Origin of the sequence: Mesorhizobium sp. WSM4887 (assembly GCF_029625865.1) — a bacterium.
Taxonomy (GTDB): domain Bacteria; phylum Pseudomonadota; class Alphaproteobacteria; order Rhizobiales; family Rhizobiaceae; genus Mesorhizobium.
Genome location: NZ_JARTVP010000013.1, coordinates 1 through 56240, shown reverse-complemented (window position 1 = coordinate 56240; position 56240 = coordinate 1). Strand labels below are relative to the sequence as shown.

Sequence of the window (56240 nt, the reverse complement as noted above, 5' to 3'; positions counted from 1 at the left end):
CGGTGCTGGCGATCGGGCAGAACATCCGCGCCGCCTGGCTCGCCGGCGTCAATGTCGGCCGCATCCGCTTCCTCACCTACACGCTGTGCGGCGCGCTGGGTGGCATCGACGGCGCGCTGCTTGCCGGCTATTTCCGCGGCGCCAATGTCGATATCGGCAATGAATATCTGCTCGCCTCCATCGCGGTCGTCGTCATCGGCGGCACCTCGGTCGCCGGCGGCAAGGCCAACGTGCCCGGCGTCTGGGGCGCCGGCCTGTTCCTGGTGCTTTTGCTCACCATGCTCAACACCTTCGGCGTCAGCGCCGGCGTGCGGCTGGTGCTGACCGGGCTGATCATCGTCGGGGTGATCACGGCGGCGGGTGGCGAGAAGGCTGTGCGGTGACAAGTCGCGAGGAGGGGGTCGCTCTGCGGGGTCTCTCCAGCCAAATTTGACCATGTGGACAAAGGTCGGGCGTCGTTCCATAGTCCTCCCGTCTGACATGTTTTGAACGGCCGGCTCGACACGGTCGTCGAGCAGAGGGGATTTCAATGGAAAACGATCATCGCAAAACGCAACGCGCCGGCCTGTCGCGACGCAATGTGCTGGAACTCGGCGCCCTCGGGCTGACCGCGGCGGCGCTGCCCGGCGTGGCCTTCGCCAAGGACAAGAAGCTGAAGGTGGCGGCGATCTTCGCGACGCCGATCGAGGAGCCCTGGGACAACCAGATCCATGTCGCCCTGCAGAAGGCCGAGAAGGAACTGGGCATCGAATACAAATGGTCGGAGAAGGTGCAGACCGCCGACTTCAGCCGCGTGATGCGCGAATATGCGCAAGGCGGCTACCAGTTGGTGCTGGGCGACGCCTTCGCCGCCGAGCGCGAATCGCGGCGCACGGCAAAACAGTTCCCGAAGACGGCCTGGCTGTTCGGCTCCGGCGCCGGGCCTGCGGAACCCAATTTCGGCGTCTTCGACAACTGGATCCACGAGCCGGCCTATCTCTCCGGGCTGATCGCCGGCAAGATGTCGAAGTCGGGCACGATCGGCGCTGTCGCGGCAATGGGCATTCCGGAAGTGAACCGCCTGGTCAACGCCTTCTTCGCCGGCGCCAAGGAGGTCAATCCAAACATCAAGCGGAAGGTCGCCTTCATCGGCTCCTTCTTCGATCCGCCGAAGGCCAAGGAGGCCGCGATCGCGCAGATCGATGCCGGCGTCGACGTCATCTATGCCGAGCGTTTCGGCGTCATCGAAGCGGCGGTCGAAAAGAAGATCTACGCCATCTCCAACATGTCCGATCAGTCGAGCCTCGGACCCGACACGGTGATCACCGGCCCGGTATGGAATATGTATCCGACGGTCGAGCAGGCGATCAAGCTGGTCAAGGCGGGCGTCTTCACCGCGCAGGACTATGGCGACTTCTCGCGCATGGCCAAGGGCGGCTCCGATCTCGCCCCCTATCATAAGTTCGAGAAGACGCTGCCGGCCGAGGTCAAGGACCTGGTCGCCAAGAAGAGAGCCGAGATCCTGGAAGGCAATTTCCGCGTCGACGTCGACGAGAACACGCCGGTGTCGGATTGACCAGTACCCTCCCCCTTGCGGGGAGGGGTGCCGAGCGAAGCGAGGCGGGAGGGGTCGTCTCAACCGCTCGACCTTGACGACTGAAGATGGAGCGCGTCGCGGGCGACCCCACCCGGCCCTGCAGGCCACCCTCCCCTCGAGGGGGAGGGATATTAGGAGCATCCTTGCCCGTCCCACTGATCGAAATGCGCGGCATCACCAAGAGCTTCGGCGCCGTCAAGGCGAACGAGGGCGTAGATCTCAGCGTCGCCCCCGGCGAGATCCTTGGCCTGCTCGGCGAGAACGGCGCCGGCAAGACGACGCTCATGAACGTGCTGTTCGGCGCTTATGCGCCGGATGCCGGCGAGATCCTGGTCGAGGGCAGGCCGGTCGCCATCCACAATTCGGCCGATGCACTCGCGGCCGGCATCGGCATGGTGCATCAGCATTTTCATCTGGCGCCGCGGCTGACGGTGCTGGAAAACCTCTTGATCGGCATTGCCGGCAAGTCCGGCCGCATCGACCGCACGGGCGGGCTGGCGCGGCTGAAGGAGATCGGCCGCCAACATGGCTTACATCTCGATCCCGGCCTGCCGGTCTCGGCGCTCTCGATCGGCGAGCAGCAGCGGCTGGAAATCATCAAGGCGCTGTTTCGCGGCGCCAGGCTCCTGATCCTCGACGAGCCGACGGCGGTGCTGGCGCCCAGCGAGGTCGATGGCCTCTTCGCCGCGCTGCGCTCGATGGCGGCGCAAGGGCTCGGCATCATCTTCATCTCGCACAAGCTCAACGAAGTCAGGGCGCTCACGCATCGTTGCGTCGTGCTTCGGCATGGCAAGGTCGCCGGCCGCGTCGATCATCCGGCAGGAACCACCTCGGCCGAGATGGCCAAGCTGATGTGCGGCCACGAAATCATGCCGCCGATCAAGGAGGTCTCGACGCCGGGCGCGCCCGTGCTGACGCTCGACGGCGTTTCCACCTCAGGTCATGGCGGCACGCCGCTGCGCGAGGTCTCGCTCTTTGTCCGCGCCGGCGAGATCCTCGGCGTTGCCGGCGTCTCCGGCAATGGCCAGCGGGCGCTGGCTGATGTGATCTCCGGCATGCTGTCGCCGAGTGCCGGTTCGATGACGATAGCCGGCAAAGCAGTTGCACAATTTTCGCCGCGGGCGCTGCAGGCGCTCGGACTCGGCCGCATCCCGGAAGACCGGATGACGACCGGGCTGGTCACCAACCTGCCTTTAGCCGACTCCATGGTGCTGCCCCGCATCGGCACCGAGGCCTTCAGCCGCATGGGGCTGCTCGATCCGGTGGCGATCCGCGCCTTCGCCGAAGCGCAGATCAAGGCCTATGACATACGCTGTCCCGGCCCCATGACGCGCGCCGGCGCGCTTTCCGGCGGCAATCTGCAGAAGGCGCTTTTGGCGCGCGAGCTCGCCTTCGACCCGAAGGTGCTGATCGTTTCGCAGCCGACGCGCGGCCTCGACATCGGCGCTGCACGGTTCATCCACGAAAAATTCCTGGCCATGCGGGCGAAGGGTTGCGGGATCATCGTGATTGGCGAGGATCTCGAGGAATTGCTGATGCTCTGCGACCGCATCACGGTGATGTATGAGGGTCGCATCGCCGGCACGCTTTCCGGCCCGGAGGCCACCGTCGCGAGGCTTGGGCTGCTGATGACCGGCGCGGAGGGGAGGGCGTAGAGCTATGGAATTGCCTCGGGAGCACGCCTGATGTTCCGTCTCGAAGTCCGCAGCTCGACGCCGGCCTGGTTCAATCTCGCACTACCGCTACTCGCCATCGCCGTCGCGCTGGTTTTGTGCAGCGGTCTCATCGCCGTCGCCGGCGCCGGTGTCATCGAAGCCTATGGCGTGATGCTCTCGGCCTCGCTCGGCGACAGCTACGCAATCACCGAGACGCTGGTGCGCGCCGCGCCGATGATCTTCACCGGCCTTGCGGTGGCGATCGCCTTCCGCGCCAAATTCTGGAACATCGGGGCCGAAGGCCAGCTGCTGGCCGGCGCGGTTGCGAGTTGTGCCGTAGGCGCCATCCCGATGCCAGGACCGCTCGCCATCCTGCTGATGGCGCTGGCCGGCGCGGCGGCCGGCGCCCTCGTCGCGCTGGTGCCGGCGACGTTGCGCGTCAAATTCAAGGTCGACGACGTGGTCAGCTCGCTGCTGCTCAACTCGGTCATCTATTACGCGCTGATGGCGCTGATCGAGGGGCCGTGGAAGGACACCTTTTCCGGTTATCCGATCTCGCCGCCAATCGAGGATTCCGCCAATTTCCCGGTGCTGATCGAAGGCACAAGGCTGCATATCGGCGTCGTCGTGGCGCTGATCGCAGCGCCCGTTTGCTGGTTCCTGATCGCGCGCACCACGCTCGGCTTCCGCATCCGCGTCACCGGCGAGAATACGGAGGCGGCCCGCTATGGCGGCATCAATACCCAGCGCGTGCTGCTCTCCACCGCGCTGCTTTCCGGCGCGCTGGCCGGACTGGCCGGCGTCGGCGAGGTTGGTGGCGTCCATTTCCAGGTGATGAGCGACATCTCGCCGGGCTACGGCTATTCCGGCATCGTCGTCGCGATGCTCGCCAGGCTCAATCCGCTCGGCGTCGTGCCGGCCGCGATCTTCCTTGCCGCGGTCATGACCGGCGCCGAGGCGATGTCGCGCGCGACCGGCGTGCCGGCCTTCCTCAGTGAGGTCATCCAGGGTACAGCGCTGCTTGCGATGCTGGTGGCGCTGCTCTTCACCGCCTATCGCATCCGCCGCGTGGGGGCGTCCGCATGAGCGCGGTGTTAGAGCAGATTTTTCAGGTCGGCTTTCTCGCCGCCATCATCCGTATCGCCACACCGCTCGCCTTCGCCACGCTAGGCGAGATGTTTTCCGAGCGGGCGGGCGTGCTCAATCTCGGCATTGAAGGCATCATGCTGTTGGCGGCCATGGCCGGCTTCACCGCCGCGAGCCTGAGCGGCAGCCTGTGGCTGGGCGTGCTGGTGGCCGTGCTTGTCGGGGCGGCGATGGGCGCGGTGCATGGGCTGTTCACGGTGGTCTTGGGCCTCAGCCAGCATGTCTGCGGCATCGGAGTGACGCTGTTCTGCTCTGGGCTCGCCTATTTCCTCTACCGGCTGATCTTCGGCCAGCAATCGGTGCCGCCCAGCATCAAGGGCTTTCAGCCGGCGCCGATCCCCCTGCTGTCGGACATTCCGATCCTGGGGCCGGCGGTGTTCAACCAGTTCACGCTGGTTTATCTCGCGATCATCGCCGTTCCGTTTGCCGCCTTCGTGCTCTACCGCACGCCCTGGGGGCTGTCGGTGCGCATGGTCGGCGAGAACCCGCGCGCGGCGGATTCCGCCGGCGTCAGCGTGATCGCCACGCGCTTCCAGGCCGTGATCCTCGGCGGCGCGCTGATGGGTCTTGCCGGCGCCTTTCTCACCATGGCGCAGTTCAACGCCTTCACCTTCGGCGTGGTGTCGGGGCGCGGCTGGGTGGCGATCGCGCTGGTGGTGTTCGGCCGCTGGGACCCGTGGCGTTCGGCGGGCGCGGCATTGCTCTTTGCCTTCGTCGACGCGCTGCAGCTCAGGATGCAGGCCAGCGGCCTCGGGCACATCCCTTACGAAGCCTTCCTGATGCTGCCCTTCATCTTCACCATCGTCGCCATGGCCTTCATTTCGCGCAACGCGGTCGCGCCTTCGGCGCTGCTGAAGCCGTTTCGACGCGAGGAACGGTAGGTAGATTCTTTCCTCGACGGTTGCAAGGTGGTTCCCCCAACGGATCAAGGTGCAAGAACCTTCCTGCACCGCCAAGGGTCGACCCCCCACTCCGTCGAGCTGCGCTCGACACCTCTCCCCCGATCGACGGGGTAGAGGAAGGGCGCCCAGCTTGGGACGCCTCAGATCGCCGTGAAGGCGTTGTCGACGAACAGATGCGCGCCGTTGACGAAGCTCGATTCGTCGCTCGCCAGGAACAGCGCCGCCTTGGCCACTTCCTCCGGCTCGCCGATGCGGCCCTGTTGCGCGGCCATGGCGGCATCGGAAACATCGACGCCGAGCTTCCCGAGGTCGGCGACCTCGCGCATTCCGTGCGGCGTGCGGATGAAGCCGGGACAGATGGCATTGCAGCGGATGTTGCGATCGCGGAACTCCACCGCGATGGCACGCGCGAACATGTGGCAGGCGCCTTTAGTGGTGTCATAGAGCACTTCGTTCGGCGTCGCTGCCACCGCCGAGATCGACGAGGTGCAGACGATCGAGCCGCCGCCGGCGGCGATCATGCCGGGCAGCACCGCGCGCGTCATCAGGAACATCGAGCGCACATTGACGGCGTGCAGCCAGTCCCATTCCTGCAGGGTCGTCTCCAAGAAGGGTTTAATCACGATGGTGCCGGCGTGGTTGAACAGCACGGTCACCGGCCCGAATTTTTCCGCGGCCGCCTTCGCCGCCGCCTCGACCTGCGCCTCGTCGGAAACGTCGGCTACGAAATGCTCCGCGACATGGCCGCGCGCGCGGATCGCCACGGCGGTCTTGCCGGCGGCCCCGCCATTGCGGTCGATGATCGCAACCTTGGCGCCTTCGGCGGCAAACAGCTCGGAAGCCGCTCCACCCATGCCCGTCGCGCCGCCCGAGATTATGGCGACCTTGCCCGCCAGCCTTCCACCCATGTTTTTCTCCCTGAGTCCTGTGAGACTATTTTGATGCTATCCCCTCGCGTACCGAATAGCCAAGCGCTTGAACGAGGCCGTTTGCCGCCGAAAAGCCGGAGCTACAGGCATTTTGTCGGATCCTCCCGGTGGCGCATCTCCGCACGTTTTTCGATCTCGGTGAGAATAAACGCCCCTCAAGTTGCCGTTTCCGAGGACGTCCTTCCAAAAACCGGCGCAAAATAGCACTCGACAAAGTCTACTAACTTTATAGATAATGGCCGAGAACGAGGTTCGACCATGACCTACATGCAGAATGCTCAGCGCAAGGGCCAGAGGCTGACCGCCGACCAGAGCTGGAGGCCCGCCTATGGCGGAACCTTCGCCTATCTCGTTTTCGCGCTGGCATTCGTGTTCACCGGCGCGGTGGTGCTTGGGATCATCCCCTGACAGAGCCGGGGGCCCTACGGCCCCGCCGTCCAAAAATCTGAGTTGGAGTAACCGGAGTAGATAACTGGCCGAGCGCCAGGGCGCGTCGGCGCGCCTGCGCGCATTGGATTGTTCGAGGTGGAGCGGGGCAAGCCAACGTGACGGAGGAGATGGCAATGCCGATCGAGTTCACGCATGTTCCCGGTAAGCCTGCGAATGGCAGCTTCTTCTACGATTTCGCCGAGACGGCGACCAAGCTGTCGCTGATCGAGGATGCGGGGTTCCGCAAGCTGGTGATCGACGATCCGGCCGGCCTGCTCGCCAACATGGACATCGCCGCGCAGACGCTCGACCGCACCCCGGCGCTGGAAGTGGTGCTGACGCACTGGGCCGGTGTGGTCGAGCCGGCGGTGGCGGCAAGGCAGCTCGCGGCGCTCGACCGCAGAGGCGGCGGCCGCCTGTCGCTCAGGATGCTGAGCGAGCCGCTCCAGGACAGTGATGCCGAGGCGCGGCCGGTCGGCCACAGCGTGGTGTGGCAACGCATCGACGAATATCTTGTGCTGCTGAAGCGGCTGTGGTCGAACGACAAGCCCTTCGACCATGAAGGCGCCTTCTACAGCGTCAAAGGCGGTTACGTGCCGCGCAAGGGCCCGCATGGCGGCAACCTCACCATCCGGCTTGGCGGCCAGTCCGGCACAGCGCTGAAGGTCGCCGGCCGGCATGCCGATATATTCGAGCTGGCGGCCGGCTCGCCGGACGAAGTCGCGCAGTTGATGCAGCGTGTGCGCGGCGCTGCAGCCGAGCACGGCCGCGCCGGCAGATTGCGCTTCGCGCTTCCCGTCCGCATTCGCCCCGAAGGCTGGTCCGGCGCCTCCGACCACAAGGCGGTCGAGGTCGCGGGGCCGCCGGCGCGGCTTGCGCTCTCGCTGTTGCCCTATGCCGCGCTAGGCATCGAGGAATTCATGATCGGCGGTATCGACCGTCCCAGCGAGATCGCGCGGATCGCGAGACGGTCACGCTGATCGCGAATTCGCTGGCTCGGTGCGACGCCGACACCCTGGCGCCAGGAACGTTCGCGTCGCGCTCGTTCACCGGGGCACACCTTCGGTGAAATCGCGGAGCGAGGTGAGACCGGCCGCTGCGGCTGCCGGTTTCATCAAGACGGGACATAGTGAAGACATTGATCAAGGTCACTGCGGTCGACATGGCTTGGCTCCGTCTGTCCTGGCGGCGGCGGCTAACCGTGAAGACGAAAGCGATGCCGGGAACGGAACGGTGCACGCAAAAAGATTTGTGACCGGCGGATTCTGCGATCCCGAAATCCCGATATCAATCCCGTTCTTCTGCGATCCGCGACAGCGCGGCGATGACCGCCTCCGAGCTCGCCAGCGCGCCGAAGACGCCGTCCTCGACCGTCACCATATGCAGCGCGGCTTCGTGCGCCCGGCCGTCGCCGCTGGCGCAGGCGTCCGCAATCGTCAGGCATTGGAAATTGCGGTCGCAGGCCCCGCGCAGCGTCGTGTGAACGCAGACATCGGTCGTGCAGCCGGTGAACATCAGATGGGTGATGCCGCGCGCCCTCAGCACCAGTTCCAGATCCGTATAGGTGAAGGCGCCGTTACAGGTCTTGTCGACAATGATGTCCTCGGGCCTGACTTCTATGTCGGCGACGATCTGGAAGCCTGGGCTGGAGCGCAGCAGGATATCGGTGCCGTCCAGTCCCGCCCGCTTGCGGCGCCATTTTTCGTAAGCCGTCATATCGGCCATGTCGGCGCGGTAGCCTTGCCTCGTATGGACGATTGCGAGGCCGGCGGCGCGCGCGGCCGCAATCAGCCGATTCACCGTCGGCAGAATGGCCCGCAGCGGCGAAGGGTCATAGCCTTTCCTGGCGAAATAGCCTGTCGGCGACAGGAAATCCGCCTGCAGGTCGATCACGAGCAGGGCGGTGTCTTGCGGCACCAGCCTTCCGTCATAGGGGAAGTCGAACGGGGTCGCCTTGATCATCGCCTGCTGCCTCGGTTGTGGCTGACATGGTGGCCCAGCGACGGCGTCGCAGTCCAGACCTCACGGCGTCCCCGGCTACCGGCGCGCGACCCGGATATTTGATGGTGATGGACATCTTAATAGTTGACTCGCTACTCATGTTTTCTAGTCAGACGGCATTGGCGTGCAATGATGAAGCGAGGACTAGCCTTGTCCCGGAACAGTCTTTTTGTGGTGCTGGCCGCGTTCGCCATTCTTGCGGCCGGCTCCTTTCTTCCCGACGTCGCGCTGGCGCAGGAGCAGCCGGCACCCGCGGCACCGGCCGCACAAGCGCCCGCTCAGCAGCCCATAACAGCTCCGGCAGCCGTGCAGGCAGCTCAGGCCCCGGCCGCGGCACAGCCCCCGGCGACGGAGGCACCAACCGCTGCCGCACCGACCGAACCGCGCGTTCAGCCGGCGCCGGGCACTGCCGGGGGCGAAGAGACTTCCGCCGTTGCGCTGACGCTGCCGCATGACCTGTCGCCCTGGGGCATGTTCATGAATGCCGACATCGTGGTGAAGGCGGTGATGGTCGGACTTGCTCTCGCTTCTCTGGTCACCTGGACGATCTGGCTCGCCAAGTCGCTGGAGATCCTCGGCGGCAAGCTCAAGGCGCGGCGCGCGGCGAACGCGATCGGCAATGCCGCGACGCTGATGCAGGCCGGCCGCGCGCTCGGCCACAGCGGCGGCCCGGGCGCGCTGCTGGTGCGGGCGGCGGAGGAAGAGCGCGCGCTCTCGGCCGGCGCGTTGGATCACATCTCGGGCGACGGCCTGAAGGAGCGCGTCACCTCGCGGCTGTCGCGCATCGAGGCGGCAGCTTCCCGGCGCATGTCGCGCGGCACCGGCCTGCTCGCCACCATCGGCTCCACGGCGCCCTTCGTCGGCCTGTTCGGCACCGTCTGGGGCATCATGAACGCCTTCATCGGCATCTCGCAGGCGCAGACCACCAATCTTGCGGTGGTGGCGCCGGGCATCGCCGAAGCCCTGCTCGCCACGGCAATGGGTCTGGTGGCTGCGATCCCGGCGGTGGTGATCTACAACGTCTTCGCGCGATCGATAGCCGGCTACAGGCAGATCCTCGCCGACGCCTCGGCAGGCGTCGAGCGGCTGGTCAGCCGTGACCTCGATTTTCGCACGGTGCCGCCGGCAACCGCGTTGGCAGCGGAGTGAGCGGCCAATGGCGGCGCGGATTCGCGAGACGGCCGGCGACGATCTCGAGGAAAGCCACGAGATCAACGTCACCCCGTTCATCGACGTCATCCTGGTGCTTTTGATCATCTTCATGGTCGCGGCTCCGCTTGCGACCGTCGACGTCAATGTCGACCTGCCCGGGTCGACGGCGACGCCGGCGCCACGGCCGGAGACACCGCTGTTCCTGACGCTGAAAAGCGATCTTTCTCTGGCGATCGGCAATGAGGCTGTGCCGCGACCGAGCTTCGCCACCGTGCTCCACAGCCGCACCAAGGGCGACAAGCAGACGCGCATCTTCCTGCGCGCCGACAAGACGGTGGGCTATGGCGAGCTGATGGAGGTAATGAACCTGCTGCGCGCTGCGGGCTACCTCAAGATCGCGCTGGTCGGGCTGGAGACGGCGTCCGGCACCGGGGCTGCGGCCGCGGGCGCCACCTCCGCGCCGGCGACAAGCGGAAGCGCGGCGCAATGACGCAAGCGATCGCCGCCTTGTCCACCCAGCCACGCTTCGGCTTCCGCGAAGCCGGTCTGTGGGCAAGCGCGGCCACGGTTATTTTCGCCGCGCATGTCGCGGTCGCTTATGCGGTGCAGAATCTGAGCTTTACCGAGGTGCCGGACGGCGGCCCGCCGCCGGCGCTGGCAGTCGAGATGGCGCCGCTGCCGACGACGCCTGGCGTGCCGGAAGAGGCGGCCATGCTGGACACGGTCACGCCGGAGCCGCCCGATGCAATCAAGGAGGCGCCGGCGGTCAGCGAGGTGAAGCCGGTGATCGATCCGGCGCCGGTCATGAAAAGGGTCGAGCCGGTCGCCGAGCCGCCGGTCGATTCCGACAAGGCGGAGGAGGCCGAACCGGCGGAGACAGCAGCTGCGCTCAGCGAGCGGCCGCCGCTGGACGAGGTCGTGCCCGACCCTGTCGAGACAGCTACTCCCGACGTCGTCGTTCCGCTGCCGCAGCCAAAGCCTGTCGAGGCGCAGCCGAAGGCAAGCCAGCCCGTCGAGGCGAGGAAAAAAGTGGAAAAGAAGCCGGTCGAAAAGCCGAACCAGAGGAAAAGGGCAAAGGCCGCGCCGCCAAAGGCCGTGACGATGGCCGGCATCGATGCCAACGCAGGCGCGAAGGCCGCCGCGCCGCAATCCTCCGACTCGGTGTCGCGATCGAGCGTCAGCCCGTCGCGCTGGAATTCCAACTTGGCGGCATGGATCAGGCGGCACACCCGCTATCCGAGCGCGGCGCGCTCCAGGCGCGTCGAGGGCACGCCTACTGTAACCTTCACGGTAGACGTCTCCGGCAGGGTGGTCTCTGCCCGGCTGGCGCAATCCTCGGGCGATCCGGATCTCGATCGCGCCGCGCTCGGCGTGTTGCAGGGCGCGTCGGTGCCGGCGCCGCCGGCCGAACTCGGCGCCCACGTCACCCGCACCGCGCCTTTCGTCTTCAGCCTGCGCGATTAGATGCCCCGCCGCGCCATGCAACTTTGAGGCTTGACTGGCGGGCGGTAGGGAATAGGGTAGCTGCGAACATATCGGCCTCGGTCGCCGGACGGCAAGAATGCCTCGTATGCCTCGCCTGTCGGCGGCGGCTGCGGGGCTTTTTCATTTTTGGGGCATTGCTTGAAACGGCGTATCGAGATCGGCGTCCTCTATTCGCGATCCGGCAGCTACCAGCTCGTCTCGGACGCGTGCCGTACGGGCGCGATGCGGGCGATCGCCGACATCAATGCCGACCGAAGCTGCGAGATCGAGCTGGTGCCGGTCGAACGCGATCCGCAAAGCAATGCCGACCGCTACGCCACGCTTTGCGAGGATATCTTCCGGACCAGCAGCGCCCGCCACGTGATCGGCTGCATTACCTCCTGGAGCCGCAAGGAGACGATCCCTGTGCTGGAGAAGGCGGGCGGCATGCTCTGGTATGCCTGCCCCTATGAGGGGTTCGAGGCCAACGAGCATGTCGTCTACATGCATGCCTGCCCGAACCAGCATCTGGTTCCGCTGATGGCTCATGTAGCGCCGCGTTTCGGCGCCAACGGCTTCCTGCTCGGCTCGAACTATATCTGGGGCTGGGAGATGAACCGCGTCGCGCGCGACCTGATCGCCGACGCTGCGGGCAAGGTGCTCGGCGAGCGCTACCTGCGCATCGGCGAAACCGACGTTTCGCGCCTGATCGATGAAATCCGCGCCACGCGGCCGAATTTCATCCTCAACAACCTCATCGGCACCTCGTCCTATGCCTTCCTGGCGGCATATCGCGACTTGGGACGCGAGAATGCGGCCTTCAAGGCCGATGCCTGCCCGGTCATATCCTGCAATCTCACCGAGGGCGAGTTGCCGGCGATCGGCGAAACGGGCAGGGGCCATTTGTCGGCCGGACCCTATTTCGCGCCGCGCCCGGCTGCCTTCGCCTCGTCCTTCGAGGCGTCCGCCTATGCATCGGTGCAAGTGATGGCGGACGTGCTCTCCGGCGATCCCGACGCCGGCCCGGCGGCGTTCTCAAAAGCCTTCGCCGGGCGCCGCTTCACGACGCGCCTGGGGCCTATCGCAATCGATCCGCACACGCAGCATGCAACCCTGCCGGTGATCATCGGGCGCATCGCCGATGGATTTTTCGAGGTCGTCAGCCGCGAGGAAGAGGTGGCGCCCGATCCCTATCTGTCGCGTTACGACCCGGCGAAGACCTTCGGCCATCCGCGGCTCAGGGTGGTGTCGTGAGCCGGTCCGCACGCATCCCCAATCTTGGCGGCGCGCGGGCTTTCGTGCTGCATCGCCCGCACGCGACGGTGCAGGCGATCACCAGGCAGCTGTCGGCGATCGGCCTTGAGGCGGTCGAATGCTGGCCGCAATTGCCGGCAGAGGCGCTTGCCGCGGATTTCGTCTTCTTCGACGCCGATCTCGGCTTCGACGAGCAGTTCCCGTGGCAGCCGGGCGAGGCGCCGATGCCCCTGGTGGCGCTGATCGGTTCGGAAGCGCCGGGCCGCATCGAATGGGCGCTGTCGCAAAAAGCCGACGCGCAATTGTTGAAACCGGTCGGCAATGCGGGCGTGTACAGCGCGCTGCTGATCGCCCGGCAAAGCTTCGAGGCGGGGAAACGGCTGGCCGACGAGATCGCGTCGCTGCGCCAGCGCGTCGGCGAGCGCCAGACCATCGTGCGCGCGGTCGCGGCGCTGTCGAAAGGCAGCGACGACGATCGCGCCTATGCGCAGTTGCGGTCGCTGGCGATGAGCTGGCAGATCAGCGTCGAGGAAGCGGCCCGGCGGATCGTGGCGATGACGGAAAACGAGGATGGCGGTGACCAATCCCATCGCGCCTGATCTCCCGGCGCCGGGCCAAATGCCGGTCAAGCCGCGCGCCGGCGTCTGGCGCCGGCTGCTCAAGCGGCCGCTGGCACTGCTCGGACTCTTCATCGTCGCCATCGTGCTTGCTGGCGCCATCCTGGCGCCGTGGCTGACCGGCTACGATCCCAACGAGCAGATGTTCGACGGACTGACGCTGGAAGGTTCGCCCTTGCCGCCGAACGCCAAGTTCTGGCTGGGCACCGACCTGCTCGGCCGCGACCTGTTGACCCGCATCCTGTTCGGCGCCCGCACCTCGCTGATCATCGGCATCGTCGCCAACGGCGTGGCGCTTCTGATCGGTACGCTGGTCGGCGTCACGGCCGGTTATTTCCGCGGCTGGATCGGCAGCGCGCTGATGCGCTTCACCGACCTGATGATGGCCTTCCCGGCACTGCTTCTCGCCATCTGCCTGGCGGCGGTGTTCGAGCCGAGCCTTTGGATCGTTGCCATGGTGATCGCGCTGGTCAACTGGGTGCAGACCGCGCGCGTCATCTACACCGAAACCTCGTCGCTGTCGGAGCGCGAGTTCATCGATGCCGAGCGCACGATAGGGGCGAGCGCGCCGCGCATCCTGTTGCGCCATATCCTGCCGCATCTGCTGCCGACCATCATCGTCTGGGGCACGCTCGGCATCTCGACCACGGTGCTGCTCGAAGCCACGCTCAGCTATCTCGGCATCGGCGTGCAGCCGCCGACGGCCTCCTGGGGCAACATCATCTTCGAGAACCAGACCTATTTCCAGGCGGCGCCCTGGCTGGTGTTCTTCCCCGGCGCCGCGATCCTGGCGCTTGCGCTTGCCTTCAACCTGATCGGCGACGCGCTGCGCGACATCCTCGACCCGACGCAGAGGGGGCGGGCATGATCGCCTATCTCGGCCGACGTCTCATCCAGTCGCTGCTCATCCTGCTCGGCGTCTCGCTGATCACCTTCGCGCTGCTCTATCTGCTGCCGGCGGACCCAGTGCGCCAGATCGCCGGCCGCAGCGCGACGCCCGACACGGTCGAAAACATCCGCAGGCAGCTCGGCCTCGACCAGCCCTTCATCGTCCAGTACTGGCACTATCTCACAAGGCTGCTCAGCGGCGATCTCGGCCGCTCCTACATCCAGCGCTCGGAAGTCACCGAGCTCATCGTCTCGCGGCTGCCGGCGAGCCTGCTTCTGATGGTTGGCGCCATCCTGTGCGAGCTCGCGATCGGCCTTACCATGGGCCTGATCGCCGCCGTCAAGCGCGGCACCTCCACCGATCAGACCTTGATGGTCGCCTCCTTCGTCGGCGTCTCGGCGCCGCAATTCGTCGTCGGCCTGCTCCTGCTCTATGTCTTCGCCGTCCGGCTCGGCTGGTTCCCGATCGGCGGCTACGGCAGCTGGCGGCATCTTGTGCTGCCCTCGCTGACCATGGGCATACTCGGCGCCGGCTGGTATGCGCGCATGATGCGCTCGTCCATGATCGACGTTCTGCGCCAGGACTATATGCGCACCGCCCGCGCCAAGGGCCTGGCGCGCGGCGCCATCCTGTTCCGCCATGCGCTGCCCAACGCCATCCTGCCGGTGGTCGCCATGATCGGCATCGACATCGGTGTCTTCATGGGCGGCATCGTGGTGGTCGAAAGCGTCTTCGGCTGGCCCGGCATCGGCCAGCTCGCCTGGCAGGCCATCCAGCGCGTCGACATCCCGATCATCATGGGCGTCACCCTGGTCTCGGCCTTCGCCATCGTGCTCGGCAACCTGCTGGCCGACGTCATCGCGCCCTTCATCGACCCCCGAATTAAACTCAGATGAACAAGGCAACAACCAGAGAAAGGGAACAGTGACATGAGACGATTTCTGGCATCCACCGTGGCGGCCTCGGCGCTTGCGCTGATGCTCGGCATGGCAAGCGCGCGCGCCGACGACGCGATCGACCCTAACGCCAAGCAGGGCGGCGCCATCACCATCACCTACAAGGACGATGTCGCGACGCTCGATCCGGCGATCGGCTACGACTGGCAGAACTGGTCGATGATCAAGAGCTTGTTCGATGGCCTCATGGACTATGAGCCCGGCACCACCAAGCTGAAGCCCGACCTTGCCGAAAGCTACGAGATCTCGCCGGACGGCAAGACCTTCACCTTCAAGCTGCGCCACGGCGTGAAGTTCCACAATGGCCGGGAGATGACGGCCGACGACGTCAAATACTCGCTCGACCGCGTCACCAATCCGAAGACGCAGAGCCCGGGCGCCGGCTTCTTCGGCTCGATCAAAGGCTATGACGAGGTCGCCGCCGGCAAAGCGAACAGCCTCTCCGGCGTCACCGCGGTCGATCCTTATACGATCAAATTCGAGCTGACCCGCCCGGACGCCACCTTCCTGCATGTCATGGCGATCAATTTCTCGCATGTGGTGCCGAAGGAGGAGGTCGAGAAATACGGCGCCGACTTCGGCAAGCATCCGGTCGGCACCGGCGCCTTCAAGCTTGCCGAATGGACGCTCGGCCAGCGCATCGTCTTCGAGCGCAACCCCGACTACTGGCACAAGGGCCTGCCGCATCTCGACAAGATCACCTTCGAGATCGGCCAGGAGCCGATCGTGGCGCTGCTGCGCCTGCAGAAGGGCGAGATCGACGTGCCCGGCGACGGCATTCCGCCGGCCAAGTTCCAGGAGGTGATGAACGATCCGGAGCAGAAGGCCCGCGTCGTGGTGGGCGGGCAATTGCACACCGGCTACATCACCATGAACACCACCATGCCGCCCTTCGACAACGTGAAGGTGCGCCAGGCGGTGAACATGGCGATCAACAAGGACCGCATCGTTCAGATGATCAACAACCGCGCGGTGCCGGCCAATCAGCCGCTGCCGCCGTCGATGCCCGGTTACGACAAGGCATTCAAGGGCTATCCCTATGACGTCGCCAAGGCCAAGGCCCTGCTTGCCGAGGCCGGCCACCCCGATGGCTTCGAAACGCAGTTGTTCGCCATGAACACCGACCCCAATCCGCGTATCGCGCAGGCGATCCAGCAGGACCTGGCTGCCATCGGCATCAAGGCCAGCATCCAATCGCTCGCCCAGGCCAACGTGATTGCCGCCGGCGGCGACAAGTCCGGCGCGCCGATGATCTGGTCGGGCGGCATGGCCTGGATCGCCGATTTCCCGGATCCGTCCAACTTCTACGGACCGATCCTCGGCTGCGCCGGCGCGGTGCCGGGCGGCTGGAATTGGGCGTGGTACTGCAACAAGGATCTCGACGCCAAGGCGGCCGAAGCCGATTCGGTCGTCGATCCGGCAAAGTCCGCGGATCGCGAGAAGATGTGGAGCGCGATCTACGACAAGATCATGGAGGACGCACCCTGGGCGCCGGTCTTCAACGAGCAGCGCTTCACGCTGAAGTCGGCCCGCATGGGCGGCGCCGACAATCTCTATGTCGACCCGGTCCATATCCCGATCAACTACGACAATGTGTATGTGAAAGATGTGCAGTAACTGCGACTACACCATCCACGGGCGCCATCACCACTTCGGCTGGGACAATTCCTTTGCCCCGGCCGAGCGCGTGGCGCCTGGCTCGACGATCGAGTTCCAGTGCCTGGATTCCTCCGGCGGGCAGCTCAAGGCCGACAGCACCGTCGGCGATATCGCCAGCCTCGATTTCGGCATGATCAACCCGGTGACCGGGCCGATCTTAGTCGAGGGCGCCGAGCCCGGCGACGCGCTGAAGGTGACGATCGAAATGTTCAAGCCGTCCGGCTTCGGCTGGACGGCGAACATTCCGGGCTTCGGTCTGCTTGCCGACGACTTCAAGGAGCCGGCACTCAACATCTGGAAATATGACCCCGGCTCGCTCGAGCCGGCGCTGTTCGGCAGACAAGGCCGCGTGCCGCTGAAGCCGTTTGCCGGCACGATCGGCAACGCGCCGGGCGAGATGGGCCACCATTCGGTGGTGCCGCCGCGGCGCGTCGGCGGCAATCTCGACATAAGGGACCTTGCCGCCGGCACCATTCTCTATCTGCCGGTGGAAGTGGCAGGCGCGCTGTTTTCGGTCGGCGACACGCATGCCGCGCAGGGCGACGGCGAAGTGTGCGGCACTGCGATCGAGAGTCCGATGGACGTCGTGCTCAAGCTCGACCTGGTGAAGGACGCGCGGCTGAAGACGCCGCGCTTCACCACGCCGGGCCCGGTGACGCGGCATCTCGACGCCAAAGGTTATGAGGTGACGACCGGGATCGGGCCCGACCTGATGACCGGCGCCAAGCAGGCGGTCAGTCAGATGGTCGACCTGCTGGCCGGCCGATACAAGCTCGACCCGGTCGACGCCTATATGCTGGTCTCGGTCTGCGGCGATCTCAGGATCAGCGAGATCGTCGACATGCCGAACTGGGTGGTGTCGTTCTACTTCCCGCGCTGCGTGTTTGAATGAGAGGTCGGCGCCCCACCCCCGCCCCGCTGCTTCGCAGCGACCCTTCCCACAAGAGGGAGGGTAAAACGCCAGCGCCCTACCTCCCCCTCGTCGGGAGGTCGGACCAAAGGTCCGGGTGGGGACCGGCGCTCCGACTTGCTCGGGGAGAGCAATGACGCAAAGCGTTCGCGAAGTTCCATCAGCGCTGGCCGGCGAGGCGGTGCTGGAAATCGCCGGCCTCAGCGTCAGCGTGCGCGGCGAGGATGGCGAGCGCGAGGTGGTATCCGGCCTATCGCTGTCTCTCAAACGCGGCGAGACGCTGTGCATCGCCGGCGAGTCCGGCTCCGGCAAGTCGATGACCGCGCTGGCAATCATGCAATTGCTGCCGCAGCCGGCCGGCCGCATCGCCGCCGGCACGATCCGGCTTTGCGATAAGGATGGCAGTGCCGTCGAGCTGACGGTGCTCGACGAACGGCGCATGCGCGACATTCGTGGCGACCGCATCGCCATGATCTTCCAGGAGCCGATGACCTCGCTCAATCCGGTGCTGTCGATCGGCCGGCAGCTCACCGAGTCGATCGAGGCGCATACCGGTGTATCCCACACGGAGGCCAAGCTGCGCGCGGTCGCGGCGCTAAAGGCGGTGCGCATCTCCGAGGCCGAAAGCCGGCTGAAACAATTTCCGCACGAGCTGTCCGGCGGCATGCGCCAGCGGGTGATGATCGCGATGGCGCTGGCGCTCGAACCCGCAGTGCTGATCGCCGACGAGCCGACGACGGCGCTCGACGTGACGGTGCAGGGCGAGGTGCTGGAACTGCTGCGCGACCTGCAGCGCCAGCACGGCACCAGCGTGATCCTGATCACCCACGACATGGGCGTCGTGGCCGAAATGGCCGATCGGGTGATCGTCATGCGCAACGGCCGCATGGTCGAAGAGGGGACGACATCGGCTATTTTTGCCAGGCCGCAAGCCGCGTATACGCGCGAGCTCCTTGCCGCCGTTCCGCGCATCGGCTCCGGCGCGCGCCGCCGGGCTTCCGGCGAGTCCGACGTGGCGGCAATGCAAGACAAGGTGGCGGTCGTGAAAGACCTGCATGTCCGCTTCGACCTGCGCGGTGGCTTCTTCGGCCGCGTCAACCGAAGGGTGCATGCCGTCGAAGGCATTAGCTTCTCGATCGCGCCGAACGAGACGCTGGCGCTGGTCGGCGAATCCGGCTGCGGCAAGTCGACCACCGCCAAGGCGCTGGCCGGCCTCGTTCCTTATAGCGGCGGCGTGACGATCGGCGGACGCGAATTGTCCCGCCTTGGGCGCGACGAGCGCAAGGCGGTGCGACGAGACGTGCAGATGGTCTTCCAGGACCCTTATGCCTCGCTCGACCCGCGCATGCGCGTCGGCGAGCTGGTGGCGGAGCCGCTGCTGATCCATGGCATCGGCTCGAAGGAAGAACGGCGGGAGCGCGTGGCAGCGCTGTTCGAGCGGGTCGGTCTCTCGTCTGAGCAGATGGAGCTTTATCCGCATGAATTCTCGGGCGGCCAACGCCAACGCATCTGCATCGCGCGGGCGCTGGCGCTGAGGCCGAAGCTGATCATCGCCGACGAGAGCGTTTCGGCGCTCGACGTTTCGGTGCAAGCGCGCGTGCTCGATCTCTTGAAGGAGCTGCAGCGCGAATTCGGCGTCGCCTATCTGTTCATCTCGCACGACATGGCGGTGGTCGAAAACGTCTCGGATCGTGTCGCCGTCATGTATCTCGGCCAGATCGTCGAGATCGGCAGTCGCGACCAGGTGTTCTCCAATCCGCGCCATCCCTATACGCGGCGGCTGATCGAGGCCGTGCCTGTTCCCGATCCGTCATTGCGCCGGACACGCTTTGCCCGTCTCGACCGCGAAATTCCAAGCGCGACGCGGCGGATCGGCGAGAGCGTGCCGAAACTGGTGCTCAACGATTTCGGCGGCGGACATTTCGCCGCCGTCGGAGATTGATCAGGATCACGGCCTGCCGCATTCAGCCTGGCATTCGATTGGCTTTCGGGAGCGGCGATCTGTCCGTTTCGGGATGTACGCGAATGATGGTAGAGCCTGAAGCCGCCACTCACCCATTCCGGATTCTCAATGTCGGTCTTCACACGCCGCAGACTCCTGCAGGGCGCCGCGGCGGCCGGCGCGGCCGGCATCGGCCTCTCGACCGCCGGCAAGTTCGCCGGCTGGGCGGCGGCGAAACCCGAACCGCTGATCTTGAAGACGGCAGGCATAGCAGCGCAGTTGATGGCCGGCGCGCCAACGAAGAATGTCCTGACCTATGGCGAGGCCGGCCCGCCGCCGGTCATCAGGATGAAGAAAGGCAAGCCATTCGCTGCGCGGCTCGTCAACGGCATCGACGACCCGACGACCATCCATTGGCATGGCATCCGCGTTCCCAACAAGATGGACGGCGTGCCGTTCATGAGCCAGCCCTATGTGTATCAGGGCGATCATTTCGACTACGCCTTCGCGCCGCCAGACGCCGGCACCTTCTGGTATCACCCGCATTGCAACACGCTGGAACAGATGGGCCATGGGCTGACCGGCGTCATCGTGGTGGAAAACCCGAACGATCCTGCCTTCGATGCCGAAGTGGCGCTCAATCTGCGCGACTGGCGCCTCGGCGATGACGGCCAGTTCATCGCGCAGTTCCGGCCGCGCGATGCGGCGCGCAGCGGCACCTATGGCACGGTGCGCACGGCCAACTGGCTCGACCAGCCGCAATATGACGCGCCGGCTGGCGGGCTGGTGCGGCTGCGGGCCGCCATCACCGACGTCACGCGCATCTATGGCTTCCGCGTCGACGGCGCCGAGGCCGCCGTCATCGCGCTCGACGGCAATCCGGTGCCGCAGCGCTTTGCGCCCGACGCCCTGCAGCTCGGGCCCGGACAACGGCTGGAGCTTGCCATCCGCATGCCCGACGACGAAGGCGCGATCGTCAGCCTGCGGGATGTCAGGGGCACGAAGCCAAAGGTTCTGGCGACACTGCGTGCGGTCGGCCAATCGCTCAAGCGCGATCTTCGCGATCTCGGCCCGCTCGAGCCCAATCCGGTGGCGGAGGTGGACGTCGCCGCCGCGAGGCGCATTCCGCTGGCGCTGAGCGCCACGGCCGAAAATGTCGCGGCCGACAGCATCTGTGGGTCGCTCGGCTATAGTTTCTGGGCCATCAACAAGGTGCCGTGGCCGGGCGACACGCCGGACCCGACCGCGCCGCTGGCCGAGCTGAAACTCGGCCAAAGCTACATCATCGACATGGAAAACCTGACGCCGCACGCGCACCCGATCCACCTGCACGGCATGAGCTTCAAGGTGCTGTCGTCCTCGACGCGAGCGGTCCAGCCGCTTATCTCCGATACCTATCTGATCCAGCCCGACGAGAAGGTGCAGCTGGGCTTCGTCGCCGACAACCCCGGCGACTGGCTGCTCCACTGCCACATCATCGAGCACCAGAAGACGGGCATGACGAGCTATTTGCGCGTGGCGTGAGCGCAAGGAGCGATAGGCGCCCTCGCCTTCGACCGGAATTCGCGGACCTCAACGGGTTGACGCCCTTGCCCGCTTGCCTAGGTAGGCAAGAGGCGCTGGGGCGGCACGCAACTCCGACCGACGGCATGACATCTTTGCGCATTCGAAAACTTGCCCTTGTTGCGGCAGGCATCTCCATCCTGTCGTCCTGCGTCATCCCCGACGATACGTCGCGGGTCGCGAAAGAGGATCCCACTACGGCCGCCGCCCGCCGGGAAATGGTCGGCCTCAGCGAGGCCGATGTCCGCATGTGCGCCGGCTTTCCGACCGCGACCGCCGATGTGGGACCTTCCGGCCAGATCTGGACCTATCAGCGCAGCGTGCAGCGCGGCAATCTCAACATCGCGGTGCCGACCATGGCCCTGGGCGCTATCCCCGCAGTTGGAGGGTCCGTCAACGTCGCGCCCGGCGGCTATTGCAACACGCAGATTCGCATGCTCGGCGGCCGTGTCGCGGAAGTGACCTATGCCGGCGACAATAATTTGCCCAACAGCATCGATGCGCTCTGCGTCAGCACGGTGGACGCCTGCGTGGCCTATGCGCGACAGCGCAATCGCAAAGCGACGGCGGTCTCCAGGTGATCGGGCAATACCGGCCACGCGGAGCCTCCAGTTGGCACTTATCCTGGAGCTGTCTTAGCGTCCGCCGGGATGAATGGCGCCGGGCTCTTTTTCGGAGGCGCCGGGTGAAACTTGCCGGCCCATGTTTGTGCGGGTTTCGGGCGGCGAGGCATCCATCAGGTTCCTGACCTTGGCGTTGTTGTGCGCATGGATGATGGCACGGCCGAGATGGAGCAGGATTCCCACCACTGACATTGGTACTTCTCCGTTGAGATGGCGGATATGTCGGCGGCGGGACGCCCAACCCAATGCGCCCCGTCTGTTTCGTGGGAATGACGCGGAAGATGGCTTCTCGTTGCCAATTCGTGACCTGGAAACAGAGCAGGCCGGCGTGCAGGACGCAGGATGCTAGTGGAAACATGATCTGACGCTCATATGTGCGGCGGGAACGAAAAGTGATGCTGGTCGCCGCAAATCGTCCTGAATCCGAAGGTCTTTCGGCCGCCCAATTCGAGACGATGGAGAGGTCGATGAAATTGTCCGTCCTTACCCTTGCCGGCACCATGCTGGCGCTGGCGCCCGCGGTTCAGGCGGCGGCGATGATCGGTATCCCGGCTGGAGACGGCCTCGTGCAGCAGGCGCATGTGACATGCGCGTACCTGACCGAAGACGGCTATTGCGTGCGCCCGCACAAGAAGCACAAGCATTGGAAGCGCGAGCGGCACTACCGGCCGATCTATCGCACCTACGAGCCGCAGCCGTCGGACGAGTATTACTGGCGCTACGAGCGCCAGCGGCCGATTGTCCGCGTCATCCCCAGCTATCCGCGGCAGGATGAAGATAATTGGGACGATTGGGATGACTGAGCGACTGGCGGGCCGAGAGCCCGCCCTTGCTTTCCGCTGGTGGAGCTGAGGGGGATCGAACCCCTGACCTCATCATTGCGAACGATGCGCTCTCCCAGCTGAGCTACAGCCCCGTTCCAGCGGATCGGCTTGTATCGGTCGCGGCGGTTTGATGTCAAGGCGAAACGGCTGCCCGGCATCGAGCGCCGAAACGGCCGGGCCTTGCCGGTTCCGCGCGCAATGGCTACATGTCGGCGACAATTTGGAGACCGGCATGATCGCCCTTATTCAAACCATCGTCATGGCGCTTGATATCTACTGGTGGATCATCATCGCCTCGGCGATCTTTTCCTGGCTCTATGCCTTCAACGTCGTCAACTCGCGCAACCAGTTTGTCGGCACCGTCGGCAATATGCTTTACCGTCTGACCGAGCCGGCGCTGCGGCCGATCCGCCGCTACATGCCCGATCTTGGCGGCATCGACATCTCGCCGATCATTCTTCTTTTGATCATCTTCTTCATCCGCCAGTTTTTGATCACCACCGTCTTCTCCTGGGTCGCTTAAGGCCGATCCATGGCCTCGCCGTTCCGTCCGCGCGACGACGGCATCGACCTTTTCGTGCGGCTGACGCCGAAGGCGGCGGTGGATCGGATCGAAGGCATTGAGACGGCCGCCGACGGGCGCAGCCATCTCAAGGCGCGTGTGCGCGCGGTGCCGGAGAACGGCGCCGCCAATACGGCGCTGGAGCGGATGATGGCGAAGGCGCTTGGCGTGCCGGGATCGGCGGTTTCGGTGGTGGCCGGAGGCACGTCCCGGCTTAAGACGCTGCGGATCTGGGGTGATGCGGCTGAGCTGGCGAAGCGCGTCGAGGCGCTTTCCGGGTAATCCAAACTTGAGAGGCGAGGCGGGCCAGCGCCCGCCTCTGTCCTGCCGGACATTCCCCCCGCTTGGGTTCCTACTCGGGGGAGATCGGCAGTTTCAGCCCCGGCGCTTCAGTCTCCCAGCGGCAGCTTCGGATCGTCGACCTTCAGCGTATTCACGCTCTGCTTGATGCGGCGCAGGTTCTCCAGCACCTTCGGCCCGCGCGATTCCGCCACCGTGGTGGCGATCATGTCGAGAATGGCAAGCAGCGCGTAGCGCGACGAGGTCGGCTTGTAGATATTCCCGTCCTCGAAAGACTGCAACTGGATGACCGTGTCGGCGACCTTGGCCAAACCCGAATCGGGCGCGGTGATGGCGACGGTGGCTGCGCCATATTGCTGCGCGACCTCGACCGCCTCGATGACCGAGCGGGCATAGCCCGAGACCGAGAAGGCGACCAGCGTCGTCTCCGGTGTCGCGACCGCCGCATACATGCGCTGTAACTGGCCGTCGACTTGGGCGAGCGCCGAGAGGCCCAGCCGGAACAGCCGATTTTGCATCTCCGTCGCCATCATCGAGGAGATGCCGCCGGAGCCGATGCACAGCACATTGCCGGAACCGGCGATGCGGGCGCCGACAGCCATCAGCGTCGTCATGTCGAGATTTTCGCTGGCCCGCTGGATGGCGGCGACCGCTGCCTCGGTAATGGCGGAAGCGATGCGCTGCTCGCGCGCGTCGCGGCTGAGCGGTTCCGGCGACAGGTACTGACCGCCGATGGCGATCGCCTGCGCCAAATAGAATTTGAAATCGCGCAGGCCCTCGCAGCCGAGATTGCGGCAGAAGCGGGTGACGGTCGGCTCGCTGACGCCGACACGCGCGGCAATCTCCGAAATCGCTGCCTTGGAGGCGAAATCGAGATCGGAAAGCACCAAGCCGGCCAGCCGGCGGTCCGATTTGGTGCCGTCCTGCGACATCAGTTGCAGGCGGGTGATGATGTCGGCCGGGGTCTTCATCCTTTCAGCTCACAGCGGCAGGCCCGTCGCCTTGTCGAAGAGATGGATGTTGCGCGGGTCGACGCTCACTGGCAGCCGGTCACCCGGCTTCACCTGCAGCCGGTCGCGGAACACGGCGCGTACCGTGTCGTCGCCGATCGAGCCATAGACATGGGTCTCTGAGCCGGTCGGCTCGACCACGTCGACGTCGATGGCGATGGCATCGTCACGCGCGCCGATGATGAAATGCTCGGGGCGGATGCCCGCCTCGACCGTGTCGCCGCCGGACGCTGTCTTGCCGGCAAGCGCCAGCCGGCCGCCGCCTTTGGTCTCGAACCAGGACTTGGCATCGGCGGTCTTCAGCGCGCCGGAAACAAAACTCATCGACGGCGAGCCGATGAAGCCGGCGACGAACTTGTTGGCCGGCCGGTCGTAGAGTTCGAGCGGCTGTCCGACCTGTTGGATGCGGCCACGATCCATCACGACGATGCGGTCGGCCATGGTCATGGCCTCGATCTGGTCGTGGGTGACGTAGACGATGGTCGATTTCAGCCGCTGGTGCAGCGCCTTGATCTCGGTGCGCATCTGCACGCGCAACTGCGCGTCGAGATTGGAGAGCGGCTCATCGAACAGAAAGACGGAGGGCTCACGCACGATGGCGCGGCCCATGGCGACGCGCTGACGCTGGCCGCCGGACAACTGCCTGGGATAGCGGTCGAGATAGGAGAAGAGGTTGAGCACGCCGGACGCTTTCTTCACCTTGTCGTCGATCGCGGCACGCGTCTCGCCGCGGATCTTCGGGCCGAAGCCGATATTGTCGGCGGCCCTCAGATGCGGGAACAGGGCATAGGACTGGAAGACCATGGCGATGTTGCGCTTCTGCGGCGGCAGGTCGTTGGCACGGGTGCCGCCGATCACGAGATCACCGGCGGAGATCGTCTCCAGCCCGGCCAGCATGCGCAGGAGCGTGGACTTACCGCAGCCGGACGGACCAACCAGCGCGACGAACTCGCTGCTCTTGATCTCGAGGTTGATGTCCTCGAGGATTTTATGCTGGCCGAAGGATTTCGACAGGTTGCGAAACTGGACATCGGTCATGGTCACGCTCCCAAAATGTCTTCGATGAAAGGCAGGTAGCCGGCTGTCAGTCCGGCGTCCACCGGCACCACGGCGCCCGTTATGCCGGATGCGCGGTCGGAAGCAAGGAAAGCCACGGCCTCGGCCACTTCCGACGCATTCACGATGCGGCCGAGCGGATAGAGCCGCTTCAGCCGGCCGAGGATCTCGGGATCCTTAGCCAGGCGATGATCCCAGGCGGCGGTGCGGATCGAGCCAGGGCAGACGACGTTGGCGCGCACGCCGCTGCGGCCAAGTTCGACGGCGATCGACTTGGCGTAAGCGTTGATGCCGGCCTTGGCGGCGGCATAGGCCGGATTGCCGAAATGCGCGATGGCGTTGACCGAGGAGATGAAGACGACGCTGCCCGAGCCGCGCGCGGCCATCGCCTTGACCAGCGGATCGGCGAAACTCATCACACCGGCGAGGTTGAGGTCGAGCTCCTGTTCTATTCTCTCCGGCGTCAACGCTTTCAGCGTCTCGGCGCGCGTCCAGCCGGCATTGTTGACAAGGATATCCGGCACGCCGTCCTTGTCGAGCAGGCTTGAGATCGCCGCTTCGATCGAGGTGCGGTCGAGCAGGTTGAAAACGTGCCACGAGGCGATGTGCGGGCTGGTCAGCGCCTCGGCCGACTGGTCGCAGCCGACGATGCGGCCGCCGCGCTCGGCCATCAGCGCCACGATCGCCGAGCCAAGACCGCCGCCGGCGCCGGTGACGACAATTGTCTTGCCCTCGAAATCGCCCTGCGACACCACGATCAGTGCTCCTCGCCACTTCCGACAGGGAGAGAACGCTACTCAACGAAATGTAATTAAGCAACATGATAAACTGCTTGCTTCCCCGAAAACCCTCGATAATGTAGGAAAGTAACATAAATCCTGTGCCCGCCGGGCCAGGCGCGAATGCGCATCATGGGAGGAGATCAGATGAGCCTTGCGAAATGGACTGTTGGCCTGTTGGCCGGAATGAGCATGCTGGCGCTTGCCGCGCCGGCCGATGCGGGCGAGGTGCGCGTCACCGTCGCCGAATACAGCGCCAAGACCGGCCCCTATTTCGAAGAGGTGAAGAAGGAGTTCGAGGCGGCCAATCCCGGCATTACCATCAAATATGAAGTGGTGCCGTGGGACGTGCTCCTACAGAAGCTGACCACCGACATCACTGCCGGCACCAATGCCGATCTATCGATCATCGGCACGCGCTGGCTGATCGACTTCGTGCAGCAAGACGTCGCCGAGCCGCTCGACAGCTACATCAAGCCCGAGTTCAAGGACCGCTTCATAGATACTTTCCTGCAGCCTTCGATCATGAACGGCCATACCTATGGCCTGCCGATCGCCGCCTCGGCGCGTGCCATGTATTACAACAAGGAGCTGTTCGAGAAGGCCGGCATAGCCAAGCCGCCGGCAACCTGGACCGAGTTGCAGGAGGACGCGCGCAAGATCAAGGCGGTCGGCGCCTTCGGCTACGGCCTGCAAGGCAAGGAGATCGAGACGGACGTCTATTACTACTACGCGATGTGGTCATTCGGCACCGAGATCCTCAACAAGGACGGCACGTCGGGCCTGAGCACGCCGGGGGCGCTTGAAGCGGCCAAGCTTTACAAGTCGATGATCGACGAGGGCCTGACCGAGCCTGGCGTGACCTCCAACAACCGCGAGGACGTGCAGAACCTGTTCAAGCAGGGCAAGGTCGGCATGATGATCACCGCGCCATTCCTCTCCAACCAGATCAAGGAAGAGGCGCCGAGCCTGAAATACGGCGTCGCCGCCATTCCGGCCGGGCCGACCGGCGCGCGCGGCACCTATGGCGTCACCGATTCCATAATCATGTTCAAGAACTCCAAGAACAAGGACGAGGCCTGGAAGCTGCTCGACTTCCTGTTCACCAAGGAGCAGCGCGCCAAGTTCACGCAAGGCGAAGGCTTCCTGCCCGTGAACAAGGAAGAGGCGAAGATGGACTATTACGTCAACAACGCCGACCTCGCCGCCTTCACCGCGCTGTTGCCCGACGCTCGCTTCGCGCCGGTCATCCCGGGCTGGGAAGAAATCGCCCAGATCACTTCCGACGCCATGCAGAAGATCTATCTCGGCAGCGCCGAGCCGGAGGCCGCTTTGAAGGAGGCGGCAGACAAGGCCAACGGCGTACTGAAGAAATAGGGCGTATCTCCCCTGCGCCCGTGGCGCGCCCCACCCCGTCGGGGCGCGCCACATCTCTCCGGCTTGGCAATCGCAGGAAAACGGGCGCGGTTTTCTGTCGGATTGCGGAAGAACGACCGGGCAATCGGTTCAGACAAGGACAATCATCGATGTCGGCTCAAACGCCGGCGAGGAATGCAAATCCTGAAGCAATTGCCCAGGAAGAACGACGGCCAAGCCGGCAGGCCAGCGAAGTTCCAATGCGGGGACGTGCCTTGAGCACCAATGCCACTGCCATCTACCCGCAACGCGGTGCAAGCCAGCCGATGCAAAGCCGTATCGTGCCCTATCTGCTGACGCTTCCCAGCCTTTTGCTGGCGGCGGTGGTGATCTTCTGGCCCGTCTGGGATCTCGTGCAGATCTCGACGCATGACGTGAATCGCTTTGGCCAGCTGCGCGACTTCAGCGGCCTGGCCAATTTCCGGGCGCTTGCTGCCGATCCCGATTTTGTCGCCGCCCTGTGGCGCACCGGCCTATGGACCGTGCTGGTGGTCGGCGGGGCGCTGCTCTTGTCGATCCCGGTGGCGATCATCCTCAATACCGACTTCTACGGCCGTGGGCTGGCCCGCGTCATCATCATGCTGCCCTGGGCGGTGTCGCTCACCATGACGGCGGTGGTATGGCGCTGGGCGCTCAACGGCGAAAGCGGCATGCTGAACTCGGGGCTGATGAAGCTCGGCCTGATCAGCCAGAACATCCAGTGGCTGGCGAGCGCCGAGACCGCCTTCCCGATGCAGGTGCTGATCGGCATTCTGGTGACGGTGCCGTTCACCACCACGATCTTCCTCGGCGGCCTGTCGTCGATCCCCGACGATCTCTACGAAGCCGCGGCGCTGGAGGGCGCGACCCCCTTACAGCAGTTCCGCGAGATCACCTTTCCGCTCCTAAAACCGTTCATCAACATCGCGATCGTGCTCAACACGATCTACGTCTTCAACTCCTTCCCGATCATCTGGGTGATGACTCAAGGGGGACCGGCGAATTCCACCGACATATTGGTCACCCATCTCTACAAGCTCGCCTTCCGCATCGGCAAGCTGGGCGAGGCTTCGGCGGTGTCGCTGGTGATGTTCGTCATCCTGCTCATCTTCACCATGATCTATGTGCGGCTCGCCATGCGGGAGCAACGCGCATGAGAAACGGCAAGCTGAAACGCTCGATCATCGCCTGGCTGCTGCTTGCGCCATTGATCGTGGTGACGATCTTCCCCTTCGCGGTGATGTTCCTCACTGCGGTCAAGCCGCGGACCGAAGTGCTGACGCCAACATGGTCGGCCGAGCGAATTCCGCTGGTCGAATTTTGCCGATATGTGGGTGGCGACCGGTTTCGGCCAGGCGCTTCTCAATTCGCTCTATGTCTCGGCGCTCGCCACGATCGGCGCCATCCTGATCTCGGTGCCGGCGGCCTATGCCATGTCGCGCTTCCGCTTTGCCGGTTATGGCGCGTTCCGCCAGTTCCTTCTGATCTCGCAGATGATCTCGCCGATCGTGCTGGTGCTTGGCCTGTTCAGGCTGATGGCCGCCTGGGGGCTGGTCGAGAGCACGACGGCACTCGGCTTCATCTACATGGCCTTCAACGTCGCCTTCACCGTCTGGATGCTGCAGAGTTATTTCGACACCATTCCGCGCGACCTCGAGGAGGCCGCCTGGATGGAAGGGGCCGGCCGCTGGCTGACGCTGCGAAAAGTGTTCCTGCCGCTTTGCCTGCCGGCAATCGCTGTGACGGCGATCTTCACCTTCATCAACGCCTGGAACGAGTTCGTCGTGGCGCTCACCATGTTGCGCAGCCAGGAAAGCTACACGCTGCCGATCCAGGTTTTCTCGCTGGTCGCCGGGCGCTACACGATCGAATGGCACCATGTCATGGCGGCAACGCTGCTGGCGACGCTGCCGGTGGCGATCCTCTTCATCTGGCTGCAACGCTACCTGGTCCGCGGGCTGGCATTAGGAGCGGTGAAATAGCAATCCCGGCAATTCCAGGAAAACTGTGGAGCGGTTTTCCGTCCGGAATTGCCAAAAACAAATAGTCCACGGAGTTTTGATGCGCATCTTCACCGCCTCCCTGGCGACGGAAACCAACACCTTCTCGCCGGTGCCGACCGACCGGGCCTCGTTCGAGATGGCCTTCTATGCCGGCCCGGGAAAACATCCGGAGACGCCGACGCTGTGCTCCTCGCCGATCGTGGCGCTGCGCCGGCGTGCGGCCAGCGAAGGCCTGACCGTCATCGAAGGCACCGCCACCTGGGCGGAGCCCGGCGGGCTGGTGCAGCGGCAGGCTTTTGAGGCGCTGCGCGACGAGATCCTCGACCAGCTCAATGCCGCCCTGCCGGTCGATGCGGTGATCCTCGGCCTGCACGGCGCGATGGTGGCGCAGGGTTATGACGACTGCGAGGGCGACCTGCTGGAGCGTGTGCGCGCAATCGTCGGGCCGAAGGTGGTGATCGCCTCGGAATTCGATCCGCACAGCCATCTGACGCCCAAGCGCGTCGCGGCCTCCGACATCATGGCCTATTTCCTCGAATTCCCGCACACCGATTTCTACGAGCGCGGCGAGCATGTGGTCGAGCTCGGCCTTGCCGCGGCGCGGGGCGAAATCAAGCCGGTGATCTCGACCTTCGACTGCCGCATGATCCAGGTGCTGCCGACCAGCCGCGAGCCGATGCGCTCTTTCGTCGACAGGATCAAAGCGCTGCACGGCAAGGACGGCGTGCTGTCGGTCTCGGTCATCCACGGCTTCATGGCCGCCGACGTGCCGGAGATGGGAACGCGCATCCTGGTCGTCACCGACAACGACAAGGAAAAAGGCGACCAACTCGCCGAAACGCTGGGACGCGAGCTCTATGCGCTGCGCGAAAAGACGGCGATGACGATGCTCTCCGCCTCCGCCGGCATCGAGCGGGCGCTTGCCGTGCGTGCGGCACAGAAGGACATGCCTGTGGTGATCGCCGATATCTGGGACAATCCGGGCGGCGGCGTGCCGGGCGATGGCACCATCGTGCTCTCCGAGTTGCTGGCGCGCGGGATCGACAGAGTCGGCGTCGCCACGATCTGGGATCCGATCGCGGTGACCTTCTGCCAGGCGGCTGGCGAGGGCGCCGTCATCGACCTGCGCTTCGGCGGCAAGGCCGGACCGCAGGCCGGCGAGCCGATCGACGCGCGCGTCACGGTGCTCAAGGCCGTCAGCGAGGGCTGGCAAAGCTTCGGGCCGAGCCGGGTGACGCTCGGGCCGGCTGCGGTGGTTCGCATCGAGGGCACCGAGGTCGACGTCATCCTCAACGCCAACCGCACCCAGACCTTCGAGCCGGACATCTTCTCCAATATCGGCGTCGATCCGATGTCGAAGGACATCCTGCTGATCAAGTCGACCAACCATTTCTACGCCGGCTTCGCGCCGATTGCCGCCGAGGTCATCTATGTCGCGGCGCCGAGTTCTTATCCCAGCAATCCGGCGGCGACGGATTACAGGAAGCTGAGGAGACCGATATGGCCGAGGGTGAAGGATCCGTGGAAGGATGAGGCTCCTCCTTCTCCCCCTGTGGGTGTCGAGGGGTGCTCCAAGGAATGCTGACGTCTCACTCCGCTGGAACACCCCTCATCCGTCTCGGCGCTCCGCGCCGATCCACCTTCTCCCACATGGGGAGAAGGGAGGGGCGCGCTACACCAACCCTCTTTTCACCATCATCGCCTCGGGCGAAGGCATCTTGCCGCGGAAGGCCGTGTAAAGCTCATCCGGATCCTTCGCTCCGCCGGCGGCGTAGATGTTCTTCCTCAGCCGCTCGGCCAGTTCCGGGTTGAAAGGATCGCCTGTTTCCTCGAAGGCGGAAAAGGCGTCGGCGTCCAGCACCTCCGACCACATGTAGGAATAGTAGCCGGCTGAATACCCCTCGCCGGCGAAGATATGACCGAAATGCGGGGTGCGATGACGCATGGCGATGGTGTCGGGCATATGCAGCTTTTCCAGCGTTTCGGCCTCGAACGGAAGCGGCTCGGCCGGCGCGTCCGGCCTTGCGTGATAAGCCATGTCGATCAGCGCCGAGGCGGTGAACTCGACCGTGGCGAAGCCGGCGCCGAAGGTGCGGGCGGCGAGCATCTTGTCGAGCAGGTCCTTCGGCATCGGCTTGCCGGTCTTGACGTGCAGCGCATGCTTTTCCAGCACCGCCGGCACCGTCAGCCAATGCTCATAGAGCTGCGAGGGCAGTTCGACGAAGTCGCGGCTGACCGAGGTGCCGGAGACCGACGGCCAGGTGACGTCGGTCAGCATACCATGCAGCGCATGGCCGAATTCGTGAAACAGCGTTTTTGCTTCGTCGACGGAGAGAAGGGCCTGCTCGCCGGCCGGCGGCTTGGCGAAGTTCATGATGTTGTAGATGACCGGCATCGCGCCTTCCCCAAGCTTGTAGCCGGATTTCAGCGCGCTCATCCAGGCGCCGGAGCGTTTCGAGGGCCGCGCGAAGTAATCCGCCAGAAACAGGCCGCGCTCGCTGCCGTCCGCGTTCTTGACCACGAAGACGCGCGCGTCGGGATGCCAGGCGGCAATGCCCTTCTTCTCTTCGAAGCTGATGCCGAACAGCTTGGTCGCGACGTCGAAGCAGGCGTCGATGACGCGCTCGAGCTGCAGGTAGGGCTTCAGCTCGGCCTCGTCGAAGGCGAATTTCTCGGCGCGCAGCTTCTCCTGGTAGAAGCGCCAGTCCCATGCCGCGAATTTTTCGTTGCTGCCGGCTTCGGTGGCCAGCCGCTCCAGCTGCTTCTGATCGGCGGCCGCCTTTTCCAGCGCCTTTTCCCAGACCGGATCGAGCAGGTTGTGCACCGCCTTCGGCGTCTTCGCCATCGTGTCGTCGAGCTTAAGCGCCGCGAAAGACTCATAGCCGAGCAGCCTCGCCTTCTCGGCGCGCAGCTTCAGCATGTCGCGCACCACATCGGTATTGTCGCTGGCGCCGCCATTCTGGCCGCGCATGATGAAGGCGCGGAAGGCGATCTCGCGCAGGTCGCGGCGCTCCGAGAAGGTCGAGAACGGCTCGTAGATCGAGCGCGACAGCGTCACCGCATAGCGACCCTTCTGGCCACGCATCTCGGCCGCCTCGGCCATCGAGCTCTTCAAGAAATCCGGGAGGCCGACGAGGTCAGCCTCGTCGAGGAACAGCGCCCAGTCGCGTTCGTCGGCCAGCACATTCTGGCCGAATTTGGTGCCGAGCGAGGAGAGTTCCTCGTTGATTGCCGCCAGCCGCTTCTTGCCTTCCGCATCGAGCTTCGCACCGGAGCGGACGAAGCCTTTCCAGGTCTTTTCCAGCACACGCAACGTCTCGGGATCGAGGCTCAGCCTGTCGCGGCGCTGGTAGAGGTCGTCGATGCGGGCAAACAGCTTCTCGTTCATCGAGATCGCGGAGAAGTGCCGCGACATCTTGGGCGAAATCTCGCGCTCCAGCTGCTGGATGGTGTCGTTGGTGTGGGCGCCGGCACGACACCAGAAGATCGACGAGACATGGTCGAGCGGCTCGCCGGCGAGCTCAAGTGCAGCCAGCGTGTTTTCGATCGTTGCCGCCTCGCTGTTGCCGGCGATCGCGTCGATCTCAGCCTGGTGCGCTGCCAGCGCCGCGTCGAAGACCGGCCCGAAATCATTGTCGCCGATGCGGGTGAAATCGGGCAGGCCGAGCGGGCCTTGCCAAAGCGTCAGCGGATGGGCGGCGAGGTCGACGGTCTTTGACATGGGCAAATCCATAGGCGCTTTTGGTGGGGCTGAATGCAGGCGGGTTATCCCGATGTAGGGCGGTGCTCGGCACCGCGCAACAACAGGATCAGTAGGCGCTGCAGTCCTGCGCGACCGCCGTCTGGGTGCTGGCGGTTATGCGGCCGCCGACGACGGTGAAGGTCTCGCGCATCAGCGTGTCGTTCTCGGGGAAATCGTAGCAGGCGAGCACCGTGGTCTCGCCCTTTTCGCTCTTCTCGATGCGATGGCGGATGGCGGCGCCGGCAACCGCGCCTTGCCATTCGTCGATCGAAGCGAGGAATTCCTGCTTGTCCTGGACGACGCCGACATCGTCGAGCTTCATGTGCACCTCTTCAGAAAGCAATTCGGACAGTTCGGTTCGGTCGGCGACCAGGAGTGCCGAATACCAACGATCGATGACGGCGCTGTCATCGGCGCTGGCGCTGATCGTTGCGGACAGCAGCAGCGCTGCCGCAAGGAAAAACCTACACCAGATCCGCTCCATCAATCCTCCATCAAAGCTCCGGCCGCTCGAAATCGCCGGTCTCCTTGTTCATCACCCAGAGCTCGCCGGTCGAGATGTCGAACCAGGCGCCGTGCAGGGTAAGCTTGCCCTTGCCCTCGAGGATCGAAACGCAAGGGAATGTCCTGAGATTGGCGATCGAATAGCGGATCGAGATGCGCTCCAGCGCCGTCTGGCGCTCGGTCGCCGTCATGAAGGTGCTGGACGAGACGGTCTCGGCAGCCGGCGCGATCAGGCTCATCCATTTGCCGATGAAATCGCCGGGCGACAGCGGCGCAAAATTGGTATCGAGCGCGGCGCGGATGCCGCCGCAGCGCCCGTGGCCCATCACCACGATGTTCTTAACCTTCAGGCTCTGCACGGCGAACTCGAGCGCGGCAGAGGTCGAGTGGAACTCGCCGTCCGGCTCATAGGGCGGCACGAGATTGCCGACATTGCGCAGCACGAAGAGCTCGCCCGGCCCGGCATCGAAGATCGCTTCGGGGGCCGAGCGGGAATCGCAGCAGGCGACGATCATGGTCTCGGGCGCCTGGCCCTCGCGCGCCAGCGAGCGGTAGCGGTCGCTTTCGGCGGGATAGCGGCCGCTCATGAAGTTGCGATAGCCGGTCAGCAGATGTTCGGGAAGGTGAGGCATTGGCGGCTAGAGCCTTTCCGAGGGTTTGGGGGCGGCAGCTCGTTGCGATCGAGAAAAGCCTCTAGCGGCAAAAGCCGGTCGCGGGCAATGCCGAATTGCGGATGGCGGCGTCGCAAACGCATGCCGGCCGCCCCGATCGGTCATGCCCAGATGGCGACCTGAATGCCGAACCGGTCGGTAAGCGGCGGATCGGGAGAGGGCCGCGCCTCGCCGCTGGCGATGCGGCCGGCGATCAGCATCATGGCGGCCGCGTCGAGGAAGTCGTCGCCGGCGGCACCCTTCGGCGGCGCCTGGTCGAGGAAGGTCTTGTCGTAGCCTTGCCGGCAAAGCAGCGCCTTGCGATCCTCCAGGCCGGCCGGGTTGATAGTGCCCTTGATCTTCTTGGGCAGGATCATCGCGGTGCCGCCGTTCATCCGGCAGAAGGCGACTTCTGGGTGCGATTCGAAGATGCGGCCGCGCAAATCCGGTCGCGCGATCAACAGCTGGTCGATCTCGCGAATCTTCGAAAAAATACCGAAGGCCTGGATGGAAACGCCGCGCGGCGGATTGGAAGTCGTCATCGCCACCTCGCTCGCCCGCCGGTGCGCGGCATACCAGGCTTCGACCGTGGTGAAGTTGCCGGTATCGGCGTAGAGCGCCGCGCGCGATGGTATGGCAAAGACGCTCGACTGCCGTGCTCCGAGCAGCGGACGCACCAGCGCTTCGGGCCCGCGACCGCCGCGGCTGGAAAAATCAGGCAGGCCGATCGGCATGTCGACGGCGATCGTGGCATCGGGTAGGGCGTGTAGCAGAGCCTCGAAAGTCGCGAAGACCGATGCCGATGGCGGCGCGCCAGGCTGGCGATGGACGGCGATCCAGCCGGCCTTGCAGCCGTCGACGCCGGCCAGCACGCCGCCGCCTGGCCTCACGCCCGCTTGTCCCGCCCCGGGTGGAGGAGATGGCGAAGCTGCACCATGGCCATCGGATGCGACAGGCTCTGCGCGTCGGTCTCGAGCTGCAGCTCGTCGCCGCCGCGTTTCGCCGTGCGCGCCAGGATCTCATAGACGGCGGCGGTGGTCGACTGCAGCGCCTTCGCCGCCGGCTGGCCGGAAAGGATGCGGGCGAGATAGACGGCGGCCGTCAGGTCGCCCAACCCGTTCGGCGGCTTCTCGATCAGGCGGTGCTCGGCAAGCAGCGCCTGGCGGCCGTCGAGGAGGAAGTTACCGGTGCCGCCCGCCATCATCGAGGGTGCCGAGGTGACCAGCATTGTGGCGGGACCGGCGTGCAGGGCGGCCGCCGTCACCGATTTGATGTCGGGTAGCGGCGCTCCGGCCATCCATTCGAGCTCGTAGCGGTTGGGCGTGGCGATGTCGGCGATCGGCATCAGCCTGTCGCGCAGCGCGACGGCCGTCGGCTCCGGCACATAGAGCCCGCCTGAATCGCCCATCACCGGGTCGCATACATAAAGGGCATCCGGCGTCCTCGCCTTGACGGCCGCAACCAGCGAAGCGACGGCCTCCGCCTGGCCGGCCTCACCGAGATAGCCCGAGAGCACCGCGCTCACCTCGCCCAGCCACGGCGCGCGCTCGAGGTCGGCCATCAGCGCCTTGAACTGATCGAGCGGCGGCACGATGCGGGTGGCGCGGCTGTGGCCTGGGTGCCAGGGCAGGATCACGGTCGGCACCGCCCAAACCGGGAAACCCAGCGTCTCCAGCGCGAAGACCGCGGCGCGGTTGCCGACCGAGCCGCGGGCGACATGACTGGAGATGACGATGACCGCGCGCGGCGCGTCGGTTTTATCAGCATTCATGAAATTCGGTTCCTAGCCACCCTGCGTGGCGGCATACACCAGCCAGACCAACAGCCCAATGGCGATGATGAGGCCGAGCGTTCGGCCAATGCGGGTGCCCCAAACTTCGATCGGATCGGAGCGGTCGGCATCCGCCGCGGTCACGTGGTCGCGTGCGTCCTTCGCGGTGCGGGCGACGAAGGAAGCGCCGCCCGGCGTCGTTTCGCGCGCCACGCGCTCAAGGATGCGGCGCGATTCATTCTCGTCGTCCCGGCGCTCGGCCATGGCAAATGTCCTTTCCGGCCCGGAGCTTAGCCTGTTCGGTCGCGTATTCACAGGGGCGAGCGGCCAAGATCAGAGCGCTGCCACGACCGGGTCATTTTCTTGCGCACGGATTGTGGTAATGCTTCGCATCACAACTTCTGTCGAGGGGACCAATCATGTTCGCCGAGCGCCTTCTTCTACCCTCCGCTTTCCGCAATTTGCCGGCCTTGCTGATGATGGCCTTCGTGCTGCCGCTCCTTGCCGGCTGCGGCTACAACACCATCCCGACGGCGGAGGAGAATGCCAGGGCGGCCTGGAGCGAGGTGCTCAACCAGTATCAGCGTCGCGCCGACCTGATCCCCAACCTGGTCGAGACGGTGAAGGGCTACGCCTCGCACGAGAAGGACACGCTCGACGCGGTGGTCCAGGCGCGCGCCAAGGCGACGCAGATTACGGTGACGCCGGAGACGCTGAAGGATCCGGAAGCCCTCAAAAAATTTCAGGATGCCCAGGCCGGGCTGACGGGCGCGCTGTCGCGGTTGATCGCGGTCTCGGAAAACTATCCCGACCTCAAGGCCAACCAGAATTTCCTCGCGCTGCAGGCGCAGCTCGAAGGCACCGAGAACCGCATCGCGGTGGCGCGTCGCGACTACATCCAGGCGGTCAGGGAGTACAATCTGACACTGAGGACCTTCCCGTCGGTGCTGTGGGCGACATTCTGGTTCCGCGGCAATGAGCCGTTTGCGAACTTCACCGTAGAGGAAGACAAGATGCAGGTGCCGAAGGTGGATTTCGGCACGAGCACCAAGCAGGGCGGGTGAGCGGCGCGACTCAAATTTATTCGAGCTTGCAGGCCTTGCGTTCCTTCGCGCCCCCCTCTGTCCTGCCGGACATCTCCCCCTCTTGGGGGGAGATCGGCAGTTTCGCTGACCGTGCATCTCCTGCAACGCAGGCGGTTGGCGAAGGCGGCGGTGACGTCCAATCTCCCTCCTTGCGGGGGAGATGGCCGGCGGGCCAGAGGGGGGTGGGACGGAGTGCCTTCATTGGCCTTTTGCTGAGCATCTTCTGCCTCCTCCTCCCCATCGCCGCCCTTGCCGCCGACCTGCCCCCGCTTAGCGGCCGTGTCGTCGACAATGCCGGCATTATCGATGCCGGCACGCGCGCGGCGCTGACCCAGAAACTCGCCGATTTCGAGAAGAAAGGCTCCGATCAGATCGTCGTCGCGACCATCCCCACCCTCGGCGGCGAGGAGATCGAGCCCTACGCCAACCGGCTGTTCCGCTTCTGGAAGCTCGGCCAGGCCAAGGAGAACAATGGTGTTCTTCTCCTGGTTGCGCCGAACGATCGCAAGATGCGCATCGAGGTCGGCTATGGGCTGGAAGGCACGCTGACCGACCTGCACACCAAGCTGATCATCGAAAACGACATGGTGCCGGCCTTCCGCGCCGGAGACTTCTCCGGCGGCATCAGCAAGGCCGTCGACGACATGATCATGGTGCTGGAGGGCAATCCGGAGGAGCTGGAGGCGCGCGGCAAGCGCAACGAGCAGGCGCCGTTCAACTCCGACGACCTGTTCTTCGCCATCTTCATCACCCTCTGGGCGCTGATCTTCTTCGGCAGCATCGCCCTGACGGTGCTGCCGCCGATCTTCGGCCAGAAGATCGGGCCCGGCCGCTACCGCTGGCTCGGCATGACCTTCGAGCCCAGCCGGCGATCCTCCGGCGGATGGTCGTCCGGTGGCGGAGGCTGGTCGTCGGGCGGTGGAGGTTGGTCCTCCGGTGGCGGCGGTGGCGGGTTTTCCGGCGGCGGCGGTTCGTCGGGCGGCGGCGGCTCCTCTGGAAGCTGGTGAGAAACCATGGCAACGCGACCGATCAGCCCCGAGGACCATGACCGCATCGCCGAGACCATCCGTGCCGCGGAAGCAAGGACCGACGGCGAGATATACTGCGTCGTGGCGGGGTCCAGCGACGGCTATTTCTTCCCGGCCGCGTTCGCGGCGGCGCTCGCCACGATTGTCGTCAGCCTCGCAGTGGCCTACGGGCTGGAAGCCTTGTGGCTGACCATCCGTTTGCCGCATTTCGTGCTTGCTCAGCTTCTGGCGTTTGGCTGCATGCTTGCGCTCCTCTGGGCGCTGCCCGGCTTGCGAATTCACCTCGTGCCGAAACGGCTGCGCTACCAGGCGGCGCATGCCAATGCGATGAAGCAATTTCTCGCCCGCAACGTCCACCGCACCCAGGCGAGGACGGGCGTGCTGATCTTCGTCTCCATCGCCGAGCGCTATGCCGAGGTGGTGGCCGACAGCGGCATCGACGCTAAGGTCAGCCAGCATGTCTGGGATGGCGTGGTGCGGGACCTGACAACGCACGCGGGCGACGACCGACTCGCCGACGGTTTCGCCAAGGCGATCGAATCGGTCGGCGCGGTGCTGGCCGAGCATTTCCCGGTTACCGCCGACGACACCAATGAATTGGATGACCATCTCGTCGAGATCTGACGGAACTGGCTGAAAATCTGCTCTGCCGGGGCCGGGTGAGGGCTGGTTTTCGGCGCCTCCGATGCCGCCAAGCTCGCTTGTGAGAAAGCGCGGGCGCGACAGCGCGGACTCTTTGCAGTCGGGCCAAGCGGGTTTATGATTAACAAATCATGAACACGCTGACGATCGACATCCGGAAAGCCGACCCTCGCGATGCAATGGCTATCGCGGACGTGCACCAGGAGGCATGGCGCGGCGCCTATTCCGGCATCATCCCGCATCGCACGCTGACGGCCATGATCAATCGCCGCGGCCCCGATTGGTGGGCGAACGCAATTCGCAAGGCGGCTACCGTGCTGGTGGTCGAGATCGGGGGCACGATCGCCGGCTATGCCACGATCGGCAGGAACCGCGCCCGCGAGCTCAGGCAGCAGGGCGAGATCTACGAGCTGTACCTGCGTCCGAAATATCAGGGAATTGGCCTCGGCAGCAGGCTGTTCAAGGCGGCGCGGACGCGCCTTGCCGACCATGGGCTCAGAGGCCTGGTGGTGTGGGCGTTGGAAGACAATTACAACGCGCTGGCCTTTTATGCCGGCAATGGCGGCCGCGACGTCGCCGAAGGCGTCGAGGTCTTCGAGCAGAAGGCGCTGAAGAAGGTTGCCTTCGTCTGGGAATGATGGCCGCCACTTAAAACGCGTTGCGGTGACGTGCTTCAAGTCTTCGTTTGATGCATATCGTTTGCCCAAAACCGCTGCGCAGCCTTGGGCGACATGCATTGGGTTACAATCCATCACAAACTGTGCGCTTCCATTAGCGTCCAGTGCTATTCGCCGCATTGCACCATGAAGCGCCGCCCGCTATCGATCTCACAAATCGAGAGAGGGATTTGAGCATGCGTATCGAAGCCGTACCAACGGGGAAGAATCCGCCCGACGACATCAACGTCATCATCGAGGTGCCGATCGGCGGCGAGCCGATCAAGTACGAGATGGACAAGGAGGCCGGCACGCTGTTCGTCGACCGCTTCCTGCACACCTCGATGCGCTATCCCGGCAATTACGGCTTCGTGCCGCACACTCTGTCCGGCGACGGCGACCCGATCGACGTGCTCGTCTGCAACACGCGCGCGCTGGTGCCGGGCTGCGTCATCAATGTGCGGCCGATCGGCGTCTTGATCATGGAAGACAATGCCGGCCAGGACGAGAAGGTGATCGCGGTTCCCTCGCCGAAGCTGACGCTGCGCTACGAGAATGTCACCGAATACACGCACCTGCCGGAAATCACCCGCCAGCAGGTGCAGCACTTCTTCGAGCACTACAAGGATCTCGAGCCCGGCAAATGGGTCAAGATCGAGGGCTGGCACGATTCCAACTATGCCAAGAAGATGATCGTCGAGGCGATCGAACGGGCGAAGGCGGTCAAGTAAGTAAGCGGCAGCCAACGGCTGGGCGATGGGGCTTGGGCGAAGCCCTCAACGTCGTCATCCCAGGGCGAAGCAGGAGCGCAGCTCCGTCGCGGACCCCTGGGATCCATGCCGTGAGGTCGCGAAGATCGTTACGGAACAGAATTACTGCACCGTGGCAACGCCTTGATGTAACGGCATGGATTCTTGGGTCTGCGCCGCGTCGCTTCGCTCCTTGCTCCGCCCAAGGATGACGAATGCGCAACCTTCGCCGTCTCGCATTCGTCGAACACCCTCTGATTTCTAGTTATCTACTCGCCCGAAGTCCGGCACGTTGCCGATCACCTCGCGCTTGTCCTTGCCGCAAGCAAAACCCTTCGCCTTTTGGTCGGCGAGCTTGCGGGCCTGATCGTTGGCCTGAGGGTTGCCGGTAGCGAGCACGAGGCCGATTGTGCAGCCCTCATGCTCCTCCGGCTGCGCGACCTTGGCGACGACCAGCACCTCGGTCGGCTTGTTTTCGTTTTCGGGATTGCTGATCTCGCGACGATGAATCACGGCGAAGGGCACCGCCTTGTCGCCATTGGTTTCGATGCGCCACTCGACCTTCGCCCCAGCGGTGTTGAACCCGGAGAAACTCTCCCAGATGGCGGTCATGTCGTCGGAGGGAAAACCGTAGTAGACGGACTCGCGCGCGTCGTCATAGCCGATCAGCACCGGATAGCCGCGATAGCCCGCGCAGGCGAGGTTCGCCCAGTCGCCGTCGCCTTCTTCCGATTGCGCGTAGGTCACGCAGTCCTTCTTCCAGTCGAGGTCGGTATAGTCGCTGGAAATGTCGCCGGCATGGGCCGAGCCACCAAGGATGACAAAGGCAGTAAGAGCAAGCCAGGCGCGCATCCGAAGACCTCCGTTTGGTGCAGCAGCGTAGCGTTAAAACCCGCGTGAGCCTAGGAAGCTGGGTTGGCGCGAAGATCAATTGTCTAGGCCACCGACGCCCGGAACTGGGCAGTCGGACGGTGCGGACCACTATTTCTTCAAGCTGGCTTCAATCAGCAGATCGGCGTTGCGGGCGACTGATGCCGCCGGTCCGCCGAGGCCGAACAATTGGCCGCTGATATAGGCGCCCTCGATCAGCAGCAGCAGCCCATCGCCCAGCGTGTCGGAATCAGTCGCACCCATCGCGGCCGCCATGGCGCGCAGGCGCCGGCGCAATTCCTGCTTGTTGTTCTCGCTCACCACCCGCGCGGGATGGCCGTGCTCGGGATATTCGACCGCCGCATTGGTCATGCCGCAGCCGCGATAGTTCGGCCTCTGCGTGCGTTTGCCGACGCGGGTGAGGAATGCGATGATCTGCGCGCGCGGATTGCCAGGATGCGCGTCCACAGCCTCGTCGAACCGCTGCCAGAATTCGAGGTCGTACTTGCGCAGATAGGAAGCGGCGAGTTCGTCCTTGGACGGGAAGGTCCGGTACAGGCTGGGCTTGGTGACGCCGGCGCGCCTGACGATCTCATCGACGCCGATCGCCCGGATGCCTTCGCGATAGAACAGGTCGCGCGCCACGTCGAGGATCTTGTCGGCAGCCTTCGGTGCCGGCGCCGTGCCGGCTCCGCTGATCGACGCTTCAATTTTATTGTCCGATGGCATTCAACAAACTCGCTTGACAATGTTACTGACCGGTACGTATGAATGGGGCCGCTCCATTGCAACGTACCGGTCAGTAACATGATAGCTCATTCCCGTCCCTTTGGCCAGCGCTACGCCTTCGTCGTCGTCGCAGTCATCTTCTTCTGCCTGCTCATCGCCGCCGGGCTTCGTTCCGCGCCGGCGGTCATGATGCTGCCGCTGGAAGAGAGCTTCGGCTGGCGGCGCGATGTCGTCTCGCTTGCCGCTGCTGTCGGCATCTTCCTCTATGGCCTCACCGGGCCGTTTGCCGCGGCGTTGATGGAGCGGATCGGGCTACGCCGCACGCTGCTTGCCGCGCTGCTGATCATGTCGGGTTCCACAGCGCTCAGCCTGCTGATGACCAAGCCGTGGCATCTGCTGATCACATGGGGGGTATTTTCGGGCATCGGCTCGGGCGCGGTCGCGACCGTGCTCGGAGCCACCATCGTCAATCGCTGGTTCAAGACCAATCGCGGCCTGGTGATGGGGCTGATGTCCGCCTCGAGCGCGACCGGCCTGCTGGTGTTCCTGCCGCTGCTCGCCTCGTTGGCTCAGTCGGGAGGTTGGAAGCCGGTCGCCGTTGCCATCGCCATTGCCACGGCGGCTCTCGTGCCGCTGGTCTTTCTGCTGGTGCCGGAGCGCCCGGCTTCCATCGGCCAGGTGCGTTATGGCGCCGATGCCGACGACGTGCCGCCGGTGTCGCCGGCCGCGCAAGGCAATTTCCTGGCGCATACGCTGAACACGTTGCGCCGTGCCGCGGGAACCAGGGTGTTCTGGTACCTGTTCGCCACATTCTTCGTCTGCGGTTTCACCACAAACGGCCTCGTCGGCACGCACCTCATCGCCTTTTGCGGCGACATGGGCATCGGCGAGGTGCAGGCAGCCGGGCTGTTGTCGATGATGGGCATCTTCGACCTGATCGGCACGACGCTGTCCGGCTGGCTCACCGACCGTTTCGATCCGCGCAAGCTGCTTGGCGTCTATTATGCCGTGCGCGGCCTGTCGCTGATCTATCTGCCCTATTCCGGCTTCTCGGCCGTCAGCCTGATCATCTTCGCCGTGCTCTATGGGCTCGACTGGATCGCCACCGTGCCGCCGACGCTCAGGCTCGCCAACGAAGCTTTCGGCGACCGCAGCGGCCCGATCGTGTTCGGCTGGATCGTCGCCGGCCACCAGGTGGGCGCCGCGGCGGCGGCGGCCTTCGGCGGCACGATGCGCGAATTGCAGGGCAATTACGAGCTTGCCTTCCTGATCGCCGGCATGACCGGCATAGCCGCGGCCTGTATTTCGCTCTTGATCAACACGAGCAAGCCGGCGTTTGAGCCGGAGCCGCAGGCGGCCTAAAGCGCGACTTCCCTTCTCCCGCAAGGGGAGAAGGGAAGAGCTGTGACCTGTTATCAAAATTTCATGGTTCCGATATGCGCCTGAAACATTGAGGCCGGAGGTTGGCGGTCCCGTTCAACGCCATCCGGAGACAGCCATGAACAAGCTCTCGTTAACCCGCCGCGCTTTCGTCACCTCGGCCAGCGCCTTTGGCCTAGTCGGCGCCTCCGGTCTCGCGTTGCCTTACTATTCCCGAGCCAATCAGCGCCCGGCCTTCACCCACGGCGTCCAGTCCGGCGATGTCGACGCCACCTCCGGCGTGGTCTGGACCCGCACTGACCGGCCGGCGCGCGTGATGTACGAAGTGTCGACCACCGAAAGCTTCGCCGACGCCGTCAGGCTGGCGCCGCTCGATACCTCGCCCGCCAGCGACTATACGGTGAAGCGGCTGCTCACCGACCTCGCCGCCGACCAGGACATTTTCTACCGGATGACGGCCGCCGATCTTTCCGACATCAACGCCGTCTCCGAGCCGATTGTCGGCCGTTTCCGCACCGCGCCGGCGTCGAAGCGCGACGTGCGCTTCGCCTGGTCGGGCGACACCGCCGGCCAGGGCTGGGGCATCGACGAGACCGGCATGAAGACCTACTCCACCATCGCCAAGCACACGCCTGACTTCTTCCTCCATTCCGGCGACACGATCTATGCCGACGGCGCCATGAAGGACGAGGTCGACCTGCCCGGCGGCGGCAAGTGGAAGAACGTCGTCATGATCGACGGCAAGCGCAAGGTTGCCGAAACGCTGGACGAGTATCGCGACCAGTGGAAGTACAACATGATGGACAAGCACGTGCTCGCGCTCAGCGCCATCTGCCCGACCTTCTACCAGTGGGACGACCACGAGATGGTGAACAACTGGTCGGATTCGAAGGACCTGACGACCGACAACCGCTACACGGAAAAATCGATCCATGTGCTGGCGGCCCGCGCGGCGCGCGCCTTCCATGAGATGACGACCATCCGCTACGAACCTTCGGAACCGGGACGCGTCTATCGCAAGATCGCCCACGGGCCGCTGCTCGACGTGTTCTTCCTCGACATGCGCTCCTATCGCGGCCCGAACGGCCCCGACATGGAGGACACGCTGACGCCGAAGTCGCGTATGCTCGGCGAGCAGCAGACGCAGTGGCTGAAGCGCGAGCTGGCGAATTCCAAGGCGACCTGGAAGATCATCGCCGCCGACATGCCGCTCGGCCTCGTCGTCTGGAACGACGCGGCCAAAAAGGTCGGAGCCGAGGCGGTCAGCAACGGCGACAATGGCGCGCCGAAGGGCCGCGAGCTCGAATTCGCCGACCTGCTGCGCTACATCAAGAACGCCGGCATCACCAACACGGTGTGGCTGACCGCCGACGTCCACTACACGGCGGCGCATTACTACAATCCAGACAAGGCGCAGTTCCAGGATTTCAACCCGTTCTGGGAATTCGTCTCCGGCCCGATCCACGCCGGTACCTTCGGTCCCAACGATCTCGACATGACCTTCGGGCCCGAGCTGAAGTTCATCAAGGCGCCGAGCGCCGAGCAGGGCCAGAACCTGCCGCCATCAGCGGGCCTGCAGTTCTTCGGCCTGGTCGACATTTCCGGCGCCACGGAGCAACTAACGGTGCGGCTGATGGATCGCGACGACAACGAGCTCTACAAGGTCACGCTCGATCCGGTGCGGTCGGCTTAGGGTCGGCGCCAGGCAACCCTCTCTGTCCTGCCGGACTGTCCGTTACGGCAGAGGAGGGTGTGCCGGAGTGCTACCTTTGTCAGATAGCCGTCGCAATATTAATCCGGATAGCAGGTCGCGGGAATGTTCGGCCAGACGGCGGTGTCGCAGTTGGCTGCCTTCTGGCGCTGCTTGAATGCGGCGCTGACCGGGCCGGTGACGATCGGGTCGACCCCGTCCGGGGCGTCGGCAAACATCTGCTGCGCGGTTTTGGCATCACGGGGCGAGGGGTTAGCTTCTCTCAGGGCAGCCGCCGACTGCGCGGCGCCAGCCGCAACAAGCACGCCAAGCGCTGCCCACGCGAAAACCGGACGCAATCTGGACATCTGATCGGTCATGAACATGAAATTGCCCGGCCCCTCAAAGGTTCCGCCTTGGTTAACAGAATCATTTCACACCAAGACGTTTAAGAATCAGTGACCATTTATTTGGGGCGGGGCCTCCCCTTTCGCAATTGCGAAAAACCTTGTATGAGCCGCCCAACCGAAAAAGGCGGCGCTTTCGGGCCTGCTGCCTGCAACGCTCCCGAGACCAGACAATGAACCTCCGCAATATCGCGATCATCGCGCATGTCGACCATGGAAAAACCACGCTCGTCGACCAACTCCTGAAACAGTCCGGCGCCTTCCGCGAAAACCAGCGCGTCGCCGAGCGCGCCATGGACTCCAACGACCTCGAAAAAGAACGCGGCATCACCATCCTGGCCAAGGCGACCTCGGTCGATTGGAAGGGCACCCGCATCAACATCGTCGACACGCCCGGACACGCCGACTTCGGCGGCGAGGTCGAGCGCATCCTGTCGATGGTGGATTCGGCGATCGTGCTCGTCGACGCCGCCGAAGGGCCGATGCCGCAGACCAAATTCGTCGTCGGCAAGGCGCTGAAGGTAGGTCTGCGGCCGATCGTCGTCATCAACAAGATCGACCGCCCGGACGCCCGTCACATCGAGGTGGTCAACGAGGTGTTCGACCTGTTCGCGGCGCTCGATGCGACCGACGAACAGCTCGACTTCCCGATCCTCTACGGCTCGGGCCGCGACGGCTGGGTGTCGGAAAATCCTGAAGGCCCGAAAGACCAGGGCCTTGCGCCGCTGTTCGATCTCGTCGTCAAGCATGTGCCGGCGCCGACGGTGCATCCCGGTCCGTTCCGCATGATCGGTACGATCCTCGAAGCCAATCCGTTCCTCGGCCGCATCATCACCGGCCGCATCGAGTCCGGTTCGCTGAAGCCCAACCAGGCGGTCAAGGTGCTGCACCATGACGGCACGCAGATCGAGACCGGACGAATCTCGAAAATCCTCGCCTTCCGCGGGCTCGAGCGCCAGCCGATCGAGGAAGCCCAGGCGGGCGACATCGTCGCCATCGCCGGCCTGTCGAAGGGCACCGTCGCCGACACCTTCTGCGATCCGAGCGTGAGCGAGCCGCTGCATGCGCAGCCGATCGACCCGCCGACGGTGACCATGTCCTTCCTGGTCAACGACAGTCCGCTTGCCGGCACCGAGGGCGACAAGGTGACCAGCCGCGTCATTCGCGACCGGCTGCTGCGCGAGGCCGAAGGCAATGTGGCGCTCAAGATCGAGGAATCGCCGGAGAAGGATTCCTTCTTCGTCTCCGGTCGCGGCGAGTTGCAGCTTGCCGTGCTGATCGAGACGATGCGCCGCGAAGGCTTCGAGATCGCCGTGTCGCGCCCGCGGGTCGTCATGCAGAAGGGCGATGACGGCCAGTTGCTGGAGCCGGTCGAGGAAGTCGTCATCGACGTCGACGAGGAGCACGCCGGCGTGGTCGTGCAGAAGATGTCGGAACGCAAGGCCGAGATGGTCGAGCTGCGCCCCTCCGGCGGCAACCGCCAGCGCCTTGTCTTCCATGCGCCGACCCGCGGCCTGATCGGCTATCAGTCGGAACTGTTGACCGACACGCGCGGCACCGCCGTGATGAACCGGCTGTTTCATGCCTACGAGCCCTACAAGGGCGAGCTGCCCGGCCGCACCAATGGCGTGCTGATCTCCAACGAACAGGGTGAGTCGGTCGCCTATGCGATGTGGAACCTGGAGGATCGCGGCCCGATGATCATCGATCCGGGCGTCAAGGTTTACCAGGGCATGATCATCGGCATCCATTCCCGCGACAACGACCTGGAAGTGAACGTGCTGAAGGGCAAGAAGCTCACCAACATCCGCGCCGCCGGCAAGGACGAGGCGGTGAAGCTGACGCCGCCGGTCCGCATGACGCTGGAACGCGCGCTGGCCTGGATCCAGGACGACGAGCTGGTCGAGGTGACGCCGAAGACCATTCGGCTCAGGAAGCTCTATCTCGACCCGAACGAGCGCAAGCGCTTCGAGAAGTCGGCCAAGGTGATGGGCGCGGCGTAGGGTTTTAGCCCAGGCAGTTACTCAAGGGAGGGGGCATCGCTCCCTCTCTTTTCACTTCATGCACATGCGGCCGAAACGACAGCGTCACGGCCGGTCTCGCCGGAGAGGTCGACGCGTACCACCATGCCGTCGCGCACCGGCCTGCGCAGGGCTTTGGCGCCGCACGGTTCGATGGCGAGCAACCGCCGCGTTTCCCAGGCCTGCAGCCTCGACCGGGAGATGCCGAGCTCGCCGGCGAGCAAGCGGTCAAGCCGCAAGGGCGTTGCGGCATCGAGCCGAAGCTCAAGCCAAAGCGCCGTCGCGCCTTCCGGCCTGCCATCCAGCGCCTCCTTTCGCACCGTGACTTCCGGAGATTCTTCGATCCGCCCGACCCGATTTCTGAGCGCCACGGCATCGAAGCCATAGTGTCGGACCAGCGTCGGATCGTTGCGCTCCAGTGCAGCCAGCAGCGCCGGTGCGATGTCGCGACGGTTGCATCGCATAAAAATGGCGCGGTTCCAGGAATTGTCGCAGTCGGTGCAGCGATAGATCAGCCAGGCATCGATGCGCTTGCCGTTGGCGTTGACGCGGAACTTTCCGCTGCATTGGTAAGGTTTGACGCCGCCGCAGCGATTGCAGTTGATGAGAGGTCGAGGCGCGACTGCGGGCGCGACCACCCAGCGAATGCGCAAAGTTCGAGACATGCCGATAGGCCCTTCCCGTCGGGAAGTCCGTCAGCGCGGCAATGTCCGAGATGCCCATGCGGGCACGGTGTGGCGAAAGGCTGTAGTGGTTGAAAATCAGGCGCCCGCGCAATTGCGCGACGGCGGCTCAGCAATGCCAAACCGGTCTCGAGCCGCCGCCTGAAGAACACATGAAATGATGCAGGCGCCGCCAAAGCGCGCCTGCGCGTGCTTTCGGGGAGTAGACGAGACCGGCGTTTACTGAGGCAAAGTGAAACTCGAAATCGGGAAGGATCGGCTCTTCTAGCCGTGCGACGGCGGGCGGGCAAGAGTATGCCGCCCGCCGTGTTTCACTGTGACGACCTTCGGGCGCTTTGGCGCTACATCATCTCGATGATCGGCGCGACCTCGACGCTGAAGGCCGGGTTCATCAGGATCGGACAATCCCTGGCCTTGGCGACGGCATCGTCGATATCCTTCGCTTCGACGATCGTGTAGCCGGCGGTTGGATTGCTGCCGCCATTGTTCTCGACCGCGCCGCCGGGCAGCACCGTTCTCGACATGCCGACAGGATTGCCGCCGTCGATCACGGCCGAACCCAGCTTGTCGTACCAGCCGGTCCAGGCATCCATCGCGGCTTTGCGCTCGGCCTCGTCGGCCGGCATCTTGCCGGAGCCGTGATAGACATAGAGAAATTTCGCCATGTTCTCCTCCCTTTTCGGCAGCGTCGAGCCGGGATGCGGCAGCGCCGCCTGGCGGTATGCGGCTATGCCGCAATCCGATATGCGGCTACGCCGCAATCCGATATGCGAGCTAGCCGCAATCATCGATATGCGGGCTAACCGCAATCGTTGATCATCGACCCAAACGGCGGGGCGGGCAACGAGAAATTCGACGTTGCTAATGTGAGGCCAGTGAGCCTCACCTTGCCATGGCGTGGTATTCGGGGTTCGGTCGCATGTCGACCGCGGCGGCCACCCGGTTCGACATGTTGAAGAAGGCGGCAGTCGAGGCGATGTCCCAGATGTCGCGATCACTGAAGCCCACCTGTCGCAACGCGGCGCGGTCGCCCTCGACGATCTTGGCTGGCTCCTCCGTCAGCTTGACCGCGAATTCCAGCATCGCCGTCTCCCTTTCGGGCAAGCCGGCGGCGCGGAAATTCATCACCATCAGCAGCTTCTTCTCGTCGAAGGCGTAGGCCAGAAGCACGTTGGGCACGAGGCCGAGCTTTTCCTCGCATTTGGCGAAATAAGCCTTCGTCGCTTCGCTCAGCTCCGCCCGGGCCAGGTCGAGCGCCGTAATCCTGTCGGTCATGTCCGTTCTCCTCGCAGGGTGAGCGTCGGTTCGATTTTCTTAAAGCGTCGTCAAACCTTTGTCGCCAAATAGCGCTCATCTGCTACCATAGACCCAAAAGCATATGACGGGAGGGACTTCACATCATGGCCAGCCTGAAAACCGCAAGCCAGCCGAAAAAGACCAGTCCGGCAAAAGGAGGCGCGGCAAGGGCAGGCGAAAAGCCCGGCAGGCTCGCCGACTATCTCCTCGCCCGCACGCCGGCCGAAGACATCGCCGCCTATGACGTCGCCGACCTCGAACGCGCCGCCGATCTCGCCGGCCGGGCGGTCGCCAGGCACAGAAAGGGCGATTGCATCATTGCCATAGACGTGGATTCTGGCGTGACGCGCCAGGGCCGGCCGATGACGGTCATCACCGTCGTCAACGACAACATGCCGTTCCTGTTCGATTCCATCCTCGGCGAGATCACCGAGAGCGCCGGCGAGCCGCTTTTGGTCACCCATCCCGTCATCGTCGTCCGGCACGGCAAGAGCGGCATCGAGGAGATCCTCGGAGACGGCGGCTCCGTCAAGGGCGAAACCAGCCATGACCGGCTGAGCGTCGTCCACGTCCATATCGGCCGCCTTTCGGCCGATCAGGCCGAAGCCCTGGCCGGCCGCCTGAAGAAGCTGCTGGACCAGGTGCGCGCCGCCGTCGCCGATTGGAAGCCGATGCTTGCCCGGCTCGATCAGGCCATCTCGGAATTCCGCTACGCGCCGGTGCCGCTCGACAAGGCGCATGTCACCGAGGCGATCGCCTTCCTCGAATGGCTGCGAGACGACAATTTCACCTTCCTCGGCATGCGCGAGTTCAACTACACCGGCGGCGAGAAGAGCGGCATGCTGGAGCGCGCCGACAAACCCGGCCTCGGCATCCTCGCGGATCCCGACGTCCTGGTTCTCAGGCGCGGCACCGAGGCGGTGTCGACAACGCCGGAGATCCGCGCCTTCCTGCATGGGCCGGAACCGCTGATCGTCACCAAGGCCAATGCCAAGTCCCTGGTGCACCGGCGCATCTATCTCGACTATATCGGCGTCAAAACCTACACCGCCAACGGCGTGCTTTCAGGCGAGCTGCGCATCGTAGGCCTGTTCACCTCGACCGCCTACACGCGTTCGGTGATGAAGATCCCCTATCTGCGCTCGAAGGCCGAGACGGTCATCGCCAAGTCCGGCTTCAATCCAAATGACCATTCCGGCAAGGCGCTGATCAACGTGCTGGAGAGCTATCCGCGCGACGAGCTGTTTCAGGTTCCGGTGCCGATCCTCAGGAAGCACGCCGAAGCCATCCTCGGACTGATCGAACGGCCGCGCGTCAGGGCGCTGGTGCGGGTCGATCAGTTCGACCGGTTCGTCTCGATTCTCGTCTTCGTGCCGCGCGACCGCTACGACAGCGTCGTGCGCGAGAAGATCGGCACCTACCTGAAGACAGTATTTCAGGGCCGGCTGTCGGCATATTATCCGGCCTTCCCAGAAGGCGGGCTGGCGCGTGTGCATTTCATCATCGGCCGCTCCGGCGGCAAGACGCCGAAGGTCGAGCCGGCAACGATAGAGGCAGCGATCCGCGACATCGTGCGCACCTGGGACGATGCGCTGCGCGAAGCAGTGTCGGAATCGGGCGCCGATGCAACGCTTACGGCAATTGCCTCGCGCTTTTCGGAAAGCTATCGCGATTCGTTCTCGCCGGCCGTGGCGCTGGCCGATGCAGGTCGCATCGCCAGGATCGATGCGGCCAATCCAATCGCCATCGACTATTACCGCCATGCCGACCAGAAGCCGCACCAGGCGGCGCTGAAGATCTATCACCACGGCAGTCCGGTGGCGCTGTCGCGGCGCGTGCCGGTGCTGGAGAATATCGGCTTCCGCGTCATCAGCGAGCGCACCTTCGAGGTTGGCGACGAAGCCTCCGGCATGGTGTTCATCCACGACATGGAGCTGGAGAACAGCTACGGCAAGCCGATCGACCTCGGCGACGGTGCGCTGTTCGAGGATGCCTTCCTGTCGGTCTGGCGCGGCGACGTCGACAATGACGGCTATAACGGCCTTGCCCAGACCGCGGGTCTCTGGTCGGGCGAAATCACGATCCTGCGCGCCTACGGCCGCTATTTGCAGCAGGCCGGTATCCCGCAGAGCCAGGATTTCATCGCCGCCGCGCTCAACCGCTATCCGGAGATCGCGCGCGGCCTGCATCAGCTGTTCGTTGCCCGCCTTGGCCCGACGGCCGAGACCGAGGGCGTGGTCGCCGCCAAGCACCTCAAGGCCAAGATCAAGGACGCGCTGGAAGAGGTGCCCAACATTGATGACGACACCATCATCCGTCGTTATCTCAACCTGATCGAAGCCTCGCTGCGCACCAATCATTTCGTTGCCGATACGAAAGACAAAGGACAGTCGCTGGCGATCAAGCTGGATTCGCAGGCGGTCGACGGGCTGCCGGCGCCCCGCCCCTGGCGCGAGATCTTCGTCTACGGCTCGGAGGTCGAGGGCGTTCATCTGCGCTTCGGCCCGGTGGCGCGCGGCGGCCTGCGCTGGTCTGACCGCGCCCAGGACTACCGCACCGAGGTGCTGGGTCTGGTCAAGGCGCAGCAGGTCAAGAACGCGGTCATCGTGCCGGTCGGCGCGAAGGGCGGCTTCTATCCGAAGAAACTGCCGATGAGCGCCGGCCGCGACGCGATCTTCGAGGCCGGCACTTCGGCCTACAAGAATTTCGTCTCCAGCCTGCTTTCGATCACCGACAATATCGGTGTCGACGGCATCATCCCGCCGGCCGGCGTGGTGCGGCGCGACCAGGATGATCCCTATTTCGTCGTTGCCGCCGACAAGGGCACGGCGACCTTCTCCGATACGGCCAACGCCATTTCGGAGACGCACAATTTCTGGCTGGACGACGCCTTCGCCAGCGGCGGCTCGGCCGGCTACGACCACAAGAAGATGGGCATCACCGCCAAGGGCGCCTGGGAAGCGGTGAAGCGGCATTTCCGCGAGATGAACCGCGACATCCAGACCGAGCCCTTCACGGTCGTCGGCGTCGGCGACATGTCGGGCGACGTGTTTGGCAACGGCATGCTCCTGTCACCGGCAACCAAGCTGATCGCCGCCTTCGACCACCGCGACATCTTCATCGACCCCGACCCGGACATGGCGGCCTCGCTGGCCGAGCGCCAGCGCATGTTCGGACTGCCGCGCTCGTCGTGGCAGGACTATGACAAGTCAAAGCTGTCGGAAGGCGGCGTCATCGTCTCGCGCAGCCTGAAGTCGATAACGCTGCCGCAGGCGGCGGCCGCCGCGATCGGCCTCGCCAAGACCACGGCAACGCCGGTCGAGATCATGAACGCCATCCTCAAGGCGCCCGTCGATCTTTTGTGGTTCGGCGGCATCGGCACCTATGTCCGGGGCTCCGGCGAGACCAATGCCGATGTCGGCGACCGCGCCAACGACGCCATCCGCGTCACCGCGCTCGACGTGCGCGCCAAGGTCATCGGCGAGGGCGCCAATCTTGGCGTCACGCAGCGGGCGCGCATCGAGTTCGGTATGAAGGGCGGCCGCTGCAATTCCGACGCCATCGACAATTCGGGCGGCGTCAACTGCTCGGACGTCGAGGTCAACATCAAGATCGCGCTGGCGTCGGCCATGCGCAAAGGCTCGCTGGCGCGGCCGGCGCGCAACAAGCTGCTTGCCGAGATGACCGATGAGGTGAGCACGCTGGTGCTTTCCAACAACTACCAGCAGACGCTGGCGCTGTCGCTGGCGCGCAAGCGCGGGCTGGCCGACATCGCGCACCAGGCGCGCTTCATGACGGCGCTCGAAGCGCGCGGCCTGCTCGACCGCGCCGTCGAGACGCTGCCTTCGCCGGCGGCGCTCGCCGAGCGCGAGGCTCGCGGCGAGCCGTTGACCAGGGCCGAACTCGGCGTGCTGCTTGCTTATGCCAAGATCGTGCTCTTCTCCGACATCGTCGCCAGCGACGTGCCGGACGATCCGCATTTCGACCGCGATCTGATGGGCTATTTCCCGGAGCGGATGGCGAAGAAATTCGCCGGCGAGATCCGTGCCCACCGGCTGCGGCGCGAGATCATCGCGCGCGTCGTCGCCAACGATCTCGTCAACCGCGGCGGGCCGTCTTTCGTCAACCGGCTGCAGGAAGCGACGGGCCGCACAGCGGGCGCCGTCGTGCGCACTTTCGCCCTGGTGCGCGACGGTTTCGCGCTGCCTTCGCTATACAAGGAGATCGATGCCCTCGACAACCAGATCGACGGCCAGACGCAGCTCGATCTCTACCAGGCAGTCAGCCGGCTCATCTTCATGACCAGCGGCTGGTACCTGAAGAACGACCTATCCTCCGCGCCGCTGGGCCAGCGCATCGCCGACTTGCAGGAAGCGCGCAAGGCTTTGGAGCCGAAGCTCATCTCGCTGCTGCCGGCCTTCTCGCGCGAGCGGATCGAGGCGCGGCGCCATGACCTGTTTGAGGGCGGCGCGCCCGACAAACTTGCCGAAAAGCTGGCGCTGGCCGAGGTGAGCGACCTGATCCCGGACATCGCGCTCACCGCACGCACGGCCAATGCCGACATCGTCAGCGCCGCCAGGGCCTTCTTCGCCGTCAGCGACGCTTTTCGCATCCCTCGCGTCGAGGAGGCCGCGCGCTCGATCATGCCGCCGGACTATTACGACCAGCTGGCGCTGTCGCGCGCGACCGACACGATCGGCGCCGCAAGGCGCGGCATCGCGGTCGCCGCGCTCACCGGCCACGGCAACGCGGCGGATCCGGTGGCGGCCTGGCTGGAGGCCGGCGGCGAGCAGGTCGGGCGCATCCGCGAGCGGCTGCAGGCGCTGACCGAAGGCGGCGACATCACCGTGTCTCGGCTGTCGGTGGCGTCCGGCCTGATGAGCGACCTGACGGGGATGTAGGTTTACCCTCCCCCTTGCGGGGAGGGTCGCTGCGAAGCAGCGGGGCGGGAGGCAGCGCCGACCCCCATGCGGACCTGAGGTGCGACTTCCCCAGAAGGAAGAGGTCGCGGCCGGCGCTCTTTTTCCCGCTGACGCGGAGTGGAAACGCGCAAGCCAATGAGCGGCGGCGCCGTGCTTGTTCATTTGCATCGCCGCCCGAAAACATGCAGACATGCGCGGGGCGCGGGGCAAGCGGACGATGCCGGAGGGGACATGGCCGAAGTAGCAGTGCAGCGGGCAACGGGGCGCGGCATCTGGGGCTGGATGTTCTTCGACTGGGCAGCGCAACCCTTCTTCACCGTCGTCACCACCTTCATCTTCGGGCCATACTTCGTCTCGCGCATGGCGAGCGACCCCACAACCGGGCAGGCTGCCTGGGGCTACGGCATCGCTGCCGCGGGTCTCGTCATTGCGGTGCTTTCGCCGGTGCTCGGCTCGATTGCCGACCAGACTGGGCCGCGCAAGCCATGGATCGCCTCCTTCGCGGCGGTCAAGATCGTCAGCCTTACGCTGCTTTGGTTCGCCGCGCCCGGCTCCAGCCTGTTCCTGATCGTGCTGCTCTTCTCGCTCGCCTCTGTGGCCGCGGAATTCTCCACCGTCTTCAACGATTCCATGATGCCGCGCCTGGTGCCCAAGGAGGATATCGGCAAGATCTCCAACATCGCCTGGGGACTCGGCTATCTCGGCGGCATGGTGGCCTTGATCTTCGTGGTGCTGTTCCTGGCCGGCAATCTGGAAACCGGCAAGACGATCATCGGCCTCGACCCGCTGTTCGGGCTCGATCCTAAGCTCGGCGAGGACGCGCGCTTCACCGGGCCGATGTCGGCCGGATGGTACTTCCTGTTCATCCTGCCGATGTTCATCTTCACGCCGGACGCCATCAAGGGGCTTTCAATGGGCCCGGCGGTGCGGGAGGGCCTGTCGGAATTGAAGTCCACGCTCTTCGAGGTGCGCAAGCGCGTCGGCATCTTCCGCTTCCTCGTCGCCCGCATGATCTATCAGGACGGCGTCAACGCGCTCCTGGCGCTCGGCGGCACCTTTGCCGCCGGCATGTTCAACTGGTCGATCACCGAGATCGGCATGTTCGGCATCATCCTCAACGTCGTCGCGATCTTCGGCTGCTGGATCGCCGCGCGCCTCGACACCGCGCTCGGCTCGAAGGCCGTGGTGATGATTGCGCTGATGCTGCTTTTGCTGGCTACGATCGGCGTCGTGTCGACCGGGCCAGGCTTCACGCTGCTCGGCCTAATACAGCTGCCCACCACCGATTCCGGCGGCCTCTTCGGCACCGCGGCCGAAAAGGCCTACATCCTCTACGGCCTGCTGATCGGACTCGCCTTCGGGCCGGTGCAGGCCTCCTCGCGCTCCTACATGGCGCGCAGCGTCACGGCCGCCGAGTCCGGCCGCTTTTTCGGCATCTACGCGCTGGCCGGCAGGGCAACGAGCTTCCTGGCGCCGTTCCTGGTGTCGACGATCACGCTGGCCAGCGGCTCGGCACGGCTCGGCATGGCGGTGATCGCGCTGTTCCTCGGCCTCGGCATGGCAATCCTGGTCAGGACGCCATATCCGGCGGACAAGCCGGTGGAGTGATTTACCCTCCCCCTTGTGGGGAGGGTCGATCCGCGAAGCGGAGCGGGGTGGGGTCGGCGCCATGGCCCCCCCCCCCGGGGGGGGGGGGGGGGGGGGGCCCCCCCCCCCCCCCCCGGGGGGGGGGGGGGGGGGGGGCGCGCGCGGCCCCCCCCCCCCCCCGGGGGGGGGGCGCCCCCCCCCCCCCCCCCCCCCCCCGGCCCCCGCCAAGGCG

At 64.9% G+C, this 56240-nt stretch carries 54 protein-coding genes, 1 tRNA gene and 1 pseudogene (1 of these 56 running past the window's edge); 37 read left to right on the top strand and 19 right to left on the bottom strand.

Annotated features, from left to right (window positions below; translation table 11 throughout):
• From P9230_RS28590 to P9230_RS28570, 5 genes are all read left to right on the top strand, one after another.
• Positions 1 to 383, top strand: the final stretch of a protein-coding gene (locus tag P9230_RS28590; protein ID WP_095779808.1) for an ABC transporter permease. Its footprint begins 565 nt before the window's first position; 383 of the gene's 948 nt are visible here — the last part of the coding sequence; the start codon falls outside the window, past its left edge; it ends in the stop codon at positions 381 to 383.
• Between the two features lie 146 nt (positions 384 to 529).
• Positions 530 to 1555, top strand: a complete 1026-nt coding sequence (locus P9230_RS28585; protein WP_067323051.1) for a BMP family protein — start codon at positions 530 to 532, stop codon at positions 1553 to 1555.
• A gap of 164 nt (positions 1556 to 1719) precedes the next feature.
• The gene (locus tag P9230_RS28580; RefSeq protein WP_127247316.1) at positions 1720 to 3231 is read left to right on the top strand and encodes an ABC transporter ATP-binding protein; all 1512 of its coding nucleotides are present in this window, start codon (positions 1720 to 1722) and stop codon (positions 3229 to 3231) included.
• A gap of 30 nt (positions 3232 to 3261) precedes the next feature.
• Positions 3262 to 4317 (top strand): ABC transporter permease, encoded by a 1056-nt coding sequence (locus P9230_RS28575; RefSeq protein ID WP_278121339.1) that lies wholly within the window; start codon positions 3262 to 3264, stop codon positions 4315 to 4317.
• A complete protein-coding gene (locus P9230_RS28570) occupies positions 4314 to 5258 on the top strand; it encodes an ABC transporter permease (protein ID WP_127241718.1) in 945 nt (314 codons plus the stop codon). Before P9230_RS28575 ends, P9230_RS28570 begins: the two co-directional genes overlap by 4 nt.
• A gap of 161 nt (positions 5259 to 5419) precedes the next feature.
• Here the strand turns inward: P9230_RS28570 and P9230_RS28565 are convergent, their stop codons facing one another.
• Complete coding sequence (locus P9230_RS28565; RefSeq protein WP_095799677.1) at positions 5420 to 6187, bottom strand: SDR family oxidoreductase; 768 nt, start codon at positions 6185 to 6187, stop codon at positions 5420 to 5422.
• Positions 6188 to 6466: 279 nt separating this feature from the next.
• On the opposite strand from P9230_RS28565, the gene P9230_RS28560 reads away from it, so the two are divergent.
• Together P9230_RS28560 and P9230_RS28555 are read left to right on the top strand one after the other, a co-directional pair.
• Complete coding sequence (locus P9230_RS28560; RefSeq protein WP_082953811.1) at positions 6467 to 6616, top strand: hypothetical protein; 150 nt, start codon at positions 6467 to 6469, stop codon at positions 6614 to 6616.
• Between the two features lie 155 nt (positions 6617 to 6771).
• Positions 6772 to 7617, top strand: a complete 846-nt coding sequence (locus tag P9230_RS28555) for an LLM class flavin-dependent oxidoreductase (RefSeq protein ID WP_278085911.1) — start codon at positions 6772 to 6774, stop codon at positions 7615 to 7617.
• Positions 7618 to 7924: 307 nt separating this feature from the next.
• Here P9230_RS28555 and P9230_RS28550 read toward each other — a convergent pair whose 3' ends face one another.
• Positions 7925 to 8599 carry an isochorismatase family cysteine hydrolase gene (locus P9230_RS28550; protein WP_278121338.1) on the bottom strand — a complete coding sequence of 225 codons (675 nt, stop codon included), beginning with the start codon at positions 8597 to 8599 and terminating at the stop codon, positions 7925 to 7927.
• A gap of 189 nt (positions 8600 to 8788) precedes the next feature.
• Between P9230_RS28550 and exbB the strand changes: the two genes are divergently transcribed.
• From exbB to P9230_RS28490, 12 genes are all read left to right on the top strand, one after another.
• Positions 8789 to 9787 carry a tonB-system energizer ExbB gene (gene exbB, locus P9230_RS28545; protein ID WP_278121337.1) on the top strand — a complete coding sequence of 333 codons (999 nt, stop codon included), beginning with the start codon at positions 8789 to 8791 and terminating at the stop codon, positions 9785 to 9787.
• Between the two features lie 7 nt (positions 9788 to 9794).
• Positions 9795 to 10280 carry a TonB system transport protein ExbD gene (gene exbD, locus P9230_RS28540; protein ID WP_095779815.1) on the top strand — a complete coding sequence of 162 codons (486 nt, stop codon included), beginning with the start codon at positions 9795 to 9797 and terminating at the stop codon, positions 10278 to 10280.
• Complete coding sequence (locus P9230_RS28535) at positions 10277 to 11254, top strand: energy transducer TonB (RefSeq protein WP_278121336.1); 978 nt, start codon at positions 10277 to 10279, stop codon at positions 11252 to 11254. Before exbD ends, P9230_RS28535 begins: the two co-directional genes overlap by 4 nt.
• A 159-nt stretch (positions 11255 to 11413) precedes the next feature.
• A complete protein-coding gene (locus P9230_RS28530) occupies positions 11414 to 12508 on the top strand; it encodes a transporter substrate-binding protein (RefSeq protein ID WP_127247309.1) in 1095 nt (364 codons plus the stop codon).
• Positions 12505 to 13107, top strand: coding sequence for an ANTAR domain-containing protein (locus tag P9230_RS28525; protein WP_066998217.1), 603 nt, complete (start codon positions 12505 to 12507; stop codon positions 13105 to 13107). Before P9230_RS28530 ends, P9230_RS28525 begins: the two co-directional genes overlap by 4 nt.
• Positions 13108 to 13126: 19 nt before the next feature.
• Positions 13127 to 13993 carry an ABC transporter permease gene (locus P9230_RS28520; RefSeq protein ID WP_176478976.1) on the top strand — a complete coding sequence of 289 codons (867 nt, stop codon included), beginning with the start codon at positions 13127 to 13129 and terminating at the stop codon, positions 13991 to 13993.
• Positions 13990 to 14910, top strand: a complete 921-nt coding sequence (locus P9230_RS28515; protein WP_067323079.1) for an ABC transporter permease — start codon at positions 13990 to 13992, stop codon at positions 14908 to 14910. Before P9230_RS28520 ends, P9230_RS28515 begins: the two co-directional genes overlap by 4 nt.
• Before the next feature lie 33 nt (positions 14911 to 14943).
• A complete protein-coding gene (locus P9230_RS28510; RefSeq protein ID WP_067323083.1) occupies positions 14944 to 16587 on the top strand; it encodes an ABC transporter substrate-binding protein in 1644 nt (547 codons plus the stop codon).
• On the top strand, positions 16577 to 17521 hold the full coding sequence (locus P9230_RS28505) for an acetamidase/formamidase family protein (RefSeq protein WP_278121335.1): 945 nt from the start codon (positions 16577 to 16579) through the stop codon (positions 17519 to 17521). The genes P9230_RS28510 and P9230_RS28505 overlap by 11 nt, the downstream gene beginning before the upstream one ends.
• A gap of 151 nt (positions 17522 to 17672) precedes the next feature.
• Positions 17673 to 19481, top strand: coding sequence for an ABC transporter ATP-binding protein (locus P9230_RS28500; protein ID WP_278121333.1), 1809 nt, complete (start codon positions 17673 to 17675; stop codon positions 19479 to 19481).
• A gap of 129 nt (positions 19482 to 19610) precedes the next feature.
• Positions 19611 to 21005 (top strand): multicopper oxidase family protein, encoded by a 1395-nt coding sequence (locus P9230_RS28495; protein ID WP_095826237.1) that lies wholly within the window; start codon positions 19611 to 19613, stop codon positions 21003 to 21005.
• A gap of 125 nt (positions 21006 to 21130) precedes the next feature.
• Positions 21131 to 21625: a hypothetical protein gene (locus P9230_RS28490; protein WP_095779821.1), complete on the top strand. Its 495-nt coding sequence runs from the start codon at positions 21131 to 21133 to the stop codon at positions 21623 to 21625.
• A gap of 54 nt (positions 21626 to 21679) precedes the next feature.
• Here P9230_RS28490 and P9230_RS28485 read toward each other — a convergent pair whose 3' ends face one another.
• A complete protein-coding gene (locus tag P9230_RS28485; protein ID WP_095827474.1) occupies positions 21680 to 21859 on the bottom strand; it encodes a hypothetical protein in 180 nt (59 codons plus the stop codon).
• A 275-nt stretch (positions 21860 to 22134) separates the two neighbouring features.
• On the opposite strand from P9230_RS28485, the gene P9230_RS28480 reads away from it, so the two are divergent.
• A complete protein-coding gene (locus P9230_RS28480) occupies positions 22135 to 22470 on the top strand; it encodes a hypothetical protein (RefSeq protein ID WP_278121329.1) in 336 nt (111 codons plus the stop codon).
• 37 nt (positions 22471 to 22507) lie between these two features.
• Here the strand turns inward: P9230_RS28480 and P9230_RS28475 are convergent.
• Positions 22508 to 22583, bottom strand: a tRNA-Ala gene (locus P9230_RS28475).
• Between the two features lie 140 nt (positions 22584 to 22723).
• Here P9230_RS28475 and P9230_RS28470 point away from each other — a divergent pair.
• Complete coding sequence (locus P9230_RS28470) at positions 22724 to 23014, top strand: YggT family protein (RefSeq protein ID WP_067002157.1); 291 nt, start codon at positions 22724 to 22726, stop codon at positions 23012 to 23014.
• Between the two features lie 9 nt (positions 23015 to 23023).
• Positions 23024 to 23335 (top strand): DUF167 family protein, encoded by a 312-nt coding sequence (locus tag P9230_RS28465; protein WP_127403780.1) that lies wholly within the window; start codon positions 23024 to 23026, stop codon positions 23333 to 23335.
• Between the two features lie 107 nt (positions 23336 to 23442).
• On the opposite strand, the gene P9230_RS28460 is transcribed toward P9230_RS28465, so the two are convergent.
• The 3 genes from P9230_RS28460 to P9230_RS28450 are packed head-to-tail and all read right to left on the bottom strand — an operon-like array spanning position 23443 to position 26174.
• Complete coding sequence (locus P9230_RS28460; RefSeq protein WP_278121326.1) at positions 23443 to 24324, bottom strand: MurR/RpiR family transcriptional regulator; 882 nt, start codon at positions 24322 to 24324, stop codon at positions 23443 to 23445.
• Positions 24325 to 24333: 9 nt separating this feature from the next.
• Positions 24334 to 25401, bottom strand: a complete 1068-nt coding sequence (locus P9230_RS28455) for an ABC transporter ATP-binding protein (RefSeq protein WP_278121324.1) — start codon at positions 25399 to 25401, stop codon at positions 24334 to 24336.
• A gap of 2 nt (positions 25402 to 25403) precedes the next feature.
• Complete coding sequence (locus P9230_RS28450; protein WP_278121322.1) at positions 25404 to 26174, bottom strand: SDR family oxidoreductase; 771 nt, start codon at positions 26172 to 26174, stop codon at positions 25404 to 25406.
• 171 nt (positions 26175 to 26345) lie between these two features.
• On the opposite strand from P9230_RS28450, the gene P9230_RS28445 reads away from it, so the two are divergent.
• The 4 genes and pseudogenes from P9230_RS28445 (at position 26346) to P9230_RS28430 (ending at position 31181) form a co-directional block, all read left to right on the top strand.
• Positions 26346 to 27575 (top strand): sugar ABC transporter substrate-binding protein, encoded by a 1230-nt coding sequence (locus tag P9230_RS28445; RefSeq protein ID WP_067002159.1) that lies wholly within the window; start codon positions 26346 to 26348, stop codon positions 27573 to 27575.
• A gap of 305 nt (positions 27576 to 27880) precedes the next feature.
• Positions 27881 to 28750 carry a sugar ABC transporter permease gene (locus P9230_RS28440; protein WP_067002161.1) on the top strand — a complete coding sequence of 290 codons (870 nt, stop codon included), beginning with the start codon at positions 27881 to 27883 and terminating at the stop codon, positions 28748 to 28750.
• Positions 28747 to 29575 (top strand): annotated as a pseudogene (locus P9230_RS28435) (carbohydrate ABC transporter permease). The gene P9230_RS28440 and the pseudogene P9230_RS28435 overlap by 4 nt, the downstream one beginning before the upstream one ends.
• 79 nt (positions 29576 to 29654) lie before the next feature.
• On the top strand, positions 29655 to 31181 hold the full coding sequence (locus tag P9230_RS28430; RefSeq protein ID WP_278121320.1) for a M81 family metallopeptidase: 1527 nt from the start codon (positions 29655 to 29657) through the stop codon (positions 31179 to 31181).
• An 87-nt stretch (positions 31182 to 31268) separates the two neighbouring features.
• On the opposite strand, the gene P9230_RS28425 is transcribed toward P9230_RS28430, so the two are convergent.
• From P9230_RS28425 to P9230_RS28400, 6 genes are all read right to left on the bottom strand, one after another.
• Positions 31269 to 33323: a M3 family metallopeptidase gene (locus P9230_RS28425; RefSeq protein WP_278121377.1), complete on the bottom strand. Its 2055-nt coding sequence runs from the start codon at positions 33321 to 33323 to the stop codon at positions 31269 to 31271.
• 82 nt (positions 33324 to 33405) lie between these two features.
• Positions 33406 to 33822 (bottom strand): hypothetical protein, encoded by a 417-nt coding sequence (locus P9230_RS28420; protein ID WP_095799694.1) that lies wholly within the window; start codon positions 33820 to 33822, stop codon positions 33406 to 33408.
• 10 nt (positions 33823 to 33832) lie between these two features.
• Positions 33833 to 34474, bottom strand: coding sequence for a carbonic anhydrase (locus tag P9230_RS28415; protein ID WP_067001427.1), 642 nt, complete (start codon positions 34472 to 34474; stop codon positions 33833 to 33835).
• A gap of 140 nt (positions 34475 to 34614) precedes the next feature.
• Positions 34615 to 35382: a DUF429 domain-containing protein gene (locus tag P9230_RS28410; protein WP_278121318.1), complete on the bottom strand. Its 768-nt coding sequence runs from the start codon at positions 35380 to 35382 to the stop codon at positions 34615 to 34617.
• A complete protein-coding gene (pdxY, locus tag P9230_RS28405) occupies positions 35379 to 36263 on the bottom strand; it encodes a pyridoxal kinase PdxY (protein WP_278121317.1) in 885 nt (294 codons plus the stop codon). Before pdxY ends, P9230_RS28410 begins: the two co-directional genes overlap by 4 nt.
• Before the next feature lie 12 nt (positions 36264 to 36275).
• A complete protein-coding gene (locus P9230_RS28400; RefSeq protein ID WP_067001435.1) occupies positions 36276 to 36527 on the bottom strand; it encodes a hypothetical protein in 252 nt (83 codons plus the stop codon).
• 155 nt (positions 36528 to 36682) lie between these two features.
• On the opposite strand from P9230_RS28400, the gene P9230_RS28395 reads away from it, so the two are divergent.
• The 5 genes from P9230_RS28395 (at position 36683) to ppa (ending at position 40405) form a co-directional block, all read left to right on the top strand.
• On the top strand, positions 36683 to 37327 hold the full coding sequence (locus tag P9230_RS28395) for a LemA family protein (RefSeq protein ID WP_067001437.1): 645 nt from the start codon (positions 36683 to 36685) through the stop codon (positions 37325 to 37327).
• Positions 37328 to 37530: 203 nt separating this feature from the next.
• Positions 37531 to 38355, top strand: a complete 825-nt coding sequence (locus P9230_RS28390) for a YgcG family protein (RefSeq protein ID WP_127215293.1) — start codon at positions 37531 to 37533, stop codon at positions 38353 to 38355.
• 6 nt (positions 38356 to 38361) lie between these two features.
• Positions 38362 to 39000, top strand: a complete 639-nt coding sequence (locus tag P9230_RS28385; RefSeq protein ID WP_127239478.1) for a TPM domain-containing protein — start codon at positions 38362 to 38364, stop codon at positions 38998 to 39000.
• A gap of 149 nt (positions 39001 to 39149) precedes the next feature.
• Positions 39150 to 39656 (top strand): GNAT family N-acetyltransferase, encoded by a 507-nt coding sequence (locus tag P9230_RS28380; RefSeq protein ID WP_278121315.1) that lies wholly within the window; start codon positions 39150 to 39152, stop codon positions 39654 to 39656.
• A gap of 215 nt (positions 39657 to 39871) precedes the next feature.
• Positions 39872 to 40405: an inorganic diphosphatase gene (ppa, locus tag P9230_RS28375; RefSeq protein WP_278121313.1), complete on the top strand. Its 534-nt coding sequence runs from the start codon at positions 39872 to 39874 to the stop codon at positions 40403 to 40405.
• Between the two features lie 279 nt (positions 40406 to 40684).
• On the opposite strand, the gene P9230_RS28370 is transcribed toward ppa, so the two are convergent.
• Positions 40685 to 41275 (bottom strand): hypothetical protein, encoded by a 591-nt coding sequence (locus P9230_RS28370; RefSeq protein WP_067324919.1) that lies wholly within the window; start codon positions 41273 to 41275, stop codon positions 40685 to 40687.
• Between the two features lie 129 nt (positions 41276 to 41404).
• Positions 41405 to 42022, bottom strand: a complete 618-nt coding sequence (locus P9230_RS28365; RefSeq protein WP_278085891.1) for a TetR/AcrR family transcriptional regulator — start codon at positions 42020 to 42022, stop codon at positions 41405 to 41407.
• A 78-nt stretch (positions 42023 to 42100) separates the two neighbouring features.
• Between P9230_RS28365 and P9230_RS28360 the strand changes: the two genes are divergently transcribed.
• Positions 42101 to 43384 carry an MFS transporter gene (locus P9230_RS28360; protein WP_067324923.1) on the top strand — a complete coding sequence of 428 codons (1284 nt, stop codon included), beginning with the start codon at positions 42101 to 42103 and terminating at the stop codon, positions 43382 to 43384.
• Between the two features lie 136 nt (positions 43385 to 43520).
• Positions 43521 to 45095, top strand: coding sequence for an alkaline phosphatase (locus P9230_RS28355; RefSeq protein ID WP_278121308.1), 1575 nt, complete (start codon positions 43521 to 43523; stop codon positions 45093 to 45095).
• Between the two features lie 98 nt (positions 45096 to 45193).
• On the opposite strand, the gene P9230_RS28350 is transcribed toward P9230_RS28355, so the two are convergent.
• Entirely contained in the window at positions 45194 to 45478 is a 285-nt protein-coding gene (locus P9230_RS28350; RefSeq protein WP_278121306.1) for a hypothetical protein, read from the bottom strand.
• A 194-nt stretch (positions 45479 to 45672) separates the two neighbouring features.
• Here P9230_RS28350 and typA point away from each other — a divergent pair, with 194 nt between their 5' ends.
• Positions 45673 to 47502 (top strand): translational GTPase TypA, encoded by a 1830-nt coding sequence (typA, locus tag P9230_RS28345; RefSeq protein ID WP_067001463.1) that lies wholly within the window; start codon positions 45673 to 45675, stop codon positions 47500 to 47502.
• Positions 47503 to 47558: 56 nt separating this feature from the next.
• Here the strand turns inward: typA and P9230_RS28340 are convergent, their stop codons facing one another.
• The 3 genes from P9230_RS28340 to P9230_RS28330 form a co-directional block, all read right to left on the bottom strand.
• Positions 47559 to 48185 carry a DUF1062 domain-containing protein gene (locus P9230_RS28340; protein ID WP_278121304.1) on the bottom strand — a complete coding sequence of 209 codons (627 nt, stop codon included), beginning with the start codon at positions 48183 to 48185 and terminating at the stop codon, positions 47559 to 47561.
• 359 nt (positions 48186 to 48544) lie between these two features.
• Positions 48545 to 48868: a hypothetical protein gene (locus P9230_RS28335; RefSeq protein WP_278121303.1), complete on the bottom strand. Its 324-nt coding sequence runs from the start codon at positions 48866 to 48868 to the stop codon at positions 48545 to 48547.
• Positions 48869 to 49085: 217 nt separating this feature from the next.
• A complete protein-coding gene (locus P9230_RS28330) occupies positions 49086 to 49478 on the bottom strand; it encodes a peroxidase-related enzyme (RefSeq protein ID WP_278121301.1) in 393 nt (130 codons plus the stop codon).
• A gap of 125 nt (positions 49479 to 49603) precedes the next feature.
• Here P9230_RS28330 and P9230_RS28325 point away from each other — a divergent pair, with 125 nt between their 5' ends.
• From P9230_RS28325 to P9230_RS28315, 3 genes are all read left to right on the top strand, one after another.
• Positions 49604 to 54400: an NAD-glutamate dehydrogenase gene (locus P9230_RS28325; protein WP_278121299.1), complete on the top strand. Its 4797-nt coding sequence runs from the start codon at positions 49604 to 49606 to the stop codon at positions 54398 to 54400.
• Positions 54401 to 54652: 252 nt separating this feature from the next.
• A complete protein-coding gene (locus P9230_RS28320) occupies positions 54653 to 56029 on the top strand; it encodes an MFS transporter (protein ID WP_278121297.1) in 1377 nt (458 codons plus the stop codon).
• A 13-nt stretch (positions 56030 to 56042) separates the two neighbouring features.
• On the top strand, positions 56043 to 56240 hold a 198-nt coding region (locus tag P9230_RS28315; protein ID WP_278121296.1), incomplete at its 3' end, for a hypothetical protein.

Bases quoted from the DNA above. Each gene is read 5' to 3' on its own strand.
- P9230_RS28420 (WP_095799694.1), bottom strand. From the start codon at position 33,822: ATGGAGCGGATCTGGTGTAGGTTTTTCCTTGCGGCAGCGCTGCTGCTG.
- P9230_RS28515 (WP_067323079.1), top strand. From the start codon at position 13,990: ATGATCGCCTATCTCGGCCGACGTCTCATCCAGTCGCTGCTCATCCTG.
- exbD (WP_095779815.1), top strand. From the start codon at position 9,795: ATGGCGGCGCGGATTCGCGAGACGGCCGGCGACGATCTCGAGGAAAGC.
- P9230_RS28355 (WP_278121308.1), top strand. From the start codon at position 43,521: ATGAACAAGCTCTCGTTAACCCGCCGCGCTTTCGTCACCTCGGCCAGC.
- P9230_RS28335 (WP_278121303.1), bottom strand. From the start codon at position 48,868: ATGGCGAAATTTCTCTATGTCTATCACGGCTCCGGCAAGATGCCGGCC.
- P9230_RS28550 (WP_278121338.1), bottom strand. From the start codon at position 8,599: ATGATCAAGGCGACCCCGTTCGACTTCCCCTATGACGGAAGGCTGGTG.
- P9230_RS28415 (WP_067001427.1), bottom strand. From the start codon at position 34,474: ATGCCTCACCTTCCCGAACATCTGCTGACCGGCTATCGCAACTTCATG.
- P9230_RS28485 (WP_095827474.1), bottom strand. From the start codon at position 21,859: ATGTCAGTGGTGGGAATCCTGCTCCATCTCGGCCGTGCCATCATCCAT.
- P9230_RS28395 (WP_067001437.1), top strand. From the start codon at position 36,683: ATGTTCGCCGAGCGCCTTCTTCTACCCTCCGCTTTCCGCAATTTGCCG.
- P9230_RS28460 (WP_278121326.1), bottom strand. From the start codon at position 24,324: ATGAAGACCCCGGCCGACATCATCACCCGCCTGCAACTGATGTCGCAG.
- P9230_RS28360 (WP_067324923.1), top strand. From the start codon at position 42,101: ATGATAGCTCATTCCCGTCCCTTTGGCCAGCGCTACGCCTTCGTCGTC.
- P9230_RS28570 (WP_127241718.1), top strand. From the start codon at position 4,314: ATGAGCGCGGTGTTAGAGCAGATTTTTCAGGTCGGCTTTCTCGCCGCC.
- pdxY (WP_278121317.1), bottom strand. From the start codon at position 36,263: ATGAATGCTGATAAAACCGACGCGCCGCGCGCGGTCATCGTCATCTCC.
- P9230_RS28380 (WP_278121315.1), top strand. From the start codon at position 39,150: ATGAACACGCTGACGATCGACATCCGGAAAGCCGACCCTCGCGATGCA.
- P9230_RS28520 (WP_176478976.1), top strand. From the start codon at position 13,127: ATGCCGGTCAAGCCGCGCGCCGGCGTCTGGCGCCGGCTGCTCAAGCGG.
- P9230_RS28385 (WP_127239478.1), top strand. From the start codon at position 38,362: ATGGCAACGCGACCGATCAGCCCCGAGGACCATGACCGCATCGCCGAG.
- P9230_RS28370 (WP_067324919.1), bottom strand. From the start codon at position 41,275: ATGCGCGCCTGGCTTGCTCTTACTGCCTTTGTCATCCTTGGTGGCTCG.
- P9230_RS28535 (WP_278121336.1), top strand. From the start codon at position 10,277: ATGACGCAAGCGATCGCCGCCTTGTCCACCCAGCCACGCTTCGGCTTC.
- P9230_RS28445 (WP_067002159.1), top strand. From the start codon at position 26,346: ATGAGCCTTGCGAAATGGACTGTTGGCCTGTTGGCCGGAATGAGCATG.
- P9230_RS28325 (WP_278121299.1), top strand. From the start codon at position 49,604: ATGGCCAGCCTGAAAACCGCAAGCCAGCCGAAAAAGACCAGTCCGGCA.
- P9230_RS28505 (WP_278121335.1), top strand. From the start codon at position 16,577: ATGTGCAGTAACTGCGACTACACCATCCACGGGCGCCATCACCACTTC.
- P9230_RS28560 (WP_082953811.1), top strand. From the start codon at position 6,467: ATGACCTACATGCAGAATGCTCAGCGCAAGGGCCAGAGGCTGACCGCC.
- P9230_RS28500 (WP_278121333.1), top strand. From the start codon at position 17,673: ATGACGCAAAGCGTTCGCGAAGTTCCATCAGCGCTGGCCGGCGAGGCG.
- typA (WP_067001463.1), top strand. From the start codon at position 45,673: ATGAACCTCCGCAATATCGCGATCATCGCGCATGTCGACCATGGAAAA.
- P9230_RS28320 (WP_278121297.1), top strand. From the start codon at position 54,653: ATGGCCGAAGTAGCAGTGCAGCGGGCAACGGGGCGCGGCATCTGGGGC.
- P9230_RS28440 (WP_067002161.1), top strand. From the start codon at position 27,881: ATGCAAAGCCGTATCGTGCCCTATCTGCTGACGCTTCCCAGCCTTTTG.
- P9230_RS28350 (WP_278121306.1), bottom strand. From the start codon at position 45,478: ATGTTCATGACCGATCAGATGTCCAGATTGCGTCCGGTTTTCGCGTGG.
- P9230_RS28465 (WP_127403780.1), top strand. From the start codon at position 23,024: ATGGCCTCGCCGTTCCGTCCGCGCGACGACGGCATCGACCTTTTCGTG.
- P9230_RS28480 (WP_278121329.1), top strand. From the start codon at position 22,135: ATGAAATTGTCCGTCCTTACCCTTGCCGGCACCATGCTGGCGCTGGCG.
- P9230_RS28555 (WP_278085911.1), top strand. From the start codon at position 6,772: ATGCCGATCGAGTTCACGCATGTTCCCGGTAAGCCTGCGAATGGCAGC.
- P9230_RS28430 (WP_278121320.1), top strand. From the start codon at position 29,655: ATGCGCATCTTCACCGCCTCCCTGGCGACGGAAACCAACACCTTCTCG.
- P9230_RS28510 (WP_067323083.1), top strand. From the start codon at position 14,944: ATGAGACGATTTCTGGCATCCACCGTGGCGGCCTCGGCGCTTGCGCTG.
- P9230_RS28470 (WP_067002157.1), top strand. From the start codon at position 22,724: ATGATCGCCCTTATTCAAACCATCGTCATGGCGCTTGATATCTACTGG.
- P9230_RS28365 (WP_278085891.1), bottom strand. From the start codon at position 42,022: ATGCCATCGGACAATAAAATTGAAGCGTCGATCAGCGGAGCCGGCACG.
- P9230_RS28490 (WP_095779821.1), top strand. From the start codon at position 21,131: ATGACATCTTTGCGCATTCGAAAACTTGCCCTTGTTGCGGCAGGCATC.
- P9230_RS28340 (WP_278121304.1), bottom strand. From the start codon at position 48,185: ATGTCTCGAACTTTGCGCATTCGCTGGGTGGTCGCGCCCGCAGTCGCG.
- P9230_RS28400 (WP_067001435.1), bottom strand. From the start codon at position 36,527: ATGGCCGAGCGCCGGGACGACGAGAATGAATCGCGCCGCATCCTTGAG.
- P9230_RS28565 (WP_095799677.1), bottom strand. From the start codon at position 6,187: ATGGGTGGAAGGCTGGCGGGCAAGGTCGCCATAATCTCGGGCGGCGCG.
- P9230_RS28330 (WP_278121301.1), bottom strand. From the start codon at position 49,478: ATGACCGACAGGATTACGGCGCTCGACCTGGCCCGGGCGGAGCTGAGC.
- P9230_RS28575 (WP_278121339.1), top strand. From the start codon at position 3,262: ATGTTCCGTCTCGAAGTCCGCAGCTCGACGCCGGCCTGGTTCAATCTC.
- P9230_RS28495 (WP_095826237.1), top strand. From the start codon at position 19,611: ATGTCGGTCTTCACACGCCGCAGACTCCTGCAGGGCGCCGCGGCGGCC.
- ppa (WP_278121313.1), top strand. From the start codon at position 39,872: ATGCGTATCGAAGCCGTACCAACGGGGAAGAATCCGCCCGACGACATC.
- P9230_RS28585 (WP_067323051.1), top strand. From the start codon at position 530: ATGGAAAACGATCATCGCAAAACGCAACGCGCCGGCCTGTCGCGACGC.
- P9230_RS28455 (WP_278121324.1), bottom strand. From the start codon at position 25,401: ATGACCGATGTCCAGTTTCGCAACCTGTCGAAATCCTTCGGCCAGCAT.